The 57,671-nt window shown below is 73.4% G+C and carries 41 protein-coding genes (1 of these 41 only partly in view); 18 read left to right on the top strand and 23 right to left on the bottom strand.

Annotated elements, in window-relative coordinates; genetic code table 11:
• Positions 1 to 195 precede the first annotated feature (195 nt).
• The gene (locus ACLQ20_RS12185) at positions 196 to 1,917 is read right to left on the bottom strand and encodes an acetyl-CoA carboxylase carboxyltransferase subunit alpha (protein WP_151456456.1); all 1,722 of its coding nucleotides are present in this window, start codon (positions 1,915 to 1,917) and stop codon (positions 196 to 198) included.
• Positions 1,914 to 2,252, bottom strand: coding sequence for a TcmI family type II polyketide cyclase (locus ACLQ20_RS12180; protein ID WP_151456455.1), 339 nt, complete (start codon positions 2,250 to 2,252; stop codon positions 1,914 to 1,916). Before ACLQ20_RS12180 ends, ACLQ20_RS12185 begins: the two co-directional genes overlap by 4 nt.
• Before the next feature lie 413 nt (positions 2,253 to 2,665).
• Here ACLQ20_RS12180 and ACLQ20_RS12175 point away from each other — a divergent pair, with 413 nt between their 5' ends.
• The 6 genes from ACLQ20_RS12175 (at position 2,666) to ACLQ20_RS12150 (ending at position 8,837) form a co-directional block, all read left to right on the top strand.
• Entirely contained in the window at positions 2,666 to 3,475 is an 810-nt protein-coding gene (locus ACLQ20_RS12175; RefSeq protein ID WP_151456454.1) for an AfsR/SARP family transcriptional regulator, read from the top strand.
• A 123-nt stretch (positions 3,476 to 3,598) separates the two neighbouring features.
• Complete coding sequence (locus tag ACLQ20_RS12170) at positions 3,599 to 3,949, top strand: TcmI family type II polyketide cyclase (RefSeq protein ID WP_151456453.1); 351 nt, start codon at positions 3,599 to 3,601, stop codon at positions 3,947 to 3,949.
• Positions 3,950 to 3,963: 14 nt separating this feature from the next.
• Positions 3,964 to 5,313 carry an FAD-dependent oxidoreductase gene (locus tag ACLQ20_RS12165; RefSeq protein ID WP_151456452.1) on the top strand — a complete coding sequence of 450 codons (1,350 nt, stop codon included), beginning with the start codon at positions 3,964 to 3,966 and terminating at the stop codon, positions 5,311 to 5,313.
• 289 nt (positions 5,314 to 5,602) lie between these two features.
• A complete protein-coding gene (locus ACLQ20_RS12160) occupies positions 5,603 to 6,862 on the top strand; it encodes a helix-hairpin-helix domain-containing protein (protein WP_425855501.1) in 1,260 nt (419 codons plus the stop codon).
• A 349-nt stretch (positions 6,863 to 7,211) separates the two neighbouring features.
• Positions 7,212 to 7,418 (top strand): hypothetical protein, encoded by a 207-nt coding sequence (locus tag ACLQ20_RS12155; protein ID WP_091630565.1) that lies wholly within the window; start codon positions 7,212 to 7,214, stop codon positions 7,416 to 7,418.
• Positions 7,419 to 7,877: 459 nt separating this feature from the next.
• Positions 7,878 to 8,837 carry a TIGR03557 family F420-dependent LLM class oxidoreductase gene (locus tag ACLQ20_RS12150; protein WP_357576306.1) on the top strand — a complete coding sequence of 320 codons (960 nt, stop codon included), beginning with the start codon at positions 7,878 to 7,880 and terminating at the stop codon, positions 8,835 to 8,837.
• A 117-nt stretch (positions 8,838 to 8,954) separates the two neighbouring features.
• Here ACLQ20_RS12150 and ACLQ20_RS12145 read toward each other — a convergent pair whose 3' ends face one another.
• From ACLQ20_RS12145 to ACLQ20_RS12125, 5 genes are all read right to left on the bottom strand, one after another.
• A complete protein-coding gene (locus ACLQ20_RS12145) occupies positions 8,955 to 10,511 on the bottom strand; it encodes a hypothetical protein (RefSeq protein WP_425855498.1) in 1,557 nt (518 codons plus the stop codon).
• A gap of 172 nt (positions 10,512 to 10,683) precedes the next feature.
• Positions 10,684 to 12,777 carry an amino acid transporter gene (locus ACLQ20_RS12140; protein ID WP_327028668.1) on the bottom strand — a complete coding sequence of 698 codons (2,094 nt, stop codon included), beginning with the start codon at positions 12,775 to 12,777 and terminating at the stop codon, positions 10,684 to 10,686.
• Positions 12,778 to 12,862: 85 nt separating this feature from the next.
• A complete protein-coding gene (locus ACLQ20_RS12135) occupies positions 12,863 to 13,264 on the bottom strand; it encodes a hypothetical protein (protein WP_151457883.1) in 402 nt (133 codons plus the stop codon).
• Between the two features lie 328 nt (positions 13,265 to 13,592).
• Positions 13,593 to 14,363 (bottom strand): DUF5995 family protein, encoded by a 771-nt coding sequence (locus ACLQ20_RS12130; protein ID WP_132234756.1) that lies wholly within the window; start codon positions 14,361 to 14,363, stop codon positions 13,593 to 13,595.
• Positions 14,364 to 14,474: 111 nt separating this feature from the next.
• On the bottom strand, positions 14,475 to 17,369 hold the full coding sequence (locus ACLQ20_RS12125; protein WP_151457380.1) for a helix-turn-helix transcriptional regulator: 2,895 nt from the start codon (positions 17,367 to 17,369) through the stop codon (positions 14,475 to 14,477).
• Between the two features lie 184 nt (positions 17,370 to 17,553).
• Between ACLQ20_RS12125 and ACLQ20_RS12120 the strand changes: the two genes are divergently transcribed.
• Entirely contained in the window at positions 17,554 to 19,878 is a 2,325-nt protein-coding gene (locus ACLQ20_RS12120; protein ID WP_425855494.1) for an AAA family ATPase, read from the top strand.
• 137 nt (positions 19,879 to 20,015) lie between these two features.
• The gene (locus ACLQ20_RS12115) at positions 20,016 to 20,909 is read left to right on the top strand and encodes an aldo/keto reductase (protein WP_151457122.1); all 894 of its coding nucleotides are present in this window, start codon (positions 20,016 to 20,018) and stop codon (positions 20,907 to 20,909) included.
• Positions 20,910 to 20,944: 35 nt separating this feature from the next.
• Here the strand turns inward: ACLQ20_RS12115 and ACLQ20_RS12110 are convergent, their stop codons facing one another.
• The 4 genes from ACLQ20_RS12110 to ACLQ20_RS12095 form a co-directional block, all read right to left on the bottom strand.
• A complete protein-coding gene (locus ACLQ20_RS12110; protein WP_151457123.1) occupies positions 20,945 to 21,511 on the bottom strand; it encodes a dienelactone hydrolase family protein in 567 nt (188 codons plus the stop codon).
• Positions 21,512 to 21,582: 71 nt separating this feature from the next.
• Positions 21,583 to 22,689 carry a nucleotide disphospho-sugar-binding domain-containing protein gene (locus ACLQ20_RS12105; protein ID WP_425855491.1) on the bottom strand — a complete coding sequence of 369 codons (1,107 nt, stop codon included), beginning with the start codon at positions 22,687 to 22,689 and terminating at the stop codon, positions 21,583 to 21,585.
• Positions 22,690 to 22,759: 70 nt separating this feature from the next.
• Entirely contained in the window at positions 22,760 to 23,212 is a 453-nt protein-coding gene (gene paaI / locus ACLQ20_RS12100; RefSeq protein WP_425855489.1) for a hydroxyphenylacetyl-CoA thioesterase PaaI, read from the bottom strand.
• A 90-nt stretch (positions 23,213 to 23,302) separates the two neighbouring features.
• A complete protein-coding gene (locus ACLQ20_RS12095) occupies positions 23,303 to 23,731 on the bottom strand; it encodes a DUF6766 family protein (RefSeq protein WP_425855487.1) in 429 nt (142 codons plus the stop codon).
• A gap of 307 nt (positions 23,732 to 24,038) precedes the next feature.
• Here ACLQ20_RS12095 and ACLQ20_RS12090 point away from each other — a divergent pair, with 307 nt between their 5' ends.
• A complete protein-coding gene (locus ACLQ20_RS12090) occupies positions 24,039 to 24,536 on the top strand; it encodes a fluoride efflux transporter FluC (protein ID WP_151457126.1) in 498 nt (165 codons plus the stop codon).
• A complete protein-coding gene (gene crcB / locus ACLQ20_RS12085) occupies positions 24,533 to 24,895 on the top strand; it encodes a fluoride efflux transporter CrcB (RefSeq protein ID WP_151457127.1) in 363 nt (120 codons plus the stop codon). The genes ACLQ20_RS12090 and crcB overlap by 4 nt, the downstream gene beginning before the upstream one ends.
• A gap of 174 nt (positions 24,896 to 25,069) precedes the next feature.
• Here the strand turns inward: crcB and ACLQ20_RS12080 are convergent, their stop codons facing one another.
• From ACLQ20_RS12080 to ACLQ20_RS12070, 3 genes are all read right to left on the bottom strand, one after another.
• The gene (locus ACLQ20_RS12080; RefSeq protein WP_151457128.1) at positions 25,070 to 26,317 is read right to left on the bottom strand and encodes an MFS transporter; all 1,248 of its coding nucleotides are present in this window, start codon (positions 26,315 to 26,317) and stop codon (positions 25,070 to 25,072) included.
• A 142-nt stretch (positions 26,318 to 26,459) separates the two neighbouring features.
• Entirely contained in the window at positions 26,460 to 26,795 is a 336-nt protein-coding gene (locus ACLQ20_RS12075; RefSeq protein ID WP_132234772.1) for a hypothetical protein, read from the bottom strand.
• 212 nt (positions 26,796 to 27,007) lie between these two features.
• The gene (locus tag ACLQ20_RS12070; protein WP_327028676.1) at positions 27,008 to 28,228 is read right to left on the bottom strand and encodes an MFS transporter; all 1,221 of its coding nucleotides are present in this window, start codon (positions 28,226 to 28,228) and stop codon (positions 27,008 to 27,010) included.
• A 157-nt stretch (positions 28,229 to 28,385) separates the two neighbouring features.
• Between ACLQ20_RS12070 and ACLQ20_RS12065 the strand changes: the two genes are divergently transcribed.
• The 4 genes from ACLQ20_RS12065 (at position 28,386) to ACLQ20_RS12050 (ending at position 35,746) form a co-directional block, all read left to right on the top strand.
• A complete protein-coding gene (locus ACLQ20_RS12065; RefSeq protein ID WP_425855482.1) occupies positions 28,386 to 29,372 on the top strand; it encodes a LacI family DNA-binding transcriptional regulator in 987 nt (328 codons plus the stop codon).
• 220 nt (positions 29,373 to 29,592) lie between these two features.
• A complete protein-coding gene (locus ACLQ20_RS12060) occupies positions 29,593 to 30,294 on the top strand; it encodes an alpha/beta hydrolase (protein WP_425855480.1) in 702 nt (233 codons plus the stop codon).
• A 425-nt stretch (positions 30,295 to 30,719) separates the two neighbouring features.
• Positions 30,720 to 34,883 (top strand): SpoIIE family protein phosphatase, encoded by a 4,164-nt coding sequence (locus ACLQ20_RS12055; RefSeq protein ID WP_425855479.1) that lies wholly within the window; start codon positions 30,720 to 30,722, stop codon positions 34,881 to 34,883.
• 110 nt (positions 34,884 to 34,993) lie between these two features.
• Positions 34,994 to 35,746 carry an HD domain-containing protein gene (locus tag ACLQ20_RS12050; RefSeq protein WP_151452915.1) on the top strand — a complete coding sequence of 251 codons (753 nt, stop codon included), beginning with the start codon at positions 34,994 to 34,996 and terminating at the stop codon, positions 35,744 to 35,746.
• A 34-nt stretch (positions 35,747 to 35,780) separates the two neighbouring features.
• On the opposite strand, the gene ACLQ20_RS12045 is transcribed toward ACLQ20_RS12050, so the two are convergent.
• Genes ACLQ20_RS12045 through pglY form a run of 4 tightly spaced genes read right to left on the bottom strand, consistent with a single transcriptional unit; the run spans position 35,781 to position 45,716 of the window.
• Positions 35,781 to 37,910: a DEAD/DEAH box helicase gene (locus ACLQ20_RS12045; RefSeq protein WP_425855477.1), complete on the bottom strand. Its 2,130-nt coding sequence runs from the start codon at positions 37,908 to 37,910 to the stop codon at positions 35,781 to 35,783.
• A gap of 11 nt (positions 37,911 to 37,921) precedes the next feature.
• On the bottom strand, positions 37,922 to 39,235 hold the full coding sequence (brxD, locus tag ACLQ20_RS12040) for a BREX system ATP-binding protein BrxD (RefSeq protein WP_425855475.1): 1,314 nt from the start codon (positions 39,233 to 39,235) through the stop codon (positions 37,922 to 37,924).
• Positions 39,232 to 41,967: a BREX-2 system phosphatase PglZ gene (gene pglZ, locus ACLQ20_RS12035; RefSeq protein ID WP_425855473.1), complete on the bottom strand. Its 2,736-nt coding sequence runs from the start codon at positions 41,965 to 41,967 to the stop codon at positions 39,232 to 39,234. Before pglZ ends, brxD begins: the two co-directional genes overlap by 4 nt.
• Complete coding sequence (pglY, locus tag ACLQ20_RS12030; protein ID WP_425855471.1) at positions 41,964 to 45,716, bottom strand: BREX-2 system ATPase PglY; 3,753 nt, start codon at positions 45,714 to 45,716, stop codon at positions 41,964 to 41,966. The genes pglZ and pglY overlap by 4 nt, the downstream gene beginning before the upstream one ends.
• A 266-nt stretch (positions 45,717 to 45,982) precedes the next feature.
• On the opposite strand from pglY, the gene ACLQ20_RS12025 reads away from it, so the two are divergent.
• The gene (locus ACLQ20_RS12025; RefSeq protein WP_425855469.1) at positions 45,983 to 47,803 is read left to right on the top strand and encodes a DUF262 domain-containing protein; all 1,821 of its coding nucleotides are present in this window, start codon (positions 45,983 to 45,985) and stop codon (positions 47,801 to 47,803) included.
• A 202-nt stretch (positions 47,804 to 48,005) separates the two neighbouring features.
• Here the strand turns inward: ACLQ20_RS12025 and ACLQ20_RS12020 are convergent, their stop codons facing one another.
• Positions 48,006 to 48,626, bottom strand: a complete 621-nt coding sequence (locus ACLQ20_RS12020) for a DUF6642 family protein (RefSeq protein WP_425855468.1) — start codon at positions 48,624 to 48,626, stop codon at positions 48,006 to 48,008.
• Between the two features lie 524 nt (positions 48,627 to 49,150).
• On the opposite strand from ACLQ20_RS12020, the gene ACLQ20_RS12015 reads away from it, so the two are divergent.
• The 3 genes from ACLQ20_RS12015 to ACLQ20_RS12005 all read left to right on the top strand — a co-directional run bounded on the left by ACLQ20_RS12015 (position 49,151) and on the right by ACLQ20_RS12005 (position 50,942).
• Positions 49,151 to 49,402: a DUF7662 domain-containing protein gene (locus ACLQ20_RS12015; RefSeq protein ID WP_425855467.1), complete on the top strand. Its 252-nt coding sequence runs from the start codon at positions 49,151 to 49,153 to the stop codon at positions 49,400 to 49,402.
• A complete protein-coding gene (locus tag ACLQ20_RS12010; RefSeq protein ID WP_425855466.1) occupies positions 49,399 to 50,091 on the top strand; it encodes a hypothetical protein in 693 nt (230 codons plus the stop codon). The genes ACLQ20_RS12015 and ACLQ20_RS12010 overlap by 4 nt, the downstream gene beginning before the upstream one ends.
• Before the next feature lie 173 nt (positions 50,092 to 50,264).
• The gene (locus tag ACLQ20_RS12005; protein ID WP_425855465.1) at positions 50,265 to 50,942 is read left to right on the top strand and encodes a hypothetical protein; all 678 of its coding nucleotides are present in this window, start codon (positions 50,265 to 50,267) and stop codon (positions 50,940 to 50,942) included.
• 352 nt (positions 50,943 to 51,294) lie between these two features.
• Here ACLQ20_RS12005 and ACLQ20_RS12000 read toward each other — a convergent pair whose 3' ends face one another.
• From ACLQ20_RS12000 to ACLQ20_RS11985, 4 genes are all read right to left on the bottom strand, one after another.
• Complete coding sequence (locus ACLQ20_RS12000) at positions 51,295 to 52,608, bottom strand: hypothetical protein (RefSeq protein WP_425855462.1); 1,314 nt, start codon at positions 52,606 to 52,608, stop codon at positions 51,295 to 51,297.
• Entirely contained in the window at positions 52,598 to 53,845 is a 1,248-nt protein-coding gene (locus ACLQ20_RS11995) for a hypothetical protein (RefSeq protein ID WP_425855461.1), read from the bottom strand. The genes ACLQ20_RS12000 and ACLQ20_RS11995 overlap by 11 nt, the downstream gene beginning before the upstream one ends.
• On the bottom strand, positions 53,845 to 57,438 hold the full coding sequence (gene pglX / locus ACLQ20_RS11990) for a BREX-2 system adenine-specific DNA-methyltransferase PglX (protein ID WP_425855459.1): 3,594 nt from the start codon (positions 57,436 to 57,438) through the stop codon (positions 53,845 to 53,847). Before pglX ends, ACLQ20_RS11995 begins: the two co-directional genes overlap by 1 nt.
• A gap of 72 nt (positions 57,439 to 57,510) precedes the next feature.
• Positions 57,511 to 57,671: the 3' portion of a winged helix-turn-helix domain-containing protein gene (locus ACLQ20_RS11985; RefSeq protein WP_132234804.1), read on the bottom strand. It continues 79 nt past the right edge of the window; only the last 161 of its 240 coding nucleotides appear in the window; the start codon falls outside the window, past its right edge — the gene reads right to left on this strand; the stop codon is at positions 57,511 to 57,513.

The following is a 57,671-nucleotide window of genomic DNA, read 5'->3' as shown; positions in this document are numbered from 1 at the left end:
CGGCCCGCTCGACGTCGGACGGCCGCGCCGCGTCGGACGACCGACCCGCGTCGGGCGTGGGATGCGGGCCGGGCGTGGGGTACGCCTGCGACGTCAGGTGGGCGTCGGGGGCCGTCCGGGTGCCGGGTGTCGGCACCGTGAAGACCGCCTCCAGGCCGGATGCCGGCGGCACGGCGGCCCGGATCGCGCCGGCGCTCACCGGGCACCCGCCCGGGCGCCGAGGCGGGCGGCGCCGAAACGCCGGAAGCGCTGCCGCCGGCGGCGGACCAGCGTCGCGGGCGGCACGTCGAGCAGCGGGAGCAGGTGCGCCAGCACCGCCTCGCGCAGCGCCCGGGCGGCGGCCTGCGGGTCGTGGTGGGCGGCCGGGGCCGGCTCGGGGACGAGGTCGTCGACGATCCCGAGCCGGCACAGGTCGGGGGCGGTGAGCCGCAGCGCGCGGGCCGCCTGCGGCGCGGCGCCCCGGTCCGGCCAGAGGATCGCCGCGCAGCCCTCCGGGCTGATCACGGAGTAGACGGCGTGCTGGAGCATGAGCACCGAGTCGGCCACCGCGAGCGCCAGCGCACCACCGCTGCCGCCCTCGCCGGTGATCACGGCGACGACGGGGGTGGGCAGCACGGTCAGGGCGAGGATGGTCTCCGCGATGGCCGCCGCCTGGCCCTGTTCCTCGGCCCGCACGCCGGGATCCGCCCCGGGGGTGTCGACCAGGGTGACCACCGGCAGGCCGAGGCGGGCGGCGAGACGCATCAGCCGCAGCGCCTTGCGGTGCCCCGCCGGGCTGGCCATGCCGAAGTTGCGCCCGACCAGCTCGGCGGTGGTGTGCCCCTTCTGGTGGCCGATGACCATGACGGGCCGGCCGTCGAGCCGGGCCAGCCCGCCCACCACGGCGGGGCAGTCCGCGCCGAGCCGGTCGCCGTGCAGCTCGACGAAGCCGTCGAACGCCGTCTCCAGGTAGTCCAGCGTGGTCGGACGACCCGGGTGCCGGGCCAGCCGTACCGTCTCCCAGGCGTCGCCGCCCGGGCCCGGCGCCGTCGTCGCGGCGGCGCCGCCGGCCGGCCACGCCACGAGCGGCGACGGCTCCTGCCGGGGTACGCCGGGACGCGCCGCCGGCCGCCGCCCGGCCCGCGCGGCGGCGAGCAGCGCCACCAGCCGGCCCCGCAGGGCGTGCCGGGGCACCACCATGTCGACCTGGCCGTGCCGCAGCAGGAAGTCGGCGGTCTGGAAGCCCTCCGGCAGGTCCCGGCCGGTGACCTGCCGGATCACCCGGGGGCCGGCGAAGCCCATCCGCGCGCCGCTCTCGGCGAGCACCACGTCGGTGTTGGTGGCGAACGAGGCGGCCACGCCCCCGTACGTCGGGTCGGTGAGCACGCTGACGGTGAGCAGGCCGGCCTCCCGCAGCGCGGCGATCGCCTGGCTGACCGTGGCCATCTGCATCAGCGACAGGGCGCCCTCCTGCATCCGCGCCCCACCGGAGGCGGTGACGAGGATCAGCGGGACCCCGTCGGTCAGGGCCCGCTCCGCCGCCAGGGTGATCAGCTCCCCCACGACGCAGCCCAGGCTGCCGCCGAGGAACCGGAAGTCCATCACGGCGAGCACGCACGGCTGCCGCCCGACGGTGGCGGTGCCGCAGACGACCGCCTCGGCCAGCCCGGTGCCGGCCCGCGCCGCGGTGAGCCGGTGCGGGTACGGCAGCAGGTCGACGAAGCCGATCGGGTCGACCTCGGCCGGCCGCTCCGGCAGGGCGGTGAACGACCCCGGGTCGACGAGCTGGAGCAGCCGCTCGGGCGCGTCGACCCGGGCGTGCGCCCCGCACTCGGGGCAGACGTCGAGGTTGCGCCGCAGCCGCTTGCGGTAGAGCAGGGTGGCGCAGCCACCGCAGCGGGACCAGAGCTGCCCCTCGCGGGGCGCGGTGGCGGTCACGACGACCGCCCGACGGGCGCGGCGTCGAAGCGGTAGAAGCAGCGGGCCATCGCGTCGCGAGGCTCCCGCCACGTCGGCAGGTACGGCGACACGTACGGCTGCAGCCGGGCGCTCACCCTGGCGAACTCGGGGTGTCCCCGGGCCGCCTCGACCGCTGTCCCGCCCGGCGACTCCGTCTCCAGCAGGTGCACGTACAGGTCACCGAGTCGGTAGAGCGACCGGTGCCGGACCCCGACCAGGCGCGGCAGTTCGGTCGCGTCGGAGTCGGCGAAGATCTCGGCGACGCGCGCCTCGGCGCTCGGCACCACCTTCGCGACGATCAGCGAACGGTCCATGGACGGGCCTCCCTCCACGGCATCGGGCGTCGGTGACGACGGCGCCTAGCCGGACGACTGGCGACACGATCCGGCCCCGGGCGTCACGACGGCGTCACCGGCGACCGCCGAGCGGCGACGCAGCTTTCGTGACGCTGCGTTGACGCCAGCTGTGCACCCGCTGTGCGGCACCGATCATCCGGTGTGGACTATCCGCAGTTCGGAAGGGTTCTCGTGGACGCCGACAGGCAAGCGCCATCCTGGACAAGACATTGACCGAGAGTGACCACTATTGATAATCTTCGTCACGGTCAGCCCGGCGGCCGCGGTGTGCGACGCCGTGCCGCGGCGGAGCGATCCGACAGTGGGGTCATGGGCAGCCGCGCCGGGGACAGCAGACGAGTCGGGACGAGCGTTCCGCAGGGGGTGCCGCCGTGGCCGCTGATCGATCGACGCCGACCACCGTTTGCCGGGCCGACGCCGAGATCTCCCTGCACCTGCTCGGCGGGTTCCGGCTGCTGCACGGCGACGCCCCGGTCGTGGTGCCGCGCGGCCTGCAACGCGTCATCGCGCTGATCGGGCTGCGCCCCGGCGCCACCCGCAGCAACCTGGCCGGCCTGCTCTGGCCGGACGCGCCCGAGGACCGTGCGCTGTCGTCCCTGCGGACCGCGCTGTGGCGGCTGCGCCAGGACCCCTGCTGCCCGATCACCACCTCCGGTGACACGGTCGCCCTCGCCCCGGCCGTCCGGATCGACGTCGACGCGCTCGTCGGCACGGCCGCGCGGGTACGCGACGGCGACGACCCCTGCGCCGCCGCCGCGCTCGCCGCCGGCCGCCACGACCTGCTCCCCGGCTGGTACGACGACTGGGTGCTGGCCGACCGGGAACGGCTGCGCCAACTGCGCCTGCACATGCTGGAGGAACTGGCCGGCCAGCACCTGTCGGCGGGCCGCCACGGGGCGGCACTGGAAGCCGCGTTGGAGGCGATGGCCGCCGAACCCCTGCGCGAGACGCCGCACCGGCTGGTGGTCCGCATCCACCTCGCCGAGGGCAACGCCTTCGAGGCCGTGCACGCCTTCTACGTCTACCGCGACCTGCTGCTGCGGGAACTGCGGCTGGAGCCCTCGGCGGCGATGACCGCCCTGCTCGACGAGACCCTCGCGCCGATCCGCGAGGCCACCCGTACCGCCCCGGCCGGGCCCCGCCGGCCGCCGGCCAACCGGATCGCGCCCCGCGCGCGCTGAGGCGGCGTCACCGGCGCGGCGGGGCGAGTGACGGACAGGTGACAGTCGCCGGGGCACGGTGGGCCGCACAACAGTCCGTGGTCTGCGACATGGTCGCGGAGCGCCACCGGCGAGAGGGGTCCCATGAGCCGTCTACTGATCGTCAGCAGGATCATCCCGGGCGCGGAGGGTCGGGTGGCGCAGATCTTCGCCGAGTCCGACGCGACCGAACTACCCGCCCTCACCGGGGTCCGTCACCGGTCCCTGTACTGCCTGCACGACCTGTGCGTACACCTGATGGAGACCGCCGACGTGGCCCCGGACGCCTTGGCCGAGGCCCGCAACCACCCGCTCTACCGCCAGGTCAACGAGCGGCTCTCCGCGCACACCACGCCGTACCTGCCGACCTGGCGCTCGCCGCGCGACGCGATCGCGGGCTGCTTCTACCGGTGGGACGCCGCGGACGCGGCGGCGTCGTCGCACCCGGCCGGCTGAACGGGGCGGTGGCCATGTCGTCCAGACCACCCCACGTCCTGATCATCGGGGCCGGCACGGGCGGGCTGTGCCTGGCGCACGGCCTGCGCCGTGCCGGCATCAGCGTCGCCGTCTACGAGCGGTACCGCACCCGCGGCGAAGGGCTGCTCGGCTACCGGGTCGGCATCGGGCCGACCGGCAGCCGCGCGCTGCGCGAGTGCCTGCCGCCCGCCCTGTTCGACATCTACCTCGCCACCTGCGCCCGCTCCCCCCGCTACTTCAACGTCATCACCCAGGGCATGCGGCGCACGGCCTCGTTCACGCTCCGGCCGGACACCGACCCGGTGAACACCGAACGGTCCGTCGCCCGGATGACCCTGCGCCAGGTCCTGCTCACGGGCATGGAGGACGTCGTCCACTTCGACAAGGCCTTCACCCGGTACGACCAACGCGACGACGGGACCGTGACCGCGCACTTCGCCGACGGCAGCACCGCCACCGGCGACCTGCTGGTCGCCGCGGACGGCACGCACTCGGCGGTACGCCGCCAGTACCTGCCGCACGCGGTCACCCGCGACGCCGGCACCATCAACATCGCCACCCGCATCCCCCTGACCCCGCACACCCGGGGGCTGCTGCCCGAGCGGATCGAACAGGGCATCTCGCTGATCTTCGGCACCGGCGGGATGATGGGCGTGCTGCACGTGATGGAGTTCAAGTGGGACCGCGACGGCGCGCTCAAGCCCGGCGTCGATCCCGCCGACGCCGAGCTGCTGCGCGGCTGGCCGGGGCTGCGCCACGACAACACCCGCGACAACATCAACCTGGTCGTCTGGAGCACGGCCCGCCGCTTCCCGAGCGACGTCATGCAGCTGCGCGGCGAGGACCTGGTCCTGCTCGCCCTGCGACTCACCCGAAACTGGCACCCCCATCTGCGCGAACTGCTCGCCCGCAGCGACCCGGGCAGCGCCCTGCCCATCAGGGTGTCCACCAGCGAGCCGGTGCCGCCCTGGAAGAGCAGCACCGTCACCCTGCTCGGCGATGCCATCCACACGATGACGCCGGGACGCGGGGTGGGCGCCAACACGGCCCTGCGCGACGCCGCCCTGCTCTGCCGCCAGCTGCGGCTGGCCGCCACCGGAGACAAGACGCTGCTCCAGGCGGTGGCCGACTACGAGGCCGCGATGGTGCCGTACGGGTTCGCCCGGGTCGCCGACTCGCTCAACCGCAGCGGCACCAGCGGGGACGACCGGATGTACAAGCCGGTCGTGGGCCGGCTCGCGCTGCTCGGCGCGCGTGGCTACTTCGGCGTCACCAGCCGGGTACCCCGGCTGGCGCGGCGGTTCGTCGACGATTTCTACAGCTACCGGGGCGAGGAGGACTGACCGTCCGACCGGGACCCCGGCGCCGCCAGCGGGCGCCGGGGTCCCCGCCTGCCCGCCCACGCCCACCGCCCACCGCCCACCGCCCACCGCCCACCGCCCACCGCCCACGGGCGCGGACGCGGACGCCGACGCGGCGACCCTCCGTCGCCCCGGCGAACACCGCCCGTCGGGACCCGTCCCGCCGCCACGGCGGGCACCCGGTCCTGCCTGTCGGCCTCGTCGGGCGTGTGCGAAGCTGCGGCGAGTTTTTCTCGCGGGTTTCCGGACATGAACGATAGGGAGGTTTGCCGTGGCGTGGTCTTTCGGGCACTGGCTGATACTGATCGTGGCTCTGTTGGTGGGTCTGGCGGGCGGCTGGTTCGGGCGCGGCCGGCGGGACGCGGCGGTCGCCACCCACGGCTCGCCCATGGTGGACGGTGACCCGGTCGCGGGCATGACCGCCGTGGTGGTCGACCCCCCGCCCGTCGCCACCCTGGACGAAGCGCGCCCCGAGGTGACCGTGGACCCCGCGCCGGAGGCGGTCGCCGACCGCGTCCCCACCGCGCCCGGGGTCGACGCCCCGACCGACGCCGACCCGGGCAGCACCGACACCCCGAAGGCCACGGTCGTCACGGCCGACGCGTCCCGGGCCGACGACGTCGACCCGGCCGACATGGCGCTGACCGGCGACCCGGTGCCGGCGCCCGACGCCGAACCCGTCCCGGCCGCCACCACCACCGACGTACGGCCGGGGCACGAGGTCGTGCTGCCGGTGGCCGCCGAGGTGACCGGCCCGGTCGACCGCCGACCGGCGGAGGAGCCCGCCCCGAGCACCGACGCACAGCCCCTCCCGGCCGCCGCGACGGAAGCCCTTCCCGCCGCCGACGCGGAGCCCGTCCCGGCCGCCGCCACCTCGGCGCCGACGAGCGTGACCCCGGCCGAGCCGGAAACCGCACCCGTCCCCACCGCCGTCGGTCCGGCCGAGCCCGTTGCCGAGCCCGCTGTCGTGGCCGCCTCCGCCGTCGAGCCGGAGCCGGCCGACGCACCCGCCGAGCCGGAGCCGACCCGCGCCACGCCGATCGAGCCGGCCCCGGCCGCCGCCACCACGGTCGAGTCGGCCCCTGCCGCCGCCGCCCCGGTCGAGCCCACCCCGGTCGCCGCCAACACGGTCGAGCCGGCCACGGCCGCCGCCACCACGGACGAGCCGGAGTCGACGCCGGCCGACGCGCCGGCCGAGCCGGTGGTCGTTCCGGCCGGACCGGTGGTCGTGCCGGCGCCGCGCGGCGAGGTGGACGCCCCGGTCGCGACCGACTCCGACGCCGCCGACGACTTCCGCCGGATCCAGGGCGTGGGCCCGAAGATGGCCGCGGCGTTGCAGGCGGCCGGCATCCGGACGTACCGGCAGCTGGCGGAGCTCGACGAGGCCGCCCTGCGGGAGACGATCCGGGCGGCCGGGCTGCGGGCCGCGCCGAGCCTGGCGACCTGGCCGCAGCAGGCGAAGGTGCTCGCCGGCGCCCCGCAGGAGGCGGCCGCCGCCCTGCCGACCCCGGTGGGCGGCGCGGACGCCTGACCGGCGTCGCCTGCCGCGTTCCCCGTCGGCGCCGGACGGCGGTACCCGAACGGATCGGGCACCGCCGCACGACCGATCCGCCGTCGCCGACATCGCGGCGCCCCGACCACGGGGCGCCGCGATGTCGGCGTTTCAGGGCCGAAACGCGAGGAGATGACGGCGGATCGGCCACGGCCGGCCCCGGCCAGCCGCCTGGCCCCGCACGCACGCCACCACCGCCCCCTGCGGCCCGTCCGCCCACTGTCGGACGTCCGCGCGCCGGTTCCTCGGCGGCGGCACCGTTAGCCGTTCATCGCGATTGGGTACAACGCCCAGCACCTCGATCCACCACACCCTTGCGGAGGCAGCGATGCGCGGCACGTCGATATTCGGAGTCCTGGTCGTCATCTGGCTGATCATCGGCGCGGTCGCCGCCGGGCAGCGCGGCTACTACAGCGGCGACGACACGAACTGCGCCGAGGCCGGCACGATCCTGGTGACCATCGTGGCCGGGCCGCTGAACTACATCGGGGCCAACCCGAAGGTCGACTGCGAACTGCCCCAGCCGTCCAAGTAGGACGTACTCCTCCGGCCCGCGCCCACTCCGGGCGCGGGCCGAGCCGTGTCCGGGGTACGCCACGCCGGCTCCCCGACTCCGCTCCTCGTGCCGACGCCGGTCCGGGCCTGCCGGGGCCTCTCGGCCGCCGCCTGTCCCGCTCGTCAGCCCCGAATCTGCCGGGCCGGGGACGGCGATACGGATGGGCTCGCCCAAAGGCCGGGTCCGCCCCACGCCCCGCTCACCGCGCCCGCCCCGACGCCGGCACGGCCGCCCGGCCGTCGGGGGCCGCCTTTGCCGGCCGGCGGGTGGTTCGCCTTCCACGCCCATCCAGGACGGCGCGCGGTACGCCACGCCGCGCAGGGCGTCCTAGGAGGCTGGGTCATCGGGGGTAGCGTCCCGCGCCGCCCGACGTTTGTCGACCCCCGCCACGGGAACCGGCGTTGCGCCACCAGCGCCGCACGGGACGGGAGCACCGGCATGAGGATCGGCTACAAGCTCGCCTCGGAGGGGTACGGACCGCAGGAGATCATCCGCCAGGCCGTCCGGGCCGAGCAGGCTGGTTTCGACTTCGTCGAGATGAGCGACCACTTCCACCCGTGGCTCGACACGCAGGGGCACTCGTCGTTCACCTGGAGCGTGCTCGGCGCGGTCGCGGCGAAGACCGAACGGATCGGCCTCGCGACGGGGGTGACCTGCCCGACCGTCCGGTACCACCCGGCGATCATCGCGCAGGCCGCGGCGACCCTGGCGCTGATCTCCGACGGCCGGTTCACCCTCGGCGTCGGGGCCGGGGAACGGCTCAACGAGCACGTCGTGGGGCAGGGCTTTCCCAGCGTACGGGGCCGGCACGAGCGGCTCCGCGAGGCGCTGGAGATCATCCGGCTGCTCTGGCAGGGCGGCTACCACTCATTCGAGGGCAAGCACCTGCACCTGGAGGACGCCCGGATCTTCGACCTGCCGGAGACCCCACCGGTGATCGCGGTCGCCGCGAGCGGCCGGTCCTCGGCCACGATGGCGGCGGAACTCGGCGACGGCCTGTTCGTCACCGAGCCGAAGGCGTCGATCGTCGAGCACTACCGGCAGGCCGGTGGCGACGGTCCCCGCTACGCCGAGGTGCCGATGGCCTGGGCCACCGACGACCAGCAGGCCGTGCGGGCGGTGCTGGAGACCAGCCGGTGGATGGTGACCGGCTGGAAGGTGATGAGCGAGTTGCCGAACCCGGTCAACTTCGACGCCGCCAGCGCGTACGTCGAGGAGCGGCACGTCCGGGAACTGTTCTCCGTCGGGCCGGACCCGGAGGCGCACGTGGCGGCCGTCCGCCCGTACGTCGAGGCCGGCTACGACCACGTGGTGCTGCAGAACGCCGGCCCCGACCCGGACGGCTTCCTCGACTTCTTCGCCGGCGACCTCGCCGCCCGGCTGCGCGCCCTCGGCTGAGCCGTACGCCGCGCGGGGCGCGTCCGGCACCCTCCGCCGCGATCGCGATGATCGCCGGCGATGCCGGACGCGCCCCGGGCGGGGCGGGCCGTCCCGGCCGGGACGGCCCGCGGCGGGTCACCGGAAACAGTTCGCGACCGGCACCCGGCTGCCCTCGCAGTTGGTCGGCTCGTTGTCGATGATGTCGGTCTCGTCGTCGACCTTGACCTGCGCCTTGTCGACGAGGAGGCCGCTCGGCTTCACGGTGGCGACGTTGCCGGCCACCCTGCTGGAGTACAGGGCGAGCCGGCCCTGCGACGCGAAGACGCCGCCGCCCGTGGACTTCGCACCGACGGCGTGGTTGCGGTGGATCTCGCTGTGGCGCAGCAGGACGTTCGACTTCTGGGCGTGGATGCCGCCGCCGGAGCCGCGCGCCGTGTTGCCCGACACGATGCTGTCGTCGAGCGGGAGCAGGCCCTGGACGGTGGAGATGCCGCCGCCGTTGCCCGTGGCGGTGTTGTCGCGTACCTCCAGGCCGCGCAGGAAGATCAGCGCGTCCGAGTTGGCGATGCCGCCGCCGGTCTGGGCGGTGTTGCCCACCACCTTCGTGTCGGCGACCCGGGTACGGGCCGAGAAGCTGGCGAGGCCGCCGCCCTGCGCCGCGTTGTTGCGCGCGAAGGTGCTCGAGTGCACCTCTGCCGCGCCCCGGTAGTTGGCGAAGCCGCCGCCGTACGCGACGGCGCTGTTGCCCCGGAACTGCGAGTTCTCCAGGCTCAGCACGCCACCGTTGAGCAGGCCCCCGCCCTTGCCCGCGGTGCCGGCGGCGTGGTTGTCGACGAACGTGCTCCCGGTGACCACCAGGTGCCCGTCGTTGAAGATCCCGCCCCCGCCCCCCTCCGCCGAGAGGGAGGTGCTGTCGACGATCGTGGTGCGCTCGACCACGGCGGACGCGCCGTGCACGACGTGGATGCTGCCACCCTCGGCGGCGGAGAGGCCGTTGCGGAGTACGACGTCGGAGAGCGTCAGTTCCCCGCCGTCGCGGACGGTGAAGAACCGGAACGCCTCGGCGTGCCCGTTCCGGACGATGGTGGCCCCCTCGCCCCGGACGGAGATCGGGTGGTAGATGACGGGCAGCCCGGCCCGGTCGTGCTTCGGGTTGCGCGGGGGCGCCTCGGCGTCGCCGGGGTTCTCGGCGCTGTCGGCGGTCTCCCGGGCGTCGCGGATCCCGCCGTCGTACTCGTCGGGCTGCTGGAAGGCGTGGGTCAGCTCGTACGTGCACTTCGACGCCAGCCGCAGGTCGGCGCCGCCCTCGGCGTTGGCCCGGACCAGCGCCGAGATCAGCTTCGTCGAGTCGCACGGCACCGCGACCTCCGCGCGGTTCCCCTGGCCCGGCCGTCCGGGGCGGTCGTCCCGCTGCCCGCCGCGCCGCTCCTCGCGCGCCTGGTCACGGTCCTCGACGGCGTCGCCGCGGGGCTCACCGGAGTGGTCGCCGGCCCACCGCGACGGCGACGACGACGGCGTCGGCGACGGCGTCGGCGAGGCGGTCGGCATGTCCCGGTCGGCGGCGAAGGCGGCGCCATCCGTGAGCCCGGCCGCCCCCGCCACCAGGCTGCCCGCCACGAGGCCGCCGGCTAAGAACCACCTCGACCGCCGCCTGAGTGGTGCTGCCCGCCGGCCCCCTTGATACGTCGTCATCAGGCTTCCCTGCCTCTCGTGCATGCGTGCCACGGCCGCGTCGAACGGGACGCGGGGCGGCTGACGTCGCGACAGCCACCGGAGGTCACGATACGGACGAGAATCGGGCAGGTCCGTCAAACGTGAATAAGCGGACTATTCACCTCGACAGGGGCGAGGGAGCGCAGCGCGGTCAGCCGCCGACGTGGATGCCGGGCCGGCGGGCGGGGTCCGGCTCGGACTTGCGGATGATCTCCCGTACGACGGGCGGGGTGTCGCCGCGGCCGAGGATCAGATAGCGCAGCAGGTGCGCGAGCGGGTTCCCCTCCGACCACTCGAAGTGGGCGTGCGGGCGTACGCCGGTGGCGTCGCGCAGCGCCAGCAGGATCGCCGCGATGGCGTTGGGGACGGCCGGGCTGCCGGCCCGCAGCACCCGGAAGCCACCCACCTCCACGCCGCGCACCCGCAGCACCTGGCTGAAGTCCGACGGGTCGACCACGTCGATCTCCAGGAAGAGAATGTCGCCCTCGCCGGGCACGGGATTCATCGACCGCTGCGCCCGTTCCTTGACCGTGTACTCCTTGACCGCGCCGCCCGCCCGCTTGTGCGCGATGAGGTGCAGTCGGCCGTCGTGCGCCACCGACTCGGCGATGAACCGGCGGGCCGGCTCGTCGAACTCGATCCGGTCCGTGCGCAGCTCGGTGGTCCGGGTCACCCGCGAGACCAGCGAGACGGCCACGATGCCGAGGACGAACAGCGCGGAGATGGCGATGCCGTCCGGCTTCGCGACGACGTTCTCGGCGAGGGCGTACAGCAGGACCAGGGTGAGCACGGCGAAGCCGCCGGCCGCGACGCGTTCCCGGCGGCGGGCCGCGGAGATCGTGACCGCCACGGCGGCGGAGACCATCATCGCGAGGATGCCGGTGGCGTACGCCCCGGCCTGGTCGTTGACGTCGGCCCGGAAGATCAGGGTGATGGCGACGCTGACCACGGTGTAGACGATCACGACCGGCCGCACGGCCCGGGCCCACTCCGGCGCCATCCCGTAGGTGGGCAGGTAGCGGGGCACGATGTTGATCAGGCCGGCCATCGCGGAGGCGCCCGCGAACCAGAGGATCAGCGCACTGCTGACGTCGTAGACGGTGCCGAAGGTCTCGCCGAGGCGCTCGTGGGCGAGGTACGCCAGCGCCCGGCCGTTCGCGGCCCCGCCCGGCCCGAACTCCCGGGCGGGGATCAGCACGGTGGTCACGAGGGTGGTCGAGACCAGGTACACCGACATGACCAGCGCGGCGGTGGTGAGCAGCCGACGGGTGTTGCGGATCCGCGCCGCCAGCCGCGCCTCGCGGTCCGCGCCCCCGCCCGCCACCAGCGGCATCATGCTCACCCCCGTCTCGAAGCCGGACAGCCCCAGCACCAGCAGCGGGAACGCCAGCACGGCGGTCACCGCAACCTCCCCCGGGCCACCACCGACCGTCAGCGCGGCGGTCCAGTCGGACAGCAGCCGCGGGTCCGCCGCGATCCCGGCCAGCCCGTCCGCCACGATCAGCGCGTTCAGGGCCAGGAAGACCGCCACCAGCGGGACGGCCACCGTGACCGCCTCCCGGAAGCCGAGCAGGAACACCCCGCCGAGGACGAGCAGCAGTACGACGGTGACGCCGACGGCCACGCCGGTGCCGCCGACGCTCTCGGGCATGTGCGGGTTCTCCAGCAGGTGCACGGTCGCGTCGGCCGAGGAGAGAGTGATCGTGATGATCCAGGAGGTGGCCACGAAGCCGAGCAGGACCAGCACGAAGATCTTGCCGCGCCAGAACGGCAGCAGCCGCTCCAGCATCGCCACCGAGCCCTGCCCGTGCGGGCTCTCCCGGGCCACCCTGCGGTACATGGGCAGCATGCCGAACAGCGTCAGCGCGACGATGAGCAGGGTGGCCAGTGGGGAGAGCGCCCCGGCGGCCACCGCCGCGATCCCGGGCAGGTACGACAGGGTGGAGAAGTAGTCCACCCCGGTCAGGCACATGACCTGCCACCACGCCCGCGAGCGGGCCTGCCCCTCCGCCGCCTCGGGGCCGACCGGCTGCACCTGGTGCGCGAACAGCCACCGGCGCAGCGGGCTCAGCGGCGCGGCGGGCCGGGCGGGGCTGGCCTGCGCCTCGGGGACGGCGACCGGGCGCCCGGCGCGGTCGCCGGGGCGGGTGGGGTCCCGGGCGGCGCGCAGGTCCCGTGGCGGGCCGGCGGGCGGCGGCCGGCGACCACGCGTGCGCCGCGACCTCGGCCCGTGCTCGTCACGCATGCCCCCTCCCCACCCTCGGCCGTCCTGACCCGACCGTAGGCGGTCGCCGGCCGGCCGCCCGCCCGAACGGTGAAGCCGGGACGGCTCAGTCGCCGTCGCGGGCGGCCAGCACCCGGGCCAGGGCGTCGGGATCGGCCACGGTGACCGTCGCCCCCGGGTGCCGCAGCCACCCGCCGGGCAGCAGGGCGGGCACCGGCTCGGCGAAGCGCAGGCAGAGCCCGGCGGCGGTGCTGCTGGCGAAGGTGACGCCGGCGTCGGCCAGCGAGAGACGCACGCCGATCCCCCGCCACCAGCGGTACGGCCCGGTGGGCGCGACGCCGACGACGTTGTCCCGGGCGGTGCGCAGTTGCCACGGGCCGAACCGGACCACCAGCTCGGCCCGGTCGACGCCGACCCAGGCGGTTGCCGGCCGGACGCCCACCAGCGCGAGCGCCGGCCGGAAGACCGGGTCGAAGCGGAACGCGAACCGGTGCGCCTCGGCGGTCATCGCGCGCCGCCCCGGGTGGTGGGGCGGGCGTCGCCCGGTCGGGCGGGACGGGGCGGGGCGACGGGCCGGGGACGGGGTCGGGCGGCGGGCCGACGGGCCGGGTGACTCATGGCGCGGGCGTACCCCGTGCGGGCCGGCCGACACCCCCCGGGCCGGCCGACCCGCGAACCCCTCGTCCCCGCTCCGGGCCGCGCGGACCCCCCGGGCCGCGCGGACCGTTCCCCGACCCGGGCCCGCCGCCCCCCGACGACGAGCCCTGGTCCGGCGGGGACGTGTCCCCGCGCTCCGCCGGGTGCCGGGTGCGGAGCGCGGGGACCCCCCGTCACGGCTACTGCAGGAACGCCCCGAGGGGCGAGAGCAGCAACCGACCGAGCGCCGCGGCGGTGTCGTCCAGCCGCGCGCGCTCGCACTCGTGGGCGGCCGGGTCGTGCCGGCACCGCCAGATCTTCTGCGCGTTGCGCCAGGCGACGTCGCGGGTGTACTCGACCAGTTCCCCCTGGTACCAGTCGTCGATGTCGCCGTTGAGCATGTCGATGAGCAGCTGCCACCGCTCCAGGTAGCCGCGCCGCAGACCGGGGATCTTGTCCGCGAAGATCTTGTTGATCTCCAGGTAGTCGCGGTGCTGGTCGGTGCCGTCCACCGGCTCCGACTCCAGGCTGTCGAACGTGGTCACCAACGCGAACGGCAGGTCGAAGTTGATGTGCGCGTTCACCCCGGCGGCCGCCGACGGCAGCGGGCGGGCGTCCGGCCCGCGCATCCGCTGGAACAGGCAGGCCCAGGCCTTCGGCGTACCCGGGCTGGAGTCGGTCCACAGCCGCATCGCGTCGAAGTAGCGGGCCGCGAACTCCACGTCGAGCCGGGACAGGAACACCGGGTCGGAGAACCGGTCGTCGTAGAGCCCGTTCAGCACGCTCTCGGTGATCGTCAGGTACAGCCGGTTGAAGTCGGCCAGCGGGCAGCTCGCCTCCAGCGGAGGCAGCCGGACCAGCATGTCCTGGAGCTTGGTGAGGTGGTCGACCACCGCCGGCACGTCGGCCGGATGGTCGGCGAGCAGATCGACGATGTCCCGATGCACGGGCCCCCACACCGGTTCCGTCATCTCTCCTCCACAGTGGTTCCCCCGGCACCCCCGTGCCGTCGGCGACGCAGCACAGCCTGCCAGCCGGCGACGGCCGGCCGGATCAGTAGAACGACGTATCCGCGCCGCGCGTCAGCCGGGCCGGTTGCGTAGGAAGATCGCGCTGGCCTGCACCCGGGTGCGGACCTGGAGCTTGTCGAAGATGTGCGAGACGTGCACGCCGATGGTGCGCTCGCTGATGAACAGCCGCTGGCCGATCTCCCGGTTGGTGAGCCCCTCGGCGACGGCGGCGAGGACCTCCCGCTCCCGGGCCGTCAGCGCCGCCAGCTCGTCGCCGTCCGCCCCGGCGGCCGGAGCGCCGGTGGCCGGACGTTCCTCCAGCGACACCCGCGCCCGACCGGCGAGGGTACGGATCTCCGAGGTCAGCGGCACCGCGCCGAGCCCCTGCGCCACCTCGTACGCCTGGCGAAGCAGCTTGCCCGCGGTGGCGCTGCGGCTGCGCCGGGCCAGCAGCGCCTCCGCCTGCCGCAGCCGCGAGTAGGCCGCCGGGTAGGGGTGGTGACGGCGGTCCCACTGCGCCACCGAGCGGGCCCACAGCTCCGGGTCGCTGCTCTCCAGGCGGCTCACCTCGGCGGCGCACAGCGCCAGGAAGCCGTCCACCACGTCGCGTACCGGGCGGGCGGCGTGCTCGCTCTTGCGGGCGACCCGGTCGGCCACCTCCCGCAGCCGCCGCACCGCCGTCGGGTCGACGGCCACGGCGCGGCCGGCGTGCGCCTCGGCCTCGGCCCGCAGGCCGTGCCACACCAGCGCGGCGAGGATCCCCACGTCGTCGGAGCGGCTCTCGGTCAGGCCGCGCTGCACCGCCTGCCGGGCCAGGTCGTGCCGGCCCTGCCACATGGCCAGCCCCGCCCGCAGGGTGAGCAGCGGGATCACGTGCCGCGCCCCGCCGCCGGCGAGCATCGTGGCCACCGCGTCCAGGTCGCGGTCGGCGGCCTCGACGTCGCCGTAGCCCACCGACAGCCGGCAGCGTGCCAACAGCAGCTCCACCGCGTCCGCGCCGGAGGGGCGGTGCCGCAACGCCGCCGCGACCACCTTCTCCGCCTCGGCCCACTGCCCGACGCGGAACAGCCCGTTGGTGGCGATGGCCAGCAGCCGGGTCTCGTACGTGCGGCCCAGGCCGAGCTCGGCCATCCGCTCGGCGCCCCGGCGGGCCACCACGACGCCCTCCTCCAGGACGTTCAGCGGGCCGGTCAACAGCTCGGCCAGGTGCAGGTACGCGCACGCCACGTCCTCCGGGCGGCCGGAACGCTCGGCGGTCTCCAGCGCGCGGCGCATCACCGCCAGCCCGGCGTCCGGGTCCTCCAGGTACGCCTCGGAGAAGCCGAGCGCGGCGCTGGCCAGCACCACCTCCGACGTGGAGCCCGGCACCTCGGCGGACAGCTCCAGCGCCTCCCGGGCCCGCCGGCCGGCGTCGGCGTACCGGCCGAGGTGCAGCAGCAGCTCGGCCAGGTGCGCCGCGGCCGTGGCCCGCTCCCGGGGCGTGCAGTCGGCGGCCTCCAGGGCCAGCTGGTACTCCGCCTCGGCCGGCGCCGAGCGGCCGGCGGCGGCCAGGTAGCGGGCCCGGCGGATGCGCAGCGCGCAGGCCGACGGGTCGGCGTCGGCGGCGGCCAGCTCCTCGATCAGCGTCAGCGCCCGGGCGTGCTCGCCGCAGTGGTGGGCGGCCTCGGCGGCGTGCCTGAGCAGCGTGACCCGGTCCACCTCCGGCGGTGCGACGCCCGGCGCGGCGGCCAGCTGCAACGCGACCGACCAGTGCCGGTGCGCCTCGGCCCAGCCGTGCAGCCGCTCGGCCTCCCGGGCCGCGGCCATCGCCGCCGGCAACGCCCGCGCCGGCTCGCCGGCCAGTCGCCAGTGGTGCGCCAGGCGCGCCTGGTGCAGCTCCGCCGGGGCCGCGGTGAGCGCCTCGGCGTAGCGGCGGTGCAGGGCGGCCCGCTCGGCCGTCAGCAGCTCGTGCTCCAGCACCTCGGCGACCAGCCGGTGCCGCAGCCGGTAGCCGTCGTCCGCGCTCACCAGCAGCCGGTGGGCGACCGCCGCCCGAGCCGCCTCGATCAGCTCGTCCTCGGGCAGCCGCACCACCCGGGCCAGCAGCCAGTGCCCCACCGGCTCGACGCCGGCCGCCACCGCGTGCACCACGGCGTGCGCGTGCTGCGGCAGCGCGTCCACCCGGGCCAGGAAGATCTCGCGCAGCGTGTCGGAGAGCTCGTCCCGCCCGTCGCGCAGGTCGCGGGCCAGCTCCTCCACCACGAACGGGTTGCCGCCGCTGCGCCGCCACACCAGCTCCGCCGCCTCCGGGGTCAGTGCGCGGCCGACCACGGCGGTGGCGAGCCGGTCGGTGCCGGCCCGGTCCAGCGGGGCCAGGTCGAGCACCCGCACCGTACGCAGCCGGCGCAGCTCGGTGAGCACGCGGCGCAGCGGGTGCGCGCCCTGCAACGACTCCGCCCGCACCGCCGCGAGCACCGACAACTGGAGGTCGCCCAACCCGGCCAGCAGGTAGAGCAGCAGCTGGCGGGTGCTGCGGTCGACCCACTGGAGGTCGTCCAGGACGAGCACCAGCCGGCGCCCCTCGGCGATCAGGTGCAGCCCCCGCGAGACCCGCTCCAGCAGCGCCCCGGCGCCGTCCGGGCCGGCGGTCTCCTCGGCGAACACCCCGAGGAGGTCACGGACCGCCGAGGACGTCCGGGCCTGGGCACCGGTCAGTTCGGCGTCGAGGCGGCGCAGCGCCTGGAGCAGCGGGTGCAGGGGCGAGGCGTCGCCGATGTCCAGACAGGAGCCGGTGAGCACCAGGGCCCCGGCGTCGCGCAGCCGGGTGCCCACCTCGCGCAGCAGCCGGGTCTTGCCGACGCCGCTCTCGCCGGTGAGAAAGACGGCGGCGGTGTTCCCCTGCGTGACGTCGTCGAGCAGCACGGATCGTACCGTCGTCACCAGGTCGGCCCGGCCGACGAGTGGTGCGGTGTCCACGTCGCTGGCCATGGCACGCAGCCTAGTCAAGTGCCCCCGCACCGTTCTACGGGTCTTTCACGCCTGTGGTACTCCTCGCGTCGAGATCGCGACCGACGGTTGCGCAGGGTGGACATACGTCGTTCGGCAGATCCCCCGTCGGCCCATCGGTGACAGTGTCCGAGGCGTCGTCAGCACCGTGGGGAAGGCGGGTGCGATGCCCATGGCCACCATCGTCGCCGGTTCGCAGCGGTCCACCTCGGCAGGCTGGCCGGTACCGGAGGAGAAACGCCTCGTCACCGTGCTGTTCGTCGACATCGTCGGGTCGACCGCGCTCGTCGAGCGGCTCGACCCCGAGGACGTGCGGATCCTGCAACGGGCCTACTTCGACACCGTGGGCGGGGTGCTGCGCCGGTGGCACGGGGTGGTCGAGAAGTACGTCGGCGACGCGGTGATGGCCCTGTTCGGGGCCCGCCGGTCCGACGGCTTCGACGCGTACCGGGCGGTGCGGGCGGCGCTGGAGATCCAGGGGGCCCTCGACCGGCGACCGCCGCCCGGCGCGCCGCGCCTCCGGGTCCGGGCCGGGGTGGCCACCGGTGAGGCGCTGGTGGACCTCGCCGCGGCGCGCGACGGCGGGCACGGCGTCGCCAGCGGCGCGGTGATCACCACCGCCGCGCGGTTGCAGGAGTACGCCCCGCCGGGCGGGGTGGCGCTCTGCGCGGCCACCCACCGCGCCACCGTGGGGCTGGTCGACCAGCGCCGCGTACCGCCGGTGGCCCTGGCCGGCAAGGCGCTGCCAGTCGACGTGTGGCACGCCACCGGCACCACCCGACAGGCCCCGACCCGGCACGAGGGGCCGCTGGTCGGGCGGCGACGGGAACTGGCCGCCGCCCGGGACCTGATCGTCCGGGCCGTGCGGGGCCGCGACCCGCGCTGGCTGTCGCTGGTCGGTCCCGCCGGCAGCGGGCGCAGCCGGCTGCTGCACGAACTGACCCGGGCGGTACGGACCGTGGACGGGGTGCCGGTGCGCTGGTGCGTCGCGCACTGCCCGCCGTACCCGCAGCCCCTGGCGCCCGTCGCGGACCTGGTGCGCGGGCTCGCCGGCCTCCGCGCCGGCGAGCCGCCCGCGACGGTACGGCGACGACTCACCGCCGCCCTCACGGACCTGGTGCCGCCCGCCGGCCTGACCGAGGCGGTGTACGCGCTGGAGGCGCTGCTGGGCACGCCGGACGGCTCCGGCGACGCGGCGCGGGGCGCCGAGGTGGCGCGGGAGGCGCTGCTGGGGCTCGCGGCCCGGCAGCCGGTGATGGTGGCGGTGGACGACCTCGACCGGGCCACCGCGACGCTGCACCGCTTCCTGCACCGGCTCTTCGCGGCGGCCACCGCGCGGTCGCTGCCGCTGGTGGTGGTGACCCTGCACCGTGCCGAGTGGACGGGCGCGCTGCCCGGCCCGCGGGACCGTCGGCACCGGTTGGCGGTGCCGCCGCTGCGCCCGGTGGAGACCGGACGGCTGCTGCGGCACCTGCTCGGCCGGGCCGACCGGCCGACGGCGGCGGCGATCACCCGGCTCCTGCCGCTGGTCGGCGGCAACCCGGGGCGGGCCGTCGCGTACGTGGCGTCGCCGGACGCGGCGCGGTCCGTGCCGGAGGCGGTGCGCCGGGAGGTCGACGCCCGGCTGGACCGCCTGGACGGGGCGCGGCGGGCCGTGCTGATGGCCGTCGCGACCGTCGGCGCGGGGATCACCGCCGCGACGGTGGCGCGCCTGCTCGACTGGGCTCCCGGGCGGGCCGCCCCGGTGCTGCGCGCCCTGGCCGCGACGGGTCTGCTGGTCACCCGCCCCGACGGCCGGTACGCCGTCGCCGACGCGGTGGTCCGCGAGGTCGCGTACGCCCGGCTGCCGAGGGCGGCGCGGGCCGCGTTCGCCCGCCGGGCCGGGCGGCCGGCGGAGTCGGACGCCCCTTCGGTGCCCGTGGTCGTGCACGCCCCCACCGCCCAGGTGCCGCCGGTGCCGGCGCGCGCCGACGCCGACCGCCCGCCGGCCCGGAACGCTCGCGGGTCGCACCCGGCACCACTGCGGGGGCCCGCCGCCGCGCCCCGTCTCGCTGCCCCGCCCCGGCCCGCCCGCGCGTTCCAGGTCGCCGACGTGCCCCTGGTCGCCGACGTGCCCCGGGTCGCCGACGTGCCCCGGGTCGCCGACGTGCCCCGGATCGCGGTGCTGCCGGGGGCGCGTTCCGCGCCCGGTCCGCTGGTCGCCGTCCCCGCGGAACGTGTCGGGGGCGGCCGGGTGGTGGAGCTGCACGGCTGGATCGCGGCCCGCGATCGCCGCCCCTCGGCCGGCCCCGCCCCGTCGACCGCGCGCGACCGCGTCGCCATCGACCTGAAGACCGGCAAGTCCACCGCCGGCACGGCCGACGACCTCGCCGAGCACCCGGCCGGCCCCGCTGCGACGGCAGCCCTCGGGGCGGGCGGTTCGGCGCGGCGGCAGGGGCGCGGGCAGCGGCCGAGGTGGGTCCTGCCGCGCGGCAGGCCGGTCGCGGCGTGAGCGGGCGGTGTGTTGGACGCGGGGAGGGGGCGGCCAGGGGATCTCCCCCACGATCCAAACTAACGGGAATTCGATCCGGGCGGTATCGGGCGACCGACCGAGTGCGCGCCTCGGGGTCGGCTGGCTAGGTTCGCCCGATGCCTGTCGAAGAGATCACCGCCTCCGCCGCCGGTACCTGGACGCTCGGCGACCGGACCGTGCACCGGATGGGGTTCGGCTCCATGCGGCTCACCGTCGACCCGGACCGGGCGCGCGCCGTCCGCGTCCTGCGCCGGGCCGTCGAGCTGGGCGTCAACCACATCGACACCGCCGCCTTCTACGTCTCGCCGGGCGGGCCGCTCGGCGTCGGCACCGGCTCGCCCCGGTACGCGACCGACCTGATCCGCGAGGCCCTCGCGCCGTACCCGGACGACCTGGTCGTCACCACCAAGGTCGGGCCGTCCTTCGACGAGGCGACCGGGCACCGCGAACTGGGCCCGGCGGAGCTGCGCCGGGAGGTGGAGGAGAACCTGCGCCGCCTGGGCCGGGACCACCTGGACGTGGTGAACCTGCGGATCGTCCGGCGACCCGGGCGGGACTCGGTGGCGGAGCGCTTCGCCGCCCTGGCCGAGCTGCGCGACGCCGGGCTGATCCGGCATCTCGGCCTGTCCAACGTGCGGGTGGATCACCTGGACGAGGTGCGGGACATCGCGCCGGTGGTGTGCGTGCAGAACGCGTACGCCCTCGACGTGAACCGGTGGGCCGACGAGCTGCTGCGGGTCTGCGGCGAGCGGGGGATCGCCTTCGTGCCGTTCTTCGCGATCGCGGGCGCCGGGCGGGAGGCGGGCGCGGGCGACGACCACGACGAGGCCGTACGGGCGGTGGCGCGCGCGCACGGCGCGACCCCGCACCAGATCCGCCTGGCCTGGACGCTGCACCAGGGGCCGCACGTGCTGGCCATCCCCGGCACCGGCGACCCGGCGCACCTGGCGCAGAACGTGGCAGCCGGGGCGATCCGGCTCACCCCCGAGGACCTGGCCCGCCTCCGCTGACCGCGGGCGCCCCGCCCGCGCGGCGTGGTGGCGCGTCAGCGACCGTCGAGGAAGGCGACCGCCCGCTCCCACGTCCGGCTGGCGGCCGCCGGGTCGTGGTCGGGCAGGTCGGGATCGGTGTAGAGGTGACCGACGCCGGGATAGCGGTGGACGCTCAGCTCCGCGCCCGCGCCGGTGATCGCCCGCTGCCACCGGCCGAGCTCGGGCTCCGGGGGGTATTCGTCCGGGTCGGCCATGTGCAGCTGCACCGGCAGGCCCGGACGGACCGCCTCCGGCGCACCGCCGGCGCCGTGCAACAGCAACAGCGCGGCGGCGGCGGGGCGCTCGGCCAGCAGCGCGCCGGCCACCGCGGCCCCCATGGAGAACCCCGCCAGCACCGCCTCGGGCGGCGCCTCGTGCAGCGCCGCCCTGGCCCGGCCCATCACGGCCACCTCGCCGACCTCGCCGAGCAGGGCGAAGCCCGCCTCGATCGTGTCGACGGCCGGCGCGCCGTAGAGGTCGGGGGTGACGACGTGGTGGCCGGCGGCGCGCAGCCGGTCGGCGGCCGTCAACACGGCGGGTCGCAGCCCGTAGGCGGAATGAAACAGCACGACGTGTCCCATCGGGACATTCTGTCTGACGAATGCGACGGGGCCGGGCCGCCGCGCTGACCCGCCGCCGACGCGAGGCCGGGTCAGCCCAGCGATTCCAGTCGCCGCACCAGCTCGCCCGGCGCCGGCATGGCGGCGATCTCGGCGCTGACCTGCCGCGCCGCGTCGCGCAGCGCGGTGTCGGTGACGAGCCGGGTCAGGGTGTCGGCGGTGATGTCGCGGGTGCGGGCGGCGATGCCGGCCCCACGCGCGGCCACCAGCTCGGCGTTGTGCCGCCGGTCGCCCGCCCCGACGGTGGCCAGCTGCGGCACCCCGGCGATCAGCGCGCTCAGGACGCTGCCCGCGCCGCCGTGGTGGACCAGTGCCGCGCTCGCCGGCAGGGCCGCGGGGACCGGGATCCAGTCGACCGTACGCACGTTGCCGGGCAGCGCCCGGCGGGCCAGCCGCGCCTCCGGGCGGACCAGCACGAACTCGGCGTCGACCCGGTCGGCGACGGCGACGACGGCCGGCATCGGTCCAGCGCTGCCGGGGCCGGCGACGGTGCTGCGGCTGACCAGCACCCGTGGCCGCTCCCCCGGCTCGCGCAGCCAGTCCGGCAGTTCGCCGCCCGCCTCGGTGGCGTAGCGCATCGGCCAGCCGTCCTGACGCAGCACGCTGGGCGGGGCGACGGCGATCGCGGCGGCCGGCGGCGGCAGCTCGGTCAGGCCGTGCCTGCGCAGCGCCGGGCCCAGCCGCGCCAGGGTCGCCCGGGCCAGCTCGCGGCCGTCGAAGAGGGCGTTCTCCTGGCGTACGGCGGGCACGCCGAGCGTCGCGGCGGCGAGAGCGCCGGCCACCGCGAACGGCTCGTGGACCACCAGGTCGGGTCTCCACTGCCCGGCGAGGGCGACCACCCCGTCGGCGAGCTGGTCGTTGACGGCGCCGAAGAGCAGCCCGGCGCCCCGGGTGCCGGCGGTGCCGGCCAGTTCGGCCCGCGCGGTCAGCGGGTGGCGCAGCAGCACGCGGCGGGCGATGCGTCCGAAGTCGAACGCGGGCGCGACGTCGCGCGCCGGCAGCCCGGGGCGCACCGCCCGCAGCCCGTCGGCGGCGGTGGCGACGAGCACCTCGTGCCCGGCGTCGCGCAGTGCGGCGGCCAGCGGCAGCAGCGGAGCGACGTGCCCGATCAACGGCGCGGAGACCACCAGTACTCGCACCGCGCCGATGCTAGCCCCGGCGGAGCCCCTCGTGGGGGCACCGGACGACGCGGTTCGGACGGCGGCGGGTTCAGCCGGCGGTCGGGGGAAGGGTCCGGCTGCGGCCCCGGAACTCGGCCACCACCGCGCCGTCGTCCCGGGTGACGGTGACGTCGTAGATGCCGCTGCGGCCGTACCGGGTGCGCTCGGTGGCGTGCGCCGTCAGCAGGTCACCCTCGTGGGCGGGACGGACGAAGCTGATCTCGCCGCCGGCGGCGACGGTGGCCGGGCCGTGGCTGTTGCAGGCCAGCGCGAAGGCGGTGTCGGCGAGCAGGAACACGAACCCGCCGTGGGCGATGGCGTGGCCGTTGACCATCGCGCCGGTCACCCGCATCCGGGCCACCGCCGCTCCGCCGGCGGCCTCCACCAGCTCGATGCCGAGCCCCCGGCTGGCGACGTCGGCGGCGAACATGGCGTACGCGGAGTCGCGCCCGGCCCCCTCAGCCGTCCCGCCGTCGCTCGACGACCGCCCCGTCCCGCCCATCGACCGCTCCACGCCTGTTTCGGGGCGGCTCCCTCGACCGCCGGTCCCGGTACCGTACGCCGTCTGCCCGCACCGCACCGACGGCACCCGTCACGGGTCCTGCGGGTCCAGGTCGCGCTCGCGCAGCAGCGCGTCCAGCTTCGCCTCGATCCGCTCGTCGGACTCGCGGGACTGGGAGGAACCCCAGTGGTAGAACAGGGCCAGCCCCGCCGCCTGCCAGATCAACTGGAGGAACTCGGACTGCCAGTTCTCGAAGGTGGAGGCGAGGAACTGCGGCAGGAAGTCGGCCCAGGCGAAGGACCGGCCGTGCTGGCTCGCCTCGTCGCTCGCCACGGAGGCCTGGAAGACGAACTGCGCGATCCAGGAGAGCAGGAACAGCGCCCCGGTCACCAGCGCGAAGGCGTACGCCCTGGGCCACCTCGGCCTGCGGAACGGCGGCCCCTGTGCCCGGCGGTGTGACCGCCCGCCCCGGGACGGTGCCCCGGCCGGCCGCGCGCCGAAGGTCGTCGTGTCGGACATCGCGCTCCCCTTTCGACGAATCCCCAGGTAGGTGGCCTGTGCCCCGGGACAGGCGCGACAAAACGGCGCACCGGCGTGGCGCGGCCCGCCACGCCCGCGCCCTGCTCGGGGACCGGATCACCGTCGTCACCGCCGACCTGAACCGGCCCGACCGGCACGCCGCGTTCCCCACCGCGAGTACGACGCCGTCCTCACCGCCAGCGCGCTGCACCGGCTGCCGGGCGAGCGGCTCGAACGGCTCCACGCCGGACGCTAGGCTGGCGGGCGCGCCGAGGTCCCGCCCCGTGGCACCGGCGGGGAGGGCGAGGTGACCGGACCGGATCCGCGGGTCGACCCGGACGTCGACCTGCGCGTACCCGCCGACCGGGGCGAGCTGGCCGCCCGTCCCGGCGGGGTGCTCGGCTCCGTCGCGGCCGGCGGCGCGCTCGGCGCCCTGGCCAGGGCCGGCCTCCAGCACGCCGTCCCGCACGGCCCGACGGGCTTCCCGTGGGCGACCTTCGCCGTCAACCTGACCGGGTGCCTGCTGATCGGTGTCCTGATGGCGGCGCTGGAGCGCTCCGGTGGCCGCCGACCGCTGCTGCGCCCGTTCCTCGGCGTGGGCGTCCTCGGCGGCTACACCACCTTCGCCACGTACGCCGTGGACGTCCGCCTGGCGCTCGACGCCGGCGCGCCGGAGGTGGCCCTGGGCTACCTGGCCGCGACCCTGCTCGGCGCGCTGGTCGCGGTCTGGCTCGGCGACGCCGTCACCGGCCGGCTGCTCGACGCCCCCCGCCACGGCCGGCCGGAGCGCGGGGCCGGCCGGTGACCGTGCTGCTGATCGCGCTCGGCGCGGCCGTCGGCGCGCCCCTGCGTTACCTCACCGACCGGGCGGTGCAGGCCCGGCTCGGCGGCGTCTACCCGTGGGGCACGCTGACCGTCAACGTGGCCGGGTCGCTGCTGCTCGGTCTCCTGGCGGGGCTGCCCGTCGGCCCGGCCGTCAGCGCGCTGCTCGGCACCGGCTTCTGCGGCGCGCTGACCACGTACTCGACCTTCGGGTACGAGACGCTGCGGCTGGCACGCCGGGGCCGGCGGTTCCTCGCACTCGTCAACGTGCTCGCCAGCGTGGCCGCCGGCCTCGGCGCCGCCACCGCCGGCTTCGCCCTGGCCCGGGCCGCCACCGGCTGAGCGGGCGGCTCAGCGACGCGGGTCCGTCGGCCCGTCGGGCAGGCGCAGGTCGACCAGGGCCGCCGCAGCGACCGAGCCGCTCACCCGCGTCCTGCCCCGTCGCGGACCGTCGACCGTCTCCACACCCCCGGGCGCAGCCCGGCGAAGCGCGCCTGACGGCGGACGGCCTCCCCGTCAGGCCAAGTCGGGCGGCGCGGTGGGGCGGGACGCGACGCACCAGGCGGCGGTCGCGGCGACCGCCACCGTCGCGCTGAACAGGAAGGGTGCCCGCATGCCCAGGCCGGCGGCCAGCGCCCCACCGGCGAGTGCCCCGAGCGCGGTGCAGCCGTAGGAGAGCATCCGGGAGGCGGCGACCACCCGACCGAGCAGGTCGCCGGGCACGAGGCGTTGCCGGACCGACAGCGCGGCCACGTTGAGGACCGCGAACGACGCGCTGGTGACGACGACGACGACCACCGCGGCGATCCGGTGCGGCGCGACGGCCAGGAGGGCCGGTGTCCCGGCCGTGACCGCCATTGACCAGGCCAGCACGCGACGGTGCCGGAACCGGCCGATCAGCCGGTCGGCGACGAGTGAGCCGGCGAGCCCGCCGGCCGCGCCGGTCGCCAGCAGCAGGCCGAAGCCGAGCGCGCCGAGACCGAGGCTCTGCCGCGCGTACAGCACGAAGATCGCGAACCAGGCGCTGTCCGCGGCGGCGACTGCCGCGCCGACGACCACGAGCGTACGGAGCACGGGTTGCCGTACCAGCCAGCGCAGCCCGGCGAGCGCCCCGCGCCTGGCCGGGGCGGCGGTGACGCTCCGCCCGTCCGCGTCGGCGCCGGACCGTCCCGGGCCAGGGCGGGCCAGGCTCAGCGGCAGGGACAGCACGAGCATGACGGCCAGCGCGAGCGAGGCGCCGTTGACGGCGAAGGGCAGCGCCGCGCCGACGACGAACAGCATCGCCCCGACCGGCGGGCCGACGAACTCGTTGCCCACGATCTCACCCGCCACCAGGCGGCCGTTGGCCCGCTCCAGCTGCGCGTCGTCCACCAGACGGGGGATCGCGGTCTGGGCGGCGGTGTCGCGCAGGGTCTCGCCGACACCGAGCAGGAAGGCGGCGGCGACCACGAGCGCGACCGAGGCCAGGCCCGTTGCCACGGCCACGGCCACCGCCGCCAGCACCACGACGCGGCTGGCGTCGGCGGCGGCGATCAGTGCACGGGCCGCCCGACGGTCCGCCAGCACGCCGGCCAGCAGGCCGGTGACCAGCCACGGCAGGAACTGCGCCGCAGCCACTGCGGCCACCGCCACCGGGTTGTCGCTCAGCGCGGCGGCGAGCAGCGGGAAGGCGGCCACCCGGATGCCGTCGCCCAGGTTGGCCAGCGCCGCGGCGGTCCAGAACGTCCAGAAGGGACGTCCTAGCGACCGGGACCGATCAGCCATCAGGGCACCTTACCGCGCCGGATCCGACGGAGCGGCCCCGTGCCTGCCGGCGAGCAGCGGGCAGCGGGCCGGAGTGGTCCCGGGCGCACCGGTCGAGGGGGCGTGGCGTCCCGGCGGGTCAGCGGCGTGACGTCCCGGCCGGTCAGCGGGCGTGACGCTCCGGGTGGGCCCGGTTCCACGCCCGCATCCGCTCCGGGTAGCCGGTGCGGGCGGCCTCGTACAGCGGCACCGCGTGCTTGCGGGCGATGGAGCCGGCGGCGCGCGGCGAGCCGGTACGACGGCGGATCCACTCGCCGTCGTGAGCGATGGCGACCACGGTGGTGTCGGTTGCCGTGGTCTCCGGTTCCAGGTAGAACTCCACGCCCCGGCGGCTGGCCACGAACGCCTCCAGCGCGGCCAGGTCCTCCCGGGTCGCCTCGCGGTCGAGCTTCGTCGGGGTCGCGTCGGCGGCGCGCGGCCGCCGGTTGAACCAGCCCATGCCCGGCTCCTCTCCTCGGCGTCTCCCCAGTGCAGCACCGTCACCTGGCAACCGCCTGCGCACTACCTGGGAGCCACCTGCGCGCGCCCGGTCGTCGCCCCGGGCGCGCCCTCTGTGGGACGACGGACGAGCACGGGCCGGCGGGCGGGTGGCCGCTCAGCGGGCCGGCAAGGGGGGTGGCGGCTCAGCGGGCCGGCAAGGGGGGTGGCGGCTCAGCGGGCCGGAGGGCGGGTGGCCGGCACCAGGGCGAGGGTGGGCAGCAGCAACAGTGGCACGACGAGCAGGGCCCGCAGGGTGCCGACCCGGTCGCCGAGCAGGCCGAGCAGCGGGGGGCCGGCGAGGAACGCCGTGTAGCCGATCACGGCGACCACGCTGACCCGGGCCGGCGCCCGCCGCTCGTCGTCGGCCGCCGCGCTCATCCCCACCGGGAAGCCCAGCGACGCGCCGAGCCCCCAGAGCGCGACGCCGGCGATCGCCACCGGCCCGGAGTCGGCGAGCACCGCGACGCCCGCGCCGAGCGTGGCGAGCAGGATCGTGGTGGACAGGACGGGCACCCGACCCCACCGGTCCAGTGCGACGGTGCCTGCCGTGCGGCCCAGGGTCATGCCGACGACGAAGACGCCGAAGACCGCGGCCCCGGCCGCCTCGCTGAGGCCGTGGCCGTCGATGAAGGCGACCGCCAGCCAGTCGCTGGCGCTGCCCTCGGCGAACGCCGACACCAGCACCAGCAGGCCGACGAGCAGGGTGCGGGGCTCCCGCCAGGCGGCGAGCAGTTCGCGGCGACGCTCGGCCGGAGCGGCCGACGCGGAGGCGGTGCCGCTCTCGGCCACCGGCAGGAACGACCGGACGGCCAGCAGCGTGCCGAGCAGCACCACCGCGGCCAGCGCGGCGAGGTGCACGGCGACCGGCACGCCGAGGCGGGCCGCCCCGGCGCCGAGCCCGGCCCCGGCCACGGACCCGAGGCTCCACGCCGCGTGGAAGCGGGGCATGACCGTACGCCCCAGCCGCCGCTCGACCGCCGCGCCCTCGACGTTCATCGCCACGTCGCAGAGGCCGGAGCCGTAGCCGAGGGCACACAGGCCCACCGCGACCCCGGCCAGGGAGCCGGCCACGGCGGCGACCCCGGTCACCGTCAGCCCGGCCGCGAGGAGCGTGGTGGAGAGCGCGACCGTGCGGGCCGCCCCGAGCCGCTGGGCCACCAGGCCGGCGGTGGGCATCGCGAGCAGCGCGCCGACGGACATGGCCAGCAGCAGCAGCCCGAGCCGGCCCGCGCTGAGCCCGAGCGCGTCCCGGGCGGCGGGCACCCGGGAGAACCAGGTGGCCACGGCCAGGCCGTTGAGCGCGAAGACCACGGCCACGCCGGTACGGGCGGCCAGCACCGCCCGGGGCACGGCCGGGCGCGGCACGACGGGCGGGGCGACGGTGCGGCTCACGTGGCGGTCCTCTCGCCTCGGGTGGTCTACCGCCCCGATCCCACACCTGAGAGCGCTCTCAGGACAACCCGGTCCCACCCCTTACCGTGGACGCGCCGGAGGGGGATGATTCGGTCGACCGTCCACGCCGCGACGGCCGACAACGGGGAGGACCGGAATGGCGACGACACACCGACCACCGACCGTGGAGGACGTCGCCCGGGCGGCGGGCGTCTCCCGGGCCACCGCCTCGCGGGTGATCGCCGGCACCGGCTACGCCTCCCCCGCCACCCGCGAGCGGGTGAACGTCGCCGCCGACCGGCTCGGCTACGCGCCGAACCCGGCCGCCCGCGCGCTCGTCCAGGGCACCGGGTTCCGGCTGGTGGTGGCGGTGACCGGCACCGCCGCGACGGTCCTCGACGACCCGTACGTCCACCGGGTGCTCGGCGCGTGCGCCCGGGTCTGCGCGCCGCACGGACTCGGGGTGGCGCTGCACTGGCTGCCCGCCCGGTCGCCGGGCGAGGTGCGCCGGCTGGCCGGGGACCGCAGCGTCGGCGGGGTCGTCCTGATCAACACCACCGAGGGGGTGCTGGACGCGATCCCGGCGAGGCTGCGCGGTCGGGTGGCCTCGATCGGCATCGGCTCCGCCCTCGTCCCGGCCTTCGACGTGGACAACGGCGGCGGCACCGAGGCCGTCGTCCGGCACCTGTACGCCACCGGGCGCCGCCGCATCGCCATGGTGACCGGGCCTCGCTGGCTGTCCTGCGCCGGCCGGTCGGTCGGCGCGTACCGGCGGATCGTGCGCGACGCCGCCCTGCCGGAGCGGCTGGTGCCGGGCGACTTCAGCGCGGACCGCGGCCGGGCGGCGGCCCGGGAGGTGCTGGAGCGCTGGCCGGACACGGACGCGATCGTCGGCAGCAGCGACGCGACCGCGCTCGGGGTGATCGACCGGCTGCGCGGCGACGGCGTCCAGGTGCCCGGGGACGTCGCGGTCACCGGCTTCGACGACATCCCGCTCGCCGCGATGACCACCCCCGCACTGACCACGGCGACGCATCCGGTGACGCAGATCGCCACGGCGGCGGCGACGGCCGTGCTGGGCGGGCGACCGGTGCCGCCGGCGACGATGTTCCCGTCCCGGCTGGTCCGCCGCGTCAGCGGATGAGCCGGCCCCCGGCCGCAACCGCGCCGGCGGGACCCGCCGATGGACGACCGCGCCCCTCGCCGACCGCCCGGTGGCGGGCCGCACCGCTCGCCGAGCACGCCCGCGGCCGGTCGCGCCGCTCGCTGATCACGCCCATGACGGGACGCGCCGGTGGGATTGCGCGTCGGGCTGGCGGGTAACCGCCGGCGCATGCCCGCCCAGGACGAGGAGCGGTGATCCGGTGACCGAGCCCGCGCCCCCGCACCGGCAGCCGGCGGAGAACCCCCGGCACGGCCGGCTCGCCGCACGTCCGGCGCCGCCGACCGCCCTGGCCGCCGCCGGGCTGGCGTCGCTGACCGACCCGCGGGGCGCCGCGCTGGCGATGGTGTACGCCCCCGAGCCGGTCGACGGGCCGCCGTACCGGCTGGTGCTGCTCCTGCACGGGGCCGGCGGCTCGGCCCGGCAGGGGCTGGACCTGCTGCTACCGGAAGCCGACGCGCACCGGCTGCTGCTGGTCGCCCCGCAGTCGGTGGCGAGCAGCTGGGACCTGATCGGCGGCGAGGGCTTCGGCACGGACGTACGGCGCATCGACGGCCTGCTGGCCATGGCCTTCGCCGGCTACCCCGTGGCGCGGGTGGCGTTCGGCGGGTTCTCCGACGGCGCCTCGTACGCCCTCTCCCTGGGCCTGACCAACGGCGACCTGGTCGACGCGGTGCTGGCCTTCTCCCCCGGCTTCGCCGCGCCGCTGGTGACCCACGGCCGGCCCCGGGTCTACGTCTCGCACGGCACGCGGGACCCCGTCCTGCCGGTGGACGTGTGCAGCCATCGCCTGGTCCCCCGCCTGCGCTCGCTCGGCTACGACGTCACCTACGACGAGTTCCCGGGCCCCCACGAGATCCCCGCCCCCATCCGCACCCGCGCCACCACCTGGCTGACCACCTGACCCCACCCCGCCCGCTGCCGCTGCCGCCCCCGCTCCCGCTGCCACTGCCGCTGCCACTGCCGCTGCCGCTGCCGCTGCCGCTGCCGCTGCCGATCATGCAGTTCTGGTGGGCAATGTGGGGTGTTATGCGGCATTCGCGGGGCACCACGACTGCATGATCGACGATGGGGCGGCGGCGGGGCGATGGGGCGGCGGCGGGCGACGGGGCGACGGCGGGGATCGGGCGTGGAGTCGCTCGGCGGGCCGCCGATTGGGGTGCCGGTCGGGGTGGGGGTCGGGCCGCGGGTCGGGGTGCGGGTCGGGTCACGTCGATTAACGGTTCGGGCGTGACCGGTTGGGGAAAGTGACTCCGGCGGGACGATGAGGGGCAGGACACGGCGGCTGCTTGCGACCCGGGGACCAGCGCGGGGACAGGGGGCCGGGACGTGGATTCGAAGCAGCGCGTCGGACCGGCGGGCGCCGGGGCGTCCGTCGACGACCTCTTCGCCGGCGACGACCCGACCAGCGTCGCGCACCGGGCCACCGACTGGGCCGCCACCGCCCTGGGCCCGGTGGAGACCTGGCCGTCGGAGCTGTGCGCGGCGGTGCGCACGGTGTTGCCGTCGAAGATCCCGATGCTGCTGTGGTGGGGCACCGAGCTGGTGCAGATCTTCAACCACGCGTACACCCCGGTGCTCGGCGACAAGTACCCGGCCGCGATCGGCCAGCCGGGCGCGCGGTGCTGGGCGGAGGTCTGGGACGAACTGGGCCCGCTCACCGACCACGTGCTCGCCGGCCGCGGCGCCACCTACGCGCAGAACCAACTGCTCCTGCTCAACCGGCACGGCTACCTCGAGGAGACGTACTGGACCTTCTCCTACAGCCCCGTACGCGCCGGGCACGGCCGGGTTCCCGGCGTCTTCGTGGCCACCACGGACGTCACGGCCCGGGTGCTGGGTGACCGGCGGCTGGAGACGCTGCGCGAGCTGGGCTCGATCTCGATCGCGGCGGCGGACACCACCCGCGACGCCGTCCGGGCGGCGGCCCGGGTCCTCACCGGCAGCCCGGCCGACCTGCCCGCCGCGATGATCTACCTACGTCCCGGGGGTGTGACGCCGGACGACGGCAGCCACCTCACCGGCCCCGGGCCGGGCGGCAGTCGGGAGTCCGACGACGAACTGGTCCTGGCCGCCTCGGTCGGCGTGGCCGACGACACCGCCGCGGGGACCGGGTGGCTGCCGCAGATCGACGAGGTGGCGCGCACCGGCCGCCCCGCACGGGTCCGGGGAGTGGCCCTGCCCGGCGACCCCCGCGCCGGGGCCGGGGAGGTCGTCGGGGTGCCCGTGGACGAGGTCGTGGTGCTGCCCCTGCTGGCCACCGGACAGACCCACCCGGCCGGCGTGCTGGTCGTCGGCATCAGCCCCTTCCGCGACCTGGACGAGGCGTACCGGGGCTTCCTCGACCTGGTGGCCAACCGGGTCTCGACGGCGCTGGGCGACGTGCTGGCGTACGAGGCACAGCGGCGTCGCGCCGCCGCGCTGGCCGAGCTGGACGCGGCGAAGACGGAGTTCTTCACCGACGTCAGCCACGAGCTGCGCACCCCGCTGACGCTGATCGCCGGACCCGTCCGGGAGAGCCTCGCCGACCGGCACGAGCCGCTTCCTGCGGGCCAGCGCGAGCGCCTGGAGCTGGTGCACCGCAACACCGGCCGGCTGCGCAAGCTGGTCGACGACATGCTCGACTTCGCCCGCCTGGAGGGCGGCCGGCTGGACCCCGAACGGGTGGAGACCGACCTGCCGGCACTCACCGCCGGGGTCGCCGAGTCGTTCGCGTACGCGATGCGCCAGGCCGAGCTGAGCTACCGCGTCGACGTCGAGGCGCTGCCACGCACCGCGTACGTGGACCGCGACATGTGGGAGAAGGTGGTCGTCAACCTGCTCTCCAACGCCCTGAAGTACACCCTGGCCGGCGCGGTGCGGCTGCGGCTGCGGGGCGACGACGCGCACGTCACGCTGACCGTCGACGACACCGGCGTCGGCGTCCCCGCCGACCAGCAGCCGCTGCTGTTCCACCGCTTCCACCGCGTACGCGGCGCCGGCGGCCGGTCGCACGAGGGCACCGGTATCGGGTTGGCGCTGGTGCAGGAGATGGTCCACCTGCACGGCGGCGAGGTCAGCGTGCGCTCGGTCGAGGGCGAGGGCTCGACGTTCACCGTCCGCCTGCCGTACGGCCGGCCCACCGCCACGGCCACGCGCCGCGAGCGGGCCCACGAGACGTACGTCGCCGAGGCCCTGCACTGGCTGCCGGAGGCCGCGCCCACCCAGGCGGACGCCACCGACGACGCCGCCCGGGACGCCGCGACGGTGCTGGTGGTGGACGACAACGCCGACCTGCGCGCGTTCCTCGCGAGCCTGCTCGCACCCCATCACCGGGTGGTCGTCGCGGCCGACGGCCAAGAGGCGCTCGACCGGATCGCCGAGCGGGTGCCCGATCTGGTGCTGACCGACGTGATGATGCCCCGCCTGGACGGTTTCGGGCTGGTCCGGGCGCTGCGCGCCGACCGGCGTACCGCCGGGCTGCCGATCATCGTGCTCTCCGCCCGCGCCGGCGGGGAGGCCGCGGTGGAGGGGTTGCGGACCGGGGCCGACGACTACCTGGCCAAGCCCTTCTCGTCGGAGGAGCTGCTGGCCCGGGTCGGCGCGCACCTGGAGCTGGCCCGGTTGCGCAACGAGGAGGCGACCTGGCGGGCGGCCCTGATCGAGTCGTTGCAGGACGCGTTCGCCGTGGTCGACGCCGACGGCGCGCTGGTCGAGGCGAACGAGGCGTTCTGCCGCCTGGTCGGCACCGCCCAGCTGGCGGCGCCGGTCGCGCCGCCGCACCCGTGGTGGCCGGAGGCCGACGCCGCGCCCGCCGACCGGCGCCTGCTGATCGACGTGCTGCGCACCGCGCGGGGCTCCGGCCGGGGCCGGGTCACCCTGCCGCTGCGGCACGCCGACGGGCACCGGATCTGGGCCGAGGCGGTCTACAACTCGCTGCGGGAGCCGCGTACCGGCCGCCGCCTCTGGGTCGCCACCCTGCGCGACGTGACCGCCGACGTCCGCGCCGCCGCCCGGCAGTCCGCCCTGGCCGCGCTCTCCGGCCGGCTCGCCCGCGCCACCGACGTGGCCGAGGTGCTCGACGCCGGCCTGTCCGAGCTGTGCACCCTGCTGGACGGCACCCGCGGCCTGGCGGTCTGCGCCGACGCCGCCGGCACGCCGTTGGTGGTGACCCAGGGCCTGACGTTGACCCCGCAGGTGCAGCGGGCGCTCGACGGGCTGCCCACCGAGGGCGAGCCGCAGCTGGTCGTTGACGACGCGGGCCGGGTGACCGCGCTCGGGGCACGTGTCGAGCCGGGCGGGGCACCCGGCGGGGTGTGGCTGGAGCTGGACCCGCCCCGGTCGGTGCAGACGGTGGACCTGCCGCTCGTACGACAGCTCTGCGCGGCGCTGGCCCAGGCGCTGGTTCGCGCACGGGCCTTCGAGACGCAGCGGACGGTGGCCCTGGCCATGCAGCGGGCGATGCTCGGCCCGGTCGACCTGCCGGCCGGGTTCGCGACCCGCTACCAGCCGGCGGTGGCGCCGCTCGAGGTGGGCGGCGACTGGTACGACGTGGTCCAGCTTCCCGGCGACCTCGTCGGCGTGGTGGTGGGCGACGTGGTGGGGCGCGGCCTGCCCGCCGCCACCGTGATGGGGCAGCTGCGCAGCGCCTCGCGTGCCCTGCTCCTGCAGGCCAAGAGCCCCGCCGAGGTGCTGTCCGCGCTGGACGACTTCGCCCGGATGGTGCCCGGCGGCGCCTGCACCACCGTCTTCTGCGCCATCATCGACCGCTCGCTGGGCGTGCTCCGCTACTCCTCGGCGGGCCACCCGCCGGGCATCCTGGTGCACCCGGACGGCTCCGCCGACCTGCTGACCCGCGCCGGCTCGGTGCCGCTGGCCAGCGTCGCGGTGCCCGGCCGGCCCGAGGCCGGGGCGCAGCTGCGACCCGGTTCGACGCTGCTGCTCTACACGGACGGGCTGATCGAGCGACGGCGGGAACTGATCGACGCCGGCATCTCCCGGGCGGTCGCCGCGCTCACCCAGGGCCGCGAACTGCCCGAGGGCGCGCTGGCCGACCGGATGGTCCGGGACCTGCTGCCCGACACCCGCAACGACGACGTGGCGGTGCTGGTCTACCGGCATCGGGAGCCGGCGGTCTTCGCTGCGGCGCTGACCGCCGACCCGGGGCAGCTCGCGCCGACGCGGGAGGCGCTGCGGGAGTGGCTGACCGGCCTCGGCATCGGCGAGACCGACGTCGACGCGGTGCTGATCGCGGCCGGCGAGGCGTGCGCCAACGCGATCGAGCACGGCTACCGCTTCGCCCCGGACGCGTCCGTCACCGTCCGGGGGCGGCTGCGCGCCGACCGGCTGGAGATGGTGGTCAGCGACACGGGCGGGTGGCGGGACGCGAGCCCCGACGACAGCGAGCGCGGCCGGGGCCGGCTGATCATGACTCGGTTGATGGACGAGGCCACCGTCGCCGGCAGCGCCGACGGCACCACCGTACGCCTGGTCAAGCGCGTCTCCGGCACCTGACGGGCTGCCACCCTGACCGGACGCCGCGGTGGCGTTCGGCCGAGGTTGCCGGCGTCGGGTGGGCGACGGCAGGGACCCCCGGAAGGGTGAAGATCGGCTATAAGTGGCGGATGGAGTTTCCCGCCTACCTGGCCACCATGCCGATGCACGCGATCACCGAGATCCACGGCGAGCCCGGCCTGCTGGCCCGGTTCCGGCTGGAGCTGCGCGCGTTCGACGAGGCCGCCCGGGAACGGCTCACCGAGGCCCTGGACCTGGCCGCCGAGCTGCACCGCGACGACCGGCGGGTACGCGAGCCCTACCTGAACCACCTGCTGCGGGTGGCGATCCGGATGATGCACCACTACCAGGTCCGCGACGTCGACGTGATCGTCGCCGGCCTGCTGCACGACGCGGTGGAGGACCACCCCGACGAGCTGGCCGCCGCGTCCGGAGGCGAACGTGCCGGGGCGCACGACGGCGAGGACGCCACCGCCGCAGCCCTGGCGGTGCTCGCGGAGCGGTTCGGGCCGCGGGTGGCCCGCCTGGTCGGCGCGGTCACCAATCCGGCGTACGACCCGGGACGCGACAAGCACGTCCAGTACCGGGAGCACGTGGCGGCCAGCCTGGACCGGGAGCCGTGGGCGCGGGTCATCAAGATCTCCGACTTCACGGACAACGGGGTGGGCGTCATCCACACCGTCGGCCCGAAGGTGACCTCGTCGGCCCGCAAGTACCGGCCGCTCGTGCCGGTCTACCGCGACCTCGTCACCCGGCCGGACACTCCCCTGTCGGCGCCGGTGAAGGAGCACATCCTCGGTCAGCTCGACCTGGCCGAGGAACGCTTCAGCGCCATCCTCGACGAACCACCCCACCCGAACTGACGACGCCCGCCCATATCCCTGGTCCCGATCCGCATCAGCCCGGGAGGTGGACGGTCCGGGTCGGTTCGGCGAGCACCTCGCGTGCCGCCGGCAGGTCAGCCATCCGCGCGGCCAGGGTCGCCACCGCCAGCCGTTCGGGCAGCGCGGCGCTGAACTTGAGCCCGACGAGGGCCTTCTCGGTGACGTCCGGGAGGCAGAGCCGCTCGGCGGCATCGGTCAGTGCCGCCCGCACCATGTCCCGGTCGACGTCGGGTCGCAGCCGAACCGAGGCGTCGTCGTACCGCTGGGTCGGGTCGACGATCTCGCTGAGCGTGGCGATCAGGGTGGCGTTGGCCCGGAACCCGGCCCACGTCCACCACTTCGTCTCGCCGTCGCCGTCGCGGACGACGACCGTGCCGCCGGGATGGACGAGGGGCGTGGCCTCCTCCCGCAACTGGGCGAGCCTGGTGCTGGCCCGGGCGGTGAGGGCGACCGGCGGGTCGGCGCCGAGGAGCACGTCGCGCATCGCCCGGACCATCCGGTACGACAGCCCCTGCGGAGAGCCACCGGTCATCCAGAGCGCCTTGCCGCCGCCCTCGGCGGGCTCCACGAAGCAGCGACGCCGCTTCCAGTCGATGTAGGTGACCCGCCAACTCCGCCCAGCGAGCAGCAACAGTCGAGGGCCTTGGACCTTCGCGGTTAGCAGCGACGGATCTGTCCGGCCGATCTCGGTGCGACCGGAGAGCACGGTGAACTGCGGCGGGGCGGTGAACACCGCCAGCATGTCCATGAAGTGCCGTCGACCGAACCGCAGCTCCGCCTCCGGCCCGATGAATAGCATCCCGGAGTCGACGTCGAGGTAGCCGCGGTCGACGAGGTGCCGCACGATCACCTCGGCGCTCCTGTCGAAGGGCGCCAGTCCGTTCCACTCCCCCGGCCACACCTGGTCGCCGACGCGGTGCCGTTGGAGCGACAGTGCCAGCATCTGCTGAGCCACGATGTGCCGTGGCTCGGGTGGTGGCACGACCGCCTCGACCCAGCCCTGGGACCAGAGGTGGAGCAGCCCGGCGGCGTGCAGCAGTCCCTCCCCGTCGAGCGCCAGGAAGAGGCAGTTCCGGCTGCTGCCGGGCCGCCGGCCGGTCCGGCCGATCCGCTGCAGGAAGGCGGCGACGGTACGCGGGGCGTCGATCTGGATGACCCGGTCCAGGTCCCCCACGTCGATGCCCAGCTCGAGCGTGCTGGTGGCCACGATCACGCAGTCCCGCTCCTGCGCGAACGCCTCCTCGGCCCGCCGGCGCTCGTCCACGGAGAGCGAGGCGTGGGAGAGGAACGTCGTCACGTCGAGCGCCCGCAGCCGCTGGCCGAGTTCCTCGACCAGCGCGCGGGAGTCACAGAACACCAGCCGCTTCTCGCCCCGGTGCAGGGCCGCGATCACCTTGGCCGCATTGTGCACGGACCCGACGTAGTCCAACTCGATCTCACCGGCGGGGGGCGATGCCGCTGTCGTGACGCCAGCCGTGCCGATGCCCGGTGCCACCACCCGCGCCGGACGCTGGTCACGGCCGGCACCCTGCAGCCAGTCCAGCAGTTCGTCGGGATTCCCCACCGTCGCGGAAAGGCCGACTCGCTGGACCGGGCGACCCGCCACCCGGGAAAGGCGTTCCAGGACGGCCAGCAGGTGCCAGCCCCGGTCGTCCCCGGCGAACGCGTGCACCTCGTCGACCACGATCGCCCGGAGCTGCCCGAAGAACTCGTCGTGGTCCACGGCGGCGCTGACCAGCATCGACTCCAACGATTCGGGCGTGGTGAGCAGGACGTCGGGACGTTCGCGGAGGATCGTGCGGCGCCGTCCCATCGTCACGTCGCCGTGCCAGAGCGCGGCACGGCGGCCCAGCCAGCCGGTGTAGGTCCCCAGTCGGGGCAGGAGGTTGTTGAGCAGGGCCTTCAGCGGACACACGTAGAGCACGGAGGTGCCCGACCAGTTCTCCTGTGCCATCCGGGACAGCAGCGGAAACACCGCCGCCTCGGTCTTGCCGCCGGCGGTGGGCGCGAGGAGCAGGGCGTCCTCGCCAGACAGGAGCGGCTTCACGGCCGCGTCCTGCAACGGCCGCAGCGCCGGCCACTGCAGCGTGTTGACCACGTGGTGCAGCACGACCGGATGCAGCAGCTCGGCACCACTCGTCATCGCAGACGGCCCTACAGTTCAAGCGCGACCGCGTCAGCGCTGCTCGCGTTGCGCTCGACGTCGGTCATCTCGGTGGTGGTCAGGGTCGGCGCGTAGTGCTGCCGGGGGTCGAACTCGGGGAACTGGTCCACCCGGTCGAGCACCTCCCCCACCAGCTTCTTGAGGAACAGGCGCGGCGCCACCCCCACCTTGCCACCCAGTCCGCCAGCGACCGCGCGTGCCAGGTCGCCGAGGTACCCGTCGTCGACGAGGCGGCGCACCTGGTCCGGGGCCGCCGACCCGTCCGCGTACAGGTCGCGGACCCGTCCGCCCAGCTCGATCAGGGAGTCGACGGTGAAGCCGGGCAGCCGGATCTGCACGGCGCGCGGGTTGTCGAACCGGGCGTCGGTGGCGAAGTCGACGGCGAGCCGCTGTGCCAGTGGCGCGAGCCGCTGCACGCCCTGCGGTCCCTCGTAGAAGGCCGGGGTGCCGGTGATGATCAGGTACAGCCCGGGGAACCGTCCCGAGTGCACCTCGTCGATGAGCTGCCGCAGCGCGTTGAGGGCCTTGTCCCGAGCGTCCGAGCGGACCCGTTGCAGTGTCTCCACCTCGTCGAGCACGAGCAGCAGGCCGGGATGGCCGCTGTCGCGCAGCACGGCGAGCAGCCCCTGCAGGAAGCTCAGCGCGGCGAAGTGGTCCAGGTCTCCCTTCACGCCGGCGACCCGGCGGGCGGCTGCGGCGACGTGTGGCTGCCCCCCGAGCCAGGCGAGCACCGCGTCGGCCGTGGCCGGATCTCCGTCGAGGGTGGCGCGCCGGTAGCCACGCAGGGCGGCGGCGAAGGCGGGGGCGCTCCGGCTGACGGCGGCGAGCCGTTGGTCGAGCAGCGCGGCTACCGCCCGATCGAGGGTGTCGACGTCGTCCGGGACGACCTCGCCGGCAGCGAGGACGTCCTCCTCGAGGGCGTAGAACCAGCCGTCGACGACCGGCCGCAGCGCGCTCGGCGGGAACGTCGAGGTGCTCAGCCGCTCCGTCAGCCGACGATAGACCGTCTCCAGCCGGTGCAGCGGGGTCTCGTTCTCGGAGACCTGCACCTCCGCCGCCGCGAGGTTGGCCCGCCGGGCGCGTTCGGCGATCCACCGGGTGAAGAACGTCTTGCCGGAGCCGTACTCGCCTCGGACGGCCTTGAAGACGGAGCCACCGGCGGCGACGGTGTCGAGGTCCTCACCGACCGCGGTGCCGAACCGGTCGAGCCCCACCGCGAAGAGGTCCAGGCCGGCAGACGGCACGGCACCTCGCCGCAGGGCGTCGATGACCTCCCGGCGGCGGGCCGGACTGACCGTGGTCACGGTTTCGCCCCTGGCAGCCCGAACTGCTCCCGCAACAGCGCCAGGTCCAGCCGAACGGTCCGGTTGTCGTCGATCTGCGAGAGGACGGGATAGTTGTCGACGTTCAGGATGCGCTGCAGCGTGGTGACGAATCCTCCCGCACGTACCGGTGCCTCACCGGCACGTTGCGCGAGGACCGCCACCGGCAGCACGCCCTTCGCGTCGACGAGCGCGCGCAGCGCCGCCTCGATCTTCCGCTCGTCCACCCGGCGCGGCGTCAGGCTGTGCTGAGCCTTGAACAACTCCGAGGCGAGCAGGACCGCCACCAGGTCCCCGTCGCCGGCCGGCGCCGCCGCGGTCGCGGTCGTCGCCTCCGGTACGTCGAACAGCGCGTCCCCGGTGACGGTCGGTGCCTTCCGGCGCGGCTTGGGCACGGGTGCCGACGTCACGGGCGCGGCGGTCGGTGCGGCGGGGGTCGCCTGCCACCACGGGGGCCGGCGAGCCTCGACGGGTGCCCAACCGGCCGGCGGCTCGGCGACGTTCGGCAGCAGGAAGGCCAGCAGCGGAATGGTGACCTCGGCGAGCGAGGCGCCACCGTGGTAACCCGCCTTGCTGGGCCGGTAGCGCAGCAGCGGGTCCCACAACGCGATGATCCGCTTGCCATCCGCGACCACACGCGGGCCGGTCAGCTCGATCTCGCCCGGCGCGGTCGGGCCTGGGCCGGTCCGATGGCGGGCGGAGGCTGCATCGGTGGCCTTGACGTGCTGGCCGCCGCGTTCCAGGACGTGCCCGTGGTCGCTGGTGACGAGGATCGCGCGGCCGGAGGACCGCGCCTGGTCGAGCAGGCTGCGCAGGAACCCGACGTCGTCGAGCTGCCACCCGGCCTCGCCGCCCTCCCGACCGTGCGCCAGCGACTCGTCCACCGTGTTGATTACCACCGCGACCACGGGAGCCAGGCCCGCGACCGCCGCCGCCAACTCGCCGGCGAACACCTCGCCCGCGCCGCCCCGGGCCGGGCCCTTGTGGAAGATCCGCGAGCCCTTGCCCCAACGGCCCTCGGCGAAGAGCTTCTTCTCGTGCTCCTGGTTGCCGCTGCGCAGCGCGCCGGCGAAGAGCGAGGTCCGGGAGACGGCGGTCAGTGTGGGCAGCGCCGCCACGACGCCCCGGCGGCGTCCTGCGCCGGCTCGGGCCAGCGGGTCGTACTCGACCCAGTGCTGGGACATCTCGTCGGCGAGCTGCACCGCGACGGCGGCGCTCATGCCGTCGAGGACGACGAGCAGCACCGACCGGTCGGCGCGGATCAGCGGCTCGACGACGCGCGGAAGGATGTTCTCCACGGTGAGCAGCCCGCCGTCGTTGCCCGGCCCGGCGGTCGCCCAGGCGCCGAGGCGTCGGGCGAAGGCGCCGTCGAGCTCGCGGCGGCGCGCCTGTGCACGATCGTGGATCTGTCGGAACGCCTGCTGCAACTCCGGGTGAGCGTCATCGCCGGCCCAGACGTGGTGGAGCGCCAGGTCGGCCCAGCCCCACTCAGCGATCTGCCGATTCACCCCGTCCGCGACGCTCTCGGGCGGCGCCACGTCCGTGCCGAGCCAGCGCACGAGGCGCTGCGCCATCCGGATCCGCGTGATCCGCTCCGTCTCCGCCGCTGCCAGCCGGTGCTCGGCGAGGTGTCCGACCGCCCGCTCCAGCGCGGTGTCCGCCGCGTCGCGCAGCCCGGCGAGCAGGGCCCGGGCCGCGACGCCGATCCGCTGGTTGAAGCCGGTACGCAGGATCGAACTGTGCCCGGCGCTGCCGGCCGCGTTGAACTGGACGAGCAGTTCCTCGGCCCGGTCGAGCACGGCGTGCCCCTGCCGTCGTACGTCCGCTTCGGGAGCGGCGAGCAGGCCGGTGACCACCTGTACGGTCGCCCCGGCGAAGCCCCGCACCGTCGCGTCGTCGTTGAGACTGCCGAGGTACTGGTCGACCCGGCCCTGGGCGCGTACCGCGTCGGCGCTCTCGGTGCTCCACAACGCGTCGCAGACGAGGCCGAGAGGCAGTGCCTCCTGGCCTCGCCCGGCAGCGGTCAGCGCGAACAGGGCCTTCGCCGGCCGGCCGAACTGCTCCACGAGCCAGCGGGACAGCCCTGCCTGCTCCTCCTCGCGCAGCAGCCCGTAGGCCTCCACCGCGCCCGGCTGGGCGCTCCAGCGCAGCAGGGTGGCCACATCGAGGTCGTCCGGGTCCTCGCCCCGCCGGTCGAGGCCCAAGCGCACGGCGGCCAGGTGCCGCAGCGCGACGTCGCGGGTCAGCACGGCGGTGGCGAGCTTCGGCCAGCCCGCCGTCGGCATCGCGTCGAGCAACGCCACGCCGGCCCACGACTCCCGCTCCAGAGCGGGGTCCGGCAACTGCGCGCCGAAGGCGTCCACGACGAGGTCCCACGGCTCGACGGTGTGCACCCGTTCCCGGAAGATCCGGCTGCGGACGCCGTGGTGCAGCACGGACTCCGGGATGTCGGTGAGCAGGACCAGCACCTCGTCGCCGCGGTCGGCGACAAGGTGCTCCCACACGGCGAGCGGCGAGACACACGGCTCGATCCGGGCCCGACGGCCGTCGGGCAACAGCATCGTCGGGTCGTGCGGCCACGCGGGTTCGGCGCGCACCACCATCACCGGGTACGCGTCGCCGTTGCGGTGCCGGTCGAGCTGCTGCGCCACCTTCTGGCGCAACGCCACCGGGCTGATCCGCAACGCCTGGGCGGGGGCGGGGGCCTGGGTCACGAGACGATTCTCCAGCTCACCTCGATCGTGGCGTCCGGGTGGTCAGCCGCGAAGGCGCGAAGCTCCTCGACCGCCCGGTCAACGTCGGCCGCCGGGACGGCAACCTCCCGCCTCGGGGCGACCACCATGCCGCCGCCGTCGCCCGGCTGACGCGTACCACCGGGATCGCGGCTCACGACCTCACGAGACCGGTCCTCGATCGGCTCCCGACTGCGCGTCACACGACGGATGAGAGCCACCGCGTCGGACTGTGCCCGGCGCAGGGCCGGGGACAGCGGGGCGGTCAGCTCGTCGGCCTGGCCGACCCGGCGCAGTTCGGTGAGGATCGCCGTCGCCTCGGCGGCCCAGGTGCCGCCGAGACCGCTGATGATCTCGAAGTTGTCCCAGGAGGCGGCGGCAAGATCGGCGGACACCTGGGCCGCGCTCTTGATGCTCTTACCGGTCCGGTCGGCCGGACCGCCGAGTTCGGCACGGGCGAGGCGCTCCACGGTCTCCACGGCCGAACGCGAGCCGGTGAGCCCTTCCAACAGGTCGGCGGCGACACGGGCGGTGCCGAGCCGGCCGCCGGCCGACTCCGTGTCGATGCCCAGCCACCTGGCGTGTTGTTCGAGCCGGGCGACGAGCCCGTGCGCCGCTTCGCGGTAGCGGTTCGCCTGGGTCATCAGGTCACGGCCGAACATCGCCACGAGCCGGCCCCGCCGCAACGCGATCGGCTGGAACCCGAAGATGGCCGCGGCGTGGGCACGAGCGGTGTCCCAGTCCTCCTGGCCGGGCAGGCGCTCCTCGCGCAAAGTGTGGTCGGCGGAGATCCGGCCCAGGTCGGGTGCCGGGACGAGTGGGCTGCCATGGTGGTGGAACGCGCGGTCGGTCTGCTCGGCGAAGGCCGCCACGACGAGCTGCGCCACGATCGGGTCGAGGCCGCGCGCCTGCGGCTGGTCGATCCAGCGCAGCAGGTCGGCCACCCGCAGCTCGCCCGTGATCCCCTCGGCGGCGGCCTTGTGGTGGAAGTGCTGGGCCCACTGCCCCTCGATGACGAACGCGGCCTCGTGCATGGTGCCGAGCCCGAGCGGGTTGGCGATCCGGCGCAGCGTCTGTCGGTGGGCGCGGTCCACCTCGACCCGCCCCTCGGGCGACTCGACCGCCTGTCGGACGTGGTCGAGGACGACCTTGACCTCGGGCAGGCGTACGGCCTCACCCTTGCGGTCGGGATCGAAGTCCGGGTGGGCGGGGAACTGCTGGCTGAGCATCTGGTCGCCGAGGCTGCGCAGCGCGTCGTTGAAGGTGGCACCCATCGGCAGCTTCGGCTCGAGGGCCCGGGTGAGCGACTGCAGGTGGTCGTCGAAGCCGAGCTGCACGTCAGTGGGCTGCTTGGTGGCCAGCCCGTACGCCTGCCGCAGCACGGCCTGGATCTTGGCGATCAGGGCGCTGCGCTGGTTGGTCAACGCGGCCTGCGCGCGGCGCCGGTCGTCGGGGTTGAGGTGTTCGGCATGGCTGTCGAAGCGCTGGCCCTCGAGCAGCTTGTCGATGATGGCGAGCTTGCCCAGGTCGGTGCGGCGCTCGACGGTCAGCGCCGCCGGGATCCAGCAGACCGTCTGGGCGGTCGTCCGACCGGTCAGCTCCTGCACCCGCTGACGATCGTCGGCGGGGCCGTGGCTGCCGTCGTCGAACGGGTAATCGATGATCATGCGCCAGCCGGTGGGGTCGTTCGGGTGGAACGCCTCGTCGCGGATGTCGTGCGGGTCGCGCACGTTGCCGTAGACCAGCTCGACGGCGCGGCGGCTCCCCCGCCAGGTGAGCCCGGCCTCGGCGAAGAACGAGTCGCTCCACGGCACGCCGAGCTGCTGCCAGAGCAGCCGCTGCACGAGATGCTTGCGGGCGCCCTCGTTGTCGTAGTGCTTGGCGGTGGCCAGCACGCTGTCGACGTCGACGCCGACCAGTTCCAGGGAGACGACCGGGTCGTCGCCCTCGCCGATGCGGATCTCGGCGAACCGGCCGGCCCAGTCGGCGAGCTTGCGGCTGACCTGAGCGACCTCGCCACCGGGTATCGGGCTGGTGATGCTGCCGTGGTTGAGCGCGGACAGCCGCCGGGCGGTGAGGTTCCGCAGTGCCGGCACGCTGGGCGCGAGGGCCGCCAGCAGCAGCGTCTTGACCAGCCGGTCGTCGCCGGTGAAGGCCCGGACCCGGCCCGTCGTCTCGGCGGGTTGCGGGTCGCCGCGGCGGGCCGCGTCGAGGTCGTCGTCGGTGAGGTCGTACTGGCCGAGGAGGTAGGGGCGCAGCTTCAGGTCGTAGAGCTTCTGGGCCATCTCGAACTCGGCCTTGAGCTTCTCGGTGAAGGGCTGGTCGCCGCCGCTGCTGATCACGTCGTAGAGGTCGCCGAGTGGCACGAGCTGACCGAGGCGCAGCGTGTCGCGACGGTCGACCAGCAGTTGGCGCATCAGCTTCAGCGCGGTGCGGGAGCGCTGCAGCGCGCTGGAGACGTGCACGAGCGTGGAGAGGAACGCGGGGCTGAACGGGTACGTCGACCGGAAGGCGTCGATGTCGGCGCCGCTGCCGGAGTCGGTGCCGAGCAGGGTGTCGAAGACCTCCCGGCGTACCTTCGTGGTGGCGTCGAAGGCCCGGGCGATGGCCTCGCCGGCCGTGGTGTCGCGGGGTTTGAGCAGCCGGCGGCGGGCGATCTCCGGGAGGTTGCGGTCCTCCAGCTTGATCACGTCGAAGCGGCCGCTGGCCAGGTTGAGGGTGTCCTGGTAGCTCAGCTCGTTGGCGCCCGTCACCTCCTCGCCGACGAGTTCGCGCAGGTCGCGCTGCCGGGCGATGAAGCTGATCACCGGAATGGGCCGACGGGTGTCGCCGCCCTCGACGAAGTTGGTGATCTTCTGGATCTCGCGGGAGACGAACTGCTGGTCACCGATCGAGTTGGCCAGCCAGAGGATCAGCTCGTCGAGGAAGAGGATCAGGCCGTGGTAGCCGAGTTCCTTGGCGTGGCGGCTGATCTCGGTCAGGCCCCGGTCGAGCGAGACGAACGCTTCGGCGTCCTCCCGAGCGTTGCTGAAGAAGCCCTTGTTCCAGCTGGTCAGCAGGTCGTTGACGAGCTTGCGGCGCAGCTCGTCGGAGTACGCCCCCGCGAACGCCTGGTCGAGCCGCTCGGGCGTCCAGAAGGTCTCGCTCTCGCCCCACTCGTCCTCGACGTCCCCGCCGGGCAGGCCGTCGATGAACTGCTTGTCGCCAATCTTCTCCCGCAGCGAGGCGGCCTGGTCCAGCAGCGCGTCGGTGCGGTGCACGGCCGGGATGGGCGCCTCGGGGTGCAGCGCGCGGACCCGGTCGACGTAGCCGCCGAGCACCCGCTGCTCCAGGGAGCGGGCGTCGAGCAGGTGGTACGGCACCAGCAGGAACTTGCGCCCGTCGAGCCAGACGCTGTGCTTGGCGACCAGCGGCGCGAACTCGTCCCGCCCCCGGGCGACGGACTCGCCCCGCAGCAGCGCGTGCAGCACCGCCATGAAGTGCGACTTACCGGAGCCGAAGGAGCCGTGCAGGTAGGCGGCCTTCGAGGCGTGCCCCTCGACCGCGGAGCGGATCAACCCGAGCGCCTCGTCGAAGTTGCCGAGCAGCCGGTCCGTGACCACGTAGTCGCGGAGGGTGGCGTCAGCGTCGGCGACGCTGTCGGCGAGCTTGAGCACGAAGTCGCTCGTGCTCGTGCGCTCCGGGATGTCGATGAACTCCCGGAGCAGCGGCGCAGGGGTGGGCGAAGACATGCTGCATACCGTACCGAGAAACGCGATGAGGACACTCACCGAGTCGACCAGGGTTCGACGTGGCGGCCGATAGGTTGACCGCGGGTGGCACTTGCCGCCGCAGCTCGACAACCAGCGGCTGTCAAATGCACGACTGCCGTCTCCGCCCCTTGTTCCACCTTCGCCGCTTTGCAACCATGTCGGCTCCAGCAGTTGTGTCCTGGCCAGTCCCCGGGACTGCGCTGCATGGTTCCTGCGTTGCCCCTACTCGGAAGGCGTGTTCGACGGTGGATGCCAACACCTACTCGTTGAAGCAGGTTCTCACGCAGGATCGTCGTTACGTCATTCCGACATTCCAACGAGACTACGAGTGGACCCTCGACGGTCAGTGGGCTCTCCTCTTCGAGGATCTCGTGGAGACCGCCGATCGCCTGTTCCAGGCACGACAGCAGGCGGCTGCCAGCGGTGAGCCGCTAGCGAAAGCGGACAGGAAGGTTCCTCCGCATTTTCTCGGTGCGATCGTCTGTGACCAGTTGCCCGCTGCTGTCGGGGGCCTTGATCTACGCGCCGTCATCGACGGGCAACAGCGACTGACCACCGTCCAGCTTGTCCTGCGGGGCGTGTTGGACGTGCTGATTGAGCACCGGTCGCCACGCGCGAACCAGGTGCGCCGGCTGCTGGAGAACCACCCAGACATCGTCGGATCGCCCGAGGAAAGGCACAAGCTCTGGCCTCGTCGTAAGGACCGGCAGGTCTGGCCGGTGGCCATGGCGGACGATCTTCCCGAACAGGGGACCCACCTGTACCTCCAGGCACGGCGCTACTTCTCCCAACGCACGCGGGAAGCGGTGAAGGGAGCCGAGCCCGAGCGCCTGGACACCTTCGTCGACGCGTTGTTGGATCTCTTCAAGCTCGTGGTCATCGATCTTGAGGACAACGACGACGCCCAGGTCATCTTCGAGGTGCTCAACGGCCGGCAGACTCCCCTGTCCGCAGCGGACCTGGTGAAGAATCTGTTGTTCCTGCGTGGAGAGTTGTCGGACGAGAAGGAACTGGAGAAGATCTACGACACCTACTGGGCGCCATTCGACGAGCCTTGGTGGAAGACAGAGGTCGGGCGAGGGCACGCCCAACGCGGCCGGCGGGACGTCCTGCTCTCCGGATGGCTGACCGCTGTGTCCCGGTCCGAGGCGAGCGTCAGCCACCTCTACGGTCAGGTGCGAAGCTACCTCGACAGCGCCGGACGCAAAACCGTGGACGTGCTCGCGGAACTTCACGACTTCGGGCGGGCCTACCGGGTCGTCGTCGGAGCCGAGCCGGCTGAGGCGCAATCGCTCCGGCAGTCCTACCAACGACTGGACGTCCTAGGCATCACCACGGCTACTCCGCTGTTGATGTGGCTACGCACCCTGCCGCCCGACAGTCTGTCTGCTGTAGACCACGCACTGGCGGTCCAGGCGGTGGAATCGTGGGTCGTCAGAAGGCTACTCGTCGGCGCCAATACGCGCGGCTACGGCAAGGTCTTCGTCGACGTACTCAAGGGTGCCGCCGAACGGACAGCCGTGGGTGGCCCCTCGCTCGTCGAGGCCGTCGTGCGTGTCCTACGCGGTGCGGACGACACCCTCTGGCCGGACGATGACGAGTTGGTCAAGGCGTTCGCCACGCGCAGGTTCTACGGCAACCTGACGCAGGAGCGGATTAGGCTGGTACTAGGGGCCATCGACCAGTACCTGCAGGAGAACAACCCGAAGACTGAGCCAGCAACCTTCTCTTACGAGAAGTTGCAGATCGAGCACGTCATGCCCCGGGATTGGCGGAAGCACTGGCCGCCGACCGCAACGGACGAGGCTGGCAAGCTCCTGGAAACGCAACGTCGCGACGAAGCGCTGCACCGCATTGGCAACCTCACGCTCGTGACTCCGACCTTCAACAATTCCGTGTCCAATGGGAGCTGGGCCGTCAAGCGGCCAGAGTTCGCGCAACAGTCGAAGCTGCAACTCAACGCCTCCCTCGCCGACTGCGAGACGTGGACCGTCGAAACGGTCGACGAGCGGAGTAGGACGCTTGCCGGTCTCGCAGCCATGGTCTGGCCTCGCTTCTCCGCCTGATCACACGCCCGCTTGACCCCGACGGGCGTCACTGCCCGTCGGCGCCATACGTATGTCCTTTACCCTGTCCGCATGTCAGAAGCCGGCGATGGATAACGAGCTTCAGCTGATCGGTGACGGCGTCGGGCTGGCGGTCATCGGCGCGGGAGCGACGAGGAGGGTTGCCGAGGAAGAGTGAGTGGCGATGCCCGCCAGCCACGAACTACGCGGAGACGGTAGAACCGGGCGATCTCATCGACGGAATCTTCGGGCTGTTTCCCTTCGGATAGACCACCCGGAAGCCCAGGTGTTGTGCCAATGGCGCCCAGCGAGCGGAAGTGGCAAGTTGCTCAACACTGTTGACCTTGCCGCTGTTGACAAGCCGGTGCAGCACGACCGTCTCGAAGGCGGCGGACTCGATCCAGTCAACCTGCTTCGTGAAGCCGCACACCAGGGAAGCGCCGGTTTCGTGCAGGAAGTCGGTAAGGTACGCATCGGAGCCGCGAAGCACGGAGCAGCCACCAACGTAGATCCGTTTGCCCTGCCATCGTCCCGCCACCCAGCCGGCGATATCACCGAGACTCGTCTCATGCGAGTCAGACAGCCACAAGCTCCTGGGAGAGCCGTGGAACGCGAAGAATCCCACCTCGAAGGCGGCATACTTGCGCAACGACCACTCTTTGAGCAGATACTTCAGTTGTTCCGGAGTGACGGCGTTCCGATGGATGTAGCGCAGGCTCTCCAGCCCGTCCAACAATTCCAGCGTCGGCCGTACGCTGTGGCGCCGGGTCAGGTCGCGATCCCAATGACCCTCGACGCAGAAGACTCCCTTGGGCTTTCCCACTCGCAAGATCCTTCCTGACATCTCTCGGTCGCGCCCTGGCCTTGCGGCCCGGGCGGCCATGGCACCGCCCGTAGCGCTCGGCGACGCCAGTTCTGGATCTTCTCCATCTGCGTCACAGAGCCGACTTCCCCAGTCGAAGACAGTGAGCCACTACCGGTAAGGCTGTGAGGACAGTCCACGGCTGTCCAAGTTCTGGCCGGGTGTGATGACAGTACTTCCCTACTTCACGCCTGGGCACCCGGCCCGCCTCTTGCCGACTAGGCGATATGAAGTGTCGAACTGGCGACAGCTAGACCACCGTCCATCGCAGACAATCGGACGCTAGCCGCTGTCATGGCAGGGTGAGCGCGGATCCCCTGCAGGGAGGCCGGAGCAGCATGACCGGTGAAGCGTCCCCTCTGGGGTGTGCCTGACGATGCTGCCGCTGACGTCGTTCTTCTTCATCTACGCCCCAGAGACCCCGGTCAGAGCCTCGAAGAGCACCAGAAGGAGAAGGACCGGTGCCTCACTGAACTGGAGACCACGTGTCCAAGTACAACGCGCTACGAGATCACCTTCGGCGGCGGACAAGCGAGGCACGGTACACCCTCGACGAAATCTCGGAGTTGGTGCCGGGTGGACTGCCCCCATCGGCCTACCGGTACGAAGCATGGTGGGCCAACGGCGACCAGACACATGCGCACAGCCGGGCCTGGGGGGACGCCGGCTTCACGGCTCATCCCGACCTCGCCGGCCGAGCAGTGCGATTCGTGCCGAAGCCGAGGGCGTCGCGGTGACATGCGAGGCAGCGTGTGCGCCGTTTGCGGGAGAAACTCCCTCGCGCGAGACGTACATCCTCAACCACGGGTTCCAGTTCAATCCAGAGACCTGGCGGCGACGGTTGCCGGGGCCATTCGACCTACCGGCCTGGTTCGAAGGCCTCCCTCGGCTCGGTCGCTGGCCACGCATCACGCGCGGGGACCTGCTGCAGGCGGGCGCCGCCGCACACACCGGCCGCGCGGCCATCGACATTCTGATCGGGGCGTACGTATGGGGCAGCGGACTGCCCAGCGGGCGAGGGTCGGCCCGCCTGCGCAGGGTTTTCGACCTCAACAGCGGTCGCACCGAGCGGCACCTCGGTGAGGCACTCCAGGTCTTGCGGAGTGAGGGACCTGAGGCGGCATACGCGGCCCTCCATCACGGCGGTGACTACAGGCTGAAGCAGCTGGGTCCATCCTTCTTCACCAAGCTGCTCTACTTCCTCGGCTGGGATTCGGCAGCGGGCGACCACCGCCCCCTGATCATGGACCAGTACGTGGTGATCGGCATGAACCGATGCCGGGGCATGAGTTGGCGACCACTTGGTCCCTGGAGCGCGGACAAGTACGGCGAGTACCTCGCCTGGGCGCACGAGTGCGCGAATGGCTGGGGCGGCGGGACCGAGCCGGATGTCGTGGAGCGGGCGGTTTGGGAGCACGGTCGATGAGGCCTGCTGCGAACACCGGGGTACGGACCGCTCCCGCTCCTTTCCCACGCGCGTGTACTGACCCGAGTTGCCTATCAAGCGGTCATCATTGTCCAGGCGCAACAACCTCGTCAGATTGGCCGACAGACGTAGGCTGTGCCGGCCACTCGCCACAAGCAAGGACTCCAATGCACTTGAGCCGTACCGTCGCGATCCTCGCGACCGCCGTCACCGCGGCAATCACTCTGGCTGCCTGCGGCGGTGATGGTGGCAGCGGAGCCGAGCCGCCTCCCACTTCCAGTGCTTCCGCGCCGACCACCGGTCCGACGGCTTCACCAACCGCGGCTACCTACAAGCAGCTACACAAGGCGGCCCTCACTCAGGCGCTACTGCCCCTGAAATCAATGCCGGCGGGCTACAGCGAGGCTCCGGACGAGGAGGACGACGGTAGCGACAAGACGTTCTGCAACTACCGGCAGCCGCACACCGCCAAGGTCGAGGCATCCCGGTCTTACCAGAAGGGCGGTGGCCTGAACACCGAGGTCGCCGTGGTGACGCTACGGCAGTACGACAGTGCCGCTCAGGCCAAGGCGTCGTTCGACAAACTGGCGGAGGTGCTGCAGACCTGCCGCAAGGACACACTGAACGGTCAGAAGGTGACGTACGCGCTGATGAACCCACCGGAGACGGGCGAAGCCAGTCTGGGCGTCCGCATCGAGATGGACAACGGCACGGTGCTGCAAGGCTTCGCTCTCGTCGGCCCGGTCTTGATCTCGACGGGTGCTGGCGGCTTGATGAGCGCGGACGCGGACGTAGTGGCCGACCTGCTCGGCAAGCAGGCGGATCGGTACTCGGCCGCAGCCGGCGCGTAGCCACCGAGAGAGCCGAGACGTCGGCTGCCGCCGCACCAGCGGAAGGGCTGCTCCACCACCTTTTCGCAGCCCTTCCGTGTGTACGGCGGCAGCCGACTGCCGCGACCCGTCAATGCCTGGGGTAATGCGCCTTGATGTAGATCCGCCTACCGGAAACTCACGTTTACCGATCCAAGCCTGGCCGACCGCTCCCAATCGGACTTGAGCTGAGGCATGCACACCCCGCCGTCAGACTGCTCGGCGGATCCCCTACCCCGAACCGCAACGGTGACTGATCGTAGGGTGCGCCACTGACATCCCAAGGGTGCCCGCTGAGATCGAGGTGACCGGTCAGTTCGCGCGCGGTGTTCGGTCAGGCAGCGACTGCAGGGAACACTACGAGAGATCCGTCACTGCCCCGTTCGATCTCAATCGCAACGTCGGCCTGGTGGGTTCCGACGTTGAGGCCATCGCCCAGGGCGCGAAGGCGATATACGGCTTTGAGCAGGTCGTCGACCTCGCCCTGCGTGAACATGATGCTGCGGAAACCAGCGGGACGCTTTAATTCGAGAGCCGACAGCCGAAGGAGGACCGAGTGGATACCCGATTCCAGCTCATCGATGCGGCGCTCGTCGTCGCGCAAGGTTCCGATGAAGCTCTTGAAGGGGTTGTTCGTTCCGGCCTGTTGAGCGTGTTCTACTGCTTGTAGCACGAGCACTCGGCGCTTGAGAGCGATGGCGAGTCGCGCGAACTCCAAGTGCGCGCGGAATGCACTGCCCTCCTCGTTGACACCGGGGAAGGCTTTCGTCAGGGTGCCGATCTCCACCGGGCCGTCGGGCAGCGCAGCTAGCGCAGCCTGCCACTTTGTGAGCCGACGCTTGGTTCGTTCGATGGCCGTGTTGATCGCGTACGACGAGGAATCCAGTCCTAACGACAGGCCGACTCTTCCCTGGTCCAGGAGGACCGACGTGGCCTTGTCGATCGCGTCACGGCAACCGTCCAGCTCGCTGCGTTCGTTCTCGAGTTTGTCTTCGTGCAGCTGCTCCAGGAGGTCGGTGATCCGCTCAATCGCTTCTTGGCGTTGGCGGTCAGCGTAGGCGCTGACGCCGACCGCGACGGCCATCAGCACAAGTGGCGCGGCCACTGTCAACGCTCCGGCGCTGGCCACGGCCACACCGGCTGTGGTGGCCGAGCCGGTTGCCGCACCTGCAACAGCGGCCTTGCCAGCAACGGGCACAAACGTGGCCTGGGCTGCGATGCCCGTGGAGTTGACCAGCGCGCTGTGAATACCTCCGGCAGCTGCCTTCGAAGCCATGGGCTGGACAAGTCCTTTACCGACCTGTGCAGCGACCTTTGCCGGTACCACCATCTTGTAGAGCACGTCACCGGTAGCGGCGACGTTCAGCGTCGAAGGCGCCGACTTCGCGGTCTGAGCGACGAGGTGCGACAACTGCTGAGCGAGCGGACTCGCTGCATGAAGCGAAATCCCGCCGCTCCGATCGCGCTTGATTGATACTGGGTGCGCCTCCAGCGTGGCGATGGGGGAATCCGCAAGGGTTGCGAGGGCTGTTCTCAGTTCTGCCAGTCGAGCCGGTGTCATGCCCTCGTCGCTCAGCAGGTCCGGCACGCTCACGGCCTCCGTCGCGAGCGTCCACACTGGCACCTGCGCCGTGTTATCAGTGGTCACGTGGTGTCCCCTCCCCAAACTGGCATCCATCATTGCCGGTGGTACCGGCACCGGCGTCCGGCCGGCGGCCCTTCGTCAGCGCAGCCGTCCAATCCGAAGTGCCCTGGCCCTGCAACAAGATGACGCGGTTGTCACCGCAGATGGCCGACCAGGCCTGGTCCGTGCACGTCGATACGATCAGGACGGGCGTCGCAACGATTCCGCGCGCCGCGAGGCGGTGGCGGTATTCGAGGACCTGACCGAGGCCCAGCCGGAGCTGCGCGACCTCGTTGTCCCCAACCACGCTCTTCACCTCGGCGACGAACTGTCGCCCGTCGGTGTCGCGCCAGGCCAGATCCACCGGTACGCCGTGCAGCCCCGCACCGACCCGTACACCCTCCGCGGCGAGATGGTCGATCAGCGCCCGGCACAGCCGATCGTGCTCGCTCACCCCGGCCAGGTAGGCATCCGCGTCGAACGACCGCTGCACCGACAGGTCGGCCGGAACCGCCGACCCTGCGTACTCCCGGTCGAAGCCCCGCTCCCCGCCGGTCTCGGCCGGCGCCGCACCGGCGAGCAGGGTCTCGGCGGCTCGCCAGGCTCGGCCGGCGACCTCGGGCCGGTACCGGCTCCCGAACGAAAACGGCCCGGCGGCCACCCAGGCGTTGAGCATCCGGGCGGCGGCGATGACCGGTGGCTGCCGAAGAAGCCACAGCGCCGTGTCGATGTCCGGACAGGTGAGTAACAGCTTCTCCTCTGCGAGTGTCTTCGTCCGGTCTTCCTGCATGTCGATGCCGCGCCGTCCCCACTCCTCCAGGTCCACCGCGCCCGCATCCATGGCGAGGACGATGGGTGCGCCCGCCACCCGCAGCCACACCTCCTCGCCGGACTCGTACACGCCGAGGGTCTCCAGAACTCCGACGGTCAGCCGCAGCAGCGGACCGTGGCCCTCGGTCACCCGCGACAGCAGCCAGTGCCGGCCGGCGGTCGATGCCGCCTCTGGCACCGTCATCCGGGCCACCCATCCGGCCAATGCCCACGCCGCGCGTTGCGGCTCGTCCAGCCCGTCGGCCCAGTGACCGTCGACGGCAGCCGGCACCGGGTCGAGTGGCGCCGGCTCGGGGTCGGCGAACACCCACGCCGCGAGATCGGCCGGCGGGGTGAGCTGCCACAGCCGGGACCGGCGGACCGCCAGGATTTCGGTCAGCTCCTCGACGTCGTCCGCCGACCACAAGCCGGTCGACACCGACTGAGCCATCACGCCTTGGCCTTGCGGCCCCGGGTGGCCTTAGGCGGGCGCCAGGACGTGAGCGCCTCGTCGGTGAGGTGCAGGCGGTTGGTGGTCTCGGCGAGGAAGCCGTCGTAGATGTCCGCCGGCGAGGCACCCCACTCCGGGTCGAACTCGCCGTGCCACTGGCGTACCCAGGGGAGGATCTCGCGCAGCCCCGCGACCAGCGGAAGCAGCCGGTCGGCGGCCCAGCCGTCCTCCTGCTCGCGGGCCACGATCAGGGTGGCCAGGGCCTGGGCCTGCTCGCGGTGGTCCCAGCCGGCCCAGCCGACGAGCAGCGACGGGTCACCGTCGCGGCTGGCTCCCGGGTACGAGACGAACCGCTCCTTGGGCACGTCGAGCTTGCCCCGGTGCTTCCAGTAGCTGCCCTTGAGGAAGTCCGCCGAGGTGTACTTCGGCGGCACCGGGATCTGCTTGCGGAACTCCCGCTTCGCCGCCTCGTCGGGCAGCGCGTCCTCGTGCCGCTGCAGGTCCCACACGTGCTCCCAGTCGGCGCGCTTGGCCAGCCCGGAGTCCTTGTAGCGCAGCGCGGCCAGGTGCGGCACGTGCTCGTCGGCGACCAGGTCGGCGATCACCTTGCCGAGATCCTGGCCGGGCGCGTAGAGGTTGGCGACGGTGAGCACGTCGTCGTCGCGGCGCAGCTCGTCGGCGAGCTGGGCGGTGGTCAGCGGGCGCGGCTGCTCCAGCCCGTCGACGTGGTGGTACCACAGCTCCCGTGCCTCGCACCGGTCGAGCAGCCAGTCGCGCAGCGCCTTGCGCTGCATCGCGTCCCAACCCTCGGTGGCCCAACGCCGCTTGCACTCCGGCCGCTCGATCAGCCCGATGTTGCGGTTGCCCTCGATGACCGCGATCCGCCGCTGCACGACCGCCTTGTACTCCGCCGACCAGTGCGCCGGCAGCTCAGTGATGGGCGTCGACCCGTGTCGCGCGAACCACTGGGTCTCCAGGCCCTCGTCGTGCATCTTGCGGGCCAGCACGATCTCGAACGCCCGCTGCCCGAGCTGCAGCATCGGCGGCCGGACGCTCTCCGGGGCGGTCAGGTTCTCGTTCAGCAGCCCGTAAAGCGAGTAGACCTGCCAGTCCAACTCCTCCTGCAACGCAATCATCCGCGCCCGGATCGAGTGCCACTCCCGCTCGGCGACATGGAGCCGCTCCCGGGTGGGCACCCCAGAAGTCGCGACCGCCGTCGGGCTCACCGTGGCAAGCCGCTGCGCCAGCCCGTCAATCTCCCGACTCAATTCCAGAGGGTACGCCGTCGGCAGCGGAAACTCCTGCAGCTTGGTACCGGTGAACTCGTAATGATTCTTCCACTCCTCGCTGCCCATCGCGGCATAGCCCGCCTCGACCCGTGCTCCGCCACCCTCACCTCGAGTCTGGCTGACCTGCTTCAGCCAGAAGCAGGCAGTTGAACTAGTGAGCAACCCCAGCAATGACAGATGATCATCCTCGGAAGCTTGCTCTCCGAGCTTGATCACTGGGGCAGTCTGCTTGAATACTTGCCCACCTCGGTCAATCACAAAGTGATTGTGCGTTGCAACGAAAGCGAAAGCAATAGACAACGGTGCGCGATATCGCTTGGCGAAGAACATACTGTGGTCGAACCAACGCAATCCTCGCTGCTCCGGCGTTTGACCGAAGTCCATTCGCTGCCGCAAGGCTGTGCGGCAGCGCCAGTAAAACCGCTCCTCTAAAGGAGTGATTTGCCTACGGAAACCGGCATGGTCGTATGGAAAAAGAGTCCAGACCGGGGCGTCGAGGTTGAAGTCTCGGACATCTCCCCCGTGCACGACAGGCACAGCAGCCGCAGCGACACCTCTCGTCTTGGCGGCCGCCTTCGGGACGTAAAAGGCCTCGTCGAGCCCGGTGTGAGTAGTCCGTCCAATTTCCTCCATCTTCGAACGGAGTCGAAATGGCTGATTGTCGATAGCCGCGAGGAGGCTACTTGCTCCGCCTCCGGAGAGGCTCCATGGAAATCTCGCCAGGGTGCTCCGAGGAAGGTTCGCGACACTGACCCACTCGCTCTCGGAGCCAGGTACGTCTACCTGGGCCAGGACAGCGGTCCAGACCAGTCCGCGAGCCGGGTCTTTCGGTGCTGCAGGCTCTCCTCGAATCCCGAGCACTGCCCGGATCGTTTCTGCCTGCCCTCGGCTCTTGTTACGGCCAATGAGTAGAACCGTCGGAGTTCCGTGTCCTGGTATGTAGGCACCGGACGTGTCAATGACGTGAGTCAGTTCAACCCTGTGAGCAAGGAACCCCTCGATCAACTTCTTACCGAACTCACGCTTCATGAATGAGTTAGCGGTAATTTGGCCAACGTAACCCGCGCCCCGTCCGTCTGCAGCAGCCGGCCTCGCAAGCTCGAAGAAGCGCTGAGCAAACGGCACTGACAAGGCATACTGCCGGTGGCAGACGTCCGGGTAGGCGCGCCGGTAGCGCTGGTTCGCCGCATCATCGCTCGGGGTGATGTAGGGAGGATTTCCCACGACGACGTGCCACCGGCCCTGTTCAAGAATGCCGGCGTGCTCTTGTAAGTCCTCCGTGGCGTAGCTCGAGTCGACCAGCTCACCCCTCTCGTTAATGAGCGCCCGCTGCTCGCTTCTCTCAAGTGAGTCACCGACCGCGAGATGCAAGGGAAAGCTGTAGCCAGCTGTGTCGGCAAGAGTCTTGACACCACAGCCGCGAAGGGCAGCGATCAAGAGACGGAAGCGCGCGATGGCCACCGCGAAAGGGTTGATGTCGACGCCGTGCACCGCATCCAGCGCCAGGCGCACCCGCTCGTGAGGGTCGCGGTTGGGAGCATGCTCCTCCCACTCCTTCAGCAGCCGGCAGAAGGCGCCGAGGACGAAGTGCCCCGAGCCGCAGGTCGGGTCAATTATCTTGACTACGTCGTGGCCAAACTCCTCGATTGCCGGGGAGAGGGTCAAATCGAGGATGAACTCCTCGACGAACTCGGGCGTCTGGAGGAGGGCGTACGTCTTCTTGGCGTGCTCCGAGAGGTCCTGGTAGAGGTCGCCGAGGAAGCGGGTGTCCCACTCCGGGTCGGCGAAGTCGTGCGTCAGGCCACCGGTCTCGCCGCGTCGACGCCAGAAGGCGATCAGGTTCTTCGCCTCGTCGTGGGACAGCGGGATCTGATAGAGCGGGTTGTGCCGCTTGTCGAACAGCGACTTGCCAGCCTGGGTACTGGCGATGGCGTCGAAGCCCTGGTGCAGCCAGTCGCGCAGCGTCTTGTCGGGCTGGTCGCGGAAGAACTGCGCCTCGGCCTCTTCAGCCAGCACCAGCCGGTCGCCCGGACCGGCAAGGCAGGGGTCGGACAGCAGGCCGTTGTCCTCGCAGAAGCGCACGAAGACGGTGCCGAGCACCCAGGCGACGGCGACCTGGGTGACGCGCTCGTCGCGCCAGGCCGCCCAGGTGGCGGCGGTGCGCCCGACCTTGAAGGCGTGGTCGTACTCGCCATGCAGGCGGAGGCGCACCTCCTCGACCGATTCGGCCTGCTCCCGCAGGTCCTTTTCCAGATTCTTAACCTGCTTCTGCAGGTCGGACAAGAGCAGCTTCCGGTCGATCACTCGACGACTCTAGCCGTCCCGTCGACGGGACGGGGGTACCCGTAAGGCCCGTTTCCGTCGCCGGCCCGCTACCTACGGCTCCCGCATCCAGGTCTTCGGGTCCGTGACGAAGACACCCTTGCCCTGCTGGCGACGGATGACCCGCAGCGCCTCCAGTCGGGCGTAGGCCATCTGCACGGTCCCGTGACTGACGCCGTAGCTCTGACGCAGCTCGGCAATCGAGGGCAACCTGT

This window comes from Micromonospora sp. DT46 (genome assembly GCF_049841735.1).
Taxonomy (GTDB): domain Bacteria; phylum Actinomycetota; class Actinomycetes; order Mycobacteriales; family Micromonosporaceae; genus Micromonospora; species Micromonospora reichwaldensis.
This window is presented reverse-complemented; position numbering and strand designations above follow the sequence as displayed.

Coding starts and splice junctions, on each gene's coding strand:
- ACLQ20_RS12045 (WP_425855477.1), bottom strand. CDS start 37,910: ATGACGAGTGGTGCCGAGCTGCTGCATCCGGTCGTGCTGCACCACGTG.
- ACLQ20_RS12155 (WP_091630565.1), top strand. CDS start 7,212: ATGCGCGGCACGTCGATATTCGGAGTCCTGGTCGTCATCTGGCTGATC.
- ACLQ20_RS12165 (WP_151456452.1), top strand. CDS start 3,964: ATGTCGTCCAGACCACCCCACGTCCTGATCATCGGGGCCGGCACGGGC.
- ACLQ20_RS12130 (WP_132234756.1), bottom strand. CDS start 14,363: ATGACGGAACCGGTGTGGGGGCCCGTGCATCGGGACATCGTCGATCTG.
- ACLQ20_RS12120 (WP_425855494.1), top strand. CDS start 17,554: ATGCCCATGGCCACCATCGTCGCCGGTTCGCAGCGGTCCACCTCGGCA.
- ACLQ20_RS12095 (WP_425855487.1), bottom strand. CDS start 23,731: ATGTCCGACACGACGACCTTCGGCGCGCGGCCGGCCGGGGCACCGTCC.
- ACLQ20_RS12065 (WP_425855482.1), top strand. CDS start 28,386: ATGGCGACGACACACCGACCACCGACCGTGGAGGACGTCGCCCGGGCG.
- ACLQ20_RS12135 (WP_151457883.1), bottom strand. CDS start 13,264: ATGACCGCCGAGGCGCACCGGTTCGCGTTCCGCTTCGACCCGGTCTTC.
- paaI (WP_425855489.1), bottom strand. CDS start 23,212: ATGGGCGGGACGGGGCGGTCGTCGAGCGACGGCGGGACGGCTGAGGGG.
- ACLQ20_RS12080 (WP_151457128.1), bottom strand. CDS start 26,317: ATGGCTGATCGGTCCCGGTCGCTAGGACGTCCCTTCTGGACGTTCTGG.
- ACLQ20_RS12110 (WP_151457123.1), bottom strand. CDS start 21,511: ATGGGACACGTCGTGCTGTTTCATTCCGCCTACGGGCTGCGACCCGCC.
- ACLQ20_RS12140 (WP_327028668.1), bottom strand. CDS start 12,777: ATGCGTGACGAGCACGGGCCGAGGTCGCGGCGCACGCGTGGTCGCCGG.
- ACLQ20_RS11995 (WP_425855461.1), bottom strand. CDS start 53,845: ATGGCTCAGTCGGTGTCGACCGGCTTGTGGTCGGCGGACGACGTCGAG.
- ACLQ20_RS12170 (WP_151456453.1), top strand. CDS start 3,599: ATGAGCCGTCTACTGATCGTCAGCAGGATCATCCCGGGCGCGGAGGGT.
- ACLQ20_RS12125 (WP_151457380.1), bottom strand. CDS start 17,369: ATGGCCAGCGACGTGGACACCGCACCACTCGTCGGCCGGGCCGACCTG.
- ACLQ20_RS12145 (WP_425855498.1), bottom strand. CDS start 10,511: ATGACGACGTATCAAGGGGGCCGGCGGGCAGCACCACTCAGGCGGCGG.
- ACLQ20_RS12075 (WP_132234772.1), bottom strand. CDS start 26,795: ATGGGCTGGTTCAACCGGCGGCCGCGCGCCGCCGACGCGACCCCGACG.
- ACLQ20_RS12180 (WP_151456455.1), bottom strand. CDS start 2,252: ATGGACCGTTCGCTGATCGTCGCGAAGGTGGTGCCGAGCGCCGAGGCG.
- pglY (WP_425855471.1), bottom strand. CDS start 45,716: ATGTCTTCGCCCACCCCTGCGCCGCTGCTCCGGGAGTTCATCGACATC.
- ACLQ20_RS12050 (WP_151452915.1), top strand. CDS start 34,994: ATGGAGTTTCCCGCCTACCTGGCCACCATGCCGATGCACGCGATCACC.
- ACLQ20_RS12150 (WP_357576306.1), top strand. CDS start 7,878: ATGAGGATCGGCTACAAGCTCGCCTCGGAGGGGTACGGACCGCAGGAG.
- ACLQ20_RS12115 (WP_151457122.1), top strand. CDS start 20,016: ATGCCTGTCGAAGAGATCACCGCCTCCGCCGCCGGTACCTGGACGCTC.